Source organism: Pseudomonas sp. Marseille-Q5117 (assembly GCF_946901175.1).
In the GTDB taxonomy this organism is placed as follows: Bacteria; Pseudomonadota; Gammaproteobacteria; order Pseudomonadales; family Pseudomonadaceae; genus Aquipseudomonas; species Aquipseudomonas iranensis.
In genome coordinates this window covers 228,116-283,290 of the sequence record NZ_CAMPPP010000001.1, presented here as the reverse complement: position 1 = coordinate 283,290, position 55,175 = coordinate 228,116, and the positions used below count along the sequence as shown (strand labels likewise).

The 55,175-nt window shown below is 57.4% G+C and carries 62 protein-coding genes (1 of these 62 cut by a window edge); 44 read left to right on the top strand and 18 right to left on the bottom strand.

The window, feature by feature from the left end; translation table 11 throughout:
* Positions 1-11 precede the first annotated feature (11 nt).
* The gene (queF, locus tag OC605_RS01390; RefSeq protein ID WP_262136124.1) at positions 12-842 is read left to right on the top strand and encodes an NADPH-dependent 7-cyano-7-deazaguanine reductase QueF; all 831 of its coding nucleotides are present in this window, start codon (positions 12-14) and stop codon (positions 840-842) included.
* Positions 843-1,030: 188 nt separating this feature from the next.
* On the opposite strand, the gene OC605_RS01385 is transcribed toward queF, so the two are convergent.
* Positions 1,031-1,294 (bottom strand): DUF4404 family protein, encoded by a 264-nt coding sequence (locus OC605_RS01385; RefSeq protein ID WP_016775472.1) that lies wholly within the window; start codon positions 1,292-1,294, stop codon positions 1,031-1,033.
* A gap of 108 nt (positions 1,295-1,402) precedes the next feature.
* Positions 1,403-2,023, bottom strand: a complete 621-nt coding sequence (locus OC605_RS01380) for a phosphatase (protein WP_076563650.1) — start codon at positions 2,021-2,023, stop codon at positions 1,403-1,405.
* Positions 2,024-2,222: 199 nt separating this feature from the next.
* On the opposite strand from OC605_RS01380, the gene OC605_RS01375 reads away from it, so the two are divergent.
* The 3 genes from OC605_RS01375 to rssC all read left to right on the top strand — a co-directional run bounded on the left by OC605_RS01375 (position 2,223) and on the right by rssC (position 4,920).
* On the top strand, positions 2,223-2,912 hold the full coding sequence (locus OC605_RS01375; protein WP_016775470.1) for a VacJ family lipoprotein: 690 nt from the start codon (positions 2,223-2,225) through the stop codon (positions 2,910-2,912).
* Positions 2,913-3,256: 344 nt separating this feature from the next.
* On the top strand, positions 3,257-4,438 hold the full coding sequence (rssB, locus tag OC605_RS01370) for a two-component system response regulator RssB (RefSeq protein ID WP_041477317.1): 1,182 nt from the start codon (positions 3,257-3,259) through the stop codon (positions 4,436-4,438).
* On the top strand, positions 4,438-4,920 hold the full coding sequence (gene rssC, locus OC605_RS01365) for an anti-sigma factor antagonist RssC (protein ID WP_003226553.1): 483 nt from the start codon (positions 4,438-4,440) through the stop codon (positions 4,918-4,920). Before rssB ends, rssC begins: the two co-directional genes overlap by 1 nt.
* Before the next feature lie 129 nt (positions 4,921-5,049).
* On the opposite strand, the gene tal is transcribed toward rssC, so the two are convergent.
* Together tal and OC605_RS01355 are read right to left on the bottom strand one after the other, a co-directional pair.
* Positions 5,050-5,976, bottom strand: coding sequence for a transaldolase (tal, locus tag OC605_RS01360; protein WP_016775468.1), 927 nt, complete (start codon positions 5,974-5,976; stop codon positions 5,050-5,052).
* Between the two features lie 202 nt (positions 5,977-6,178).
* Positions 6,179-7,135: a glycosyl hydrolase family 5 gene (locus OC605_RS01355; RefSeq protein WP_262136123.1), complete on the bottom strand. Its 957-nt coding sequence runs from the start codon at positions 7,133-7,135 to the stop codon at positions 6,179-6,181.
* Positions 7,136-7,424: 289 nt separating this feature from the next.
* Between OC605_RS01355 and OC605_RS01350 the strand changes: the two genes are divergently transcribed.
* The 8 genes from OC605_RS01350 to OC605_RS01315 all read left to right on the top strand — a co-directional run bounded on the left by OC605_RS01350 (position 7,425) and on the right by OC605_RS01315 (position 17,000).
* Positions 7,425-7,865: a low molecular weight protein-tyrosine-phosphatase gene (locus OC605_RS01350; protein ID WP_016775466.1), complete on the top strand. Its 441-nt coding sequence runs from the start codon at positions 7,425-7,427 to the stop codon at positions 7,863-7,865.
* A gap of 39 nt (positions 7,866-7,904) precedes the next feature.
* A complete protein-coding gene (locus OC605_RS01345) occupies positions 7,905-10,127 on the top strand; it encodes a polysaccharide biosynthesis tyrosine autokinase (protein ID WP_262136122.1) in 2,223 nt (740 codons plus the stop codon).
* 40 nt (positions 10,128-10,167) lie between these two features.
* Positions 10,168-11,250 carry a glycosyltransferase gene (locus OC605_RS01340; RefSeq protein WP_262136120.1) on the top strand — a complete coding sequence of 361 codons (1,083 nt, stop codon included), beginning with the start codon at positions 10,168-10,170 and terminating at the stop codon, positions 11,248-11,250.
* 15 nt (positions 11,251-11,265) lie between these two features.
* Positions 11,266-12,378 (top strand): polysaccharide pyruvyl transferase family protein, encoded by a 1,113-nt coding sequence (locus OC605_RS01335; protein ID WP_186566124.1) that lies wholly within the window; start codon positions 11,266-11,268, stop codon positions 12,376-12,378.
* The gene (locus OC605_RS01330) at positions 12,375-13,607 is read left to right on the top strand and encodes an oligosaccharide flippase family protein (protein ID WP_316044621.1); all 1,233 of its coding nucleotides are present in this window, start codon (positions 12,375-12,377) and stop codon (positions 13,605-13,607) included. The genes OC605_RS01335 and OC605_RS01330 overlap by 4 nt, the downstream gene beginning before the upstream one ends.
* A complete protein-coding gene (locus OC605_RS01325; protein WP_262136118.1) occupies positions 13,598-14,701 on the top strand; it encodes a hypothetical protein in 1,104 nt (367 codons plus the stop codon). Before OC605_RS01330 ends, OC605_RS01325 begins: the two co-directional genes overlap by 10 nt.
* Before the next feature lie 12 nt (positions 14,702-14,713).
* Positions 14,714-15,760 (top strand): acyltransferase family protein, encoded by a 1,047-nt coding sequence (locus OC605_RS01320; RefSeq protein ID WP_262136117.1) that lies wholly within the window; start codon positions 14,714-14,716, stop codon positions 15,758-15,760.
* A gap of 109 nt (positions 15,761-15,869) precedes the next feature.
* The gene (locus OC605_RS01315; RefSeq protein WP_262136116.1) at positions 15,870-17,000 is read left to right on the top strand and encodes an SGNH/GDSL hydrolase family protein; all 1,131 of its coding nucleotides are present in this window, start codon (positions 15,870-15,872) and stop codon (positions 16,998-17,000) included.
* A 178-nt stretch (positions 17,001-17,178) separates the two neighbouring features.
* Here the strand turns inward: OC605_RS01315 and OC605_RS01310 are convergent, their stop codons facing one another.
* Positions 17,179-17,592, bottom strand: coding sequence for a mannose-1-phosphate guanylyltransferase (locus OC605_RS01310; RefSeq protein ID WP_262136115.1), 414 nt, complete (start codon positions 17,590-17,592; stop codon positions 17,179-17,181).
* Positions 17,593-17,623: 31 nt separating this feature from the next.
* Positions 17,624-18,457: a UTP--glucose-1-phosphate uridylyltransferase GalU gene (galU, locus tag OC605_RS01305; RefSeq protein ID WP_041477294.1), complete on the bottom strand. Its 834-nt coding sequence runs from the start codon at positions 18,455-18,457 to the stop codon at positions 17,624-17,626.
* A 387-nt stretch (positions 18,458-18,844) separates the two neighbouring features.
* Here galU and galE point away from each other — a divergent pair, with 387 nt between their 5' ends.
* From galE to OC605_RS01275, 6 genes are all read left to right on the top strand, one after another.
* Positions 18,845-19,861, top strand: a complete 1,017-nt coding sequence (gene galE, locus OC605_RS01300) for a UDP-glucose 4-epimerase GalE (RefSeq protein ID WP_016775458.1) — start codon at positions 18,845-18,847, stop codon at positions 19,859-19,861.
* Positions 19,862-20,091: 230 nt separating this feature from the next.
* The gene (locus OC605_RS01295) at positions 20,092-20,328 is read left to right on the top strand and encodes a hypothetical protein (protein WP_016775457.1); all 237 of its coding nucleotides are present in this window, start codon (positions 20,092-20,094) and stop codon (positions 20,326-20,328) included.
* A gap of 145 nt (positions 20,329-20,473) precedes the next feature.
* A complete protein-coding gene (locus OC605_RS01290; RefSeq protein WP_052269119.1) occupies positions 20,474-21,535 on the top strand; it encodes a polysaccharide biosynthesis/export family protein in 1,062 nt (353 codons plus the stop codon).
* A gap of 12 nt (positions 21,536-21,547) precedes the next feature.
* A complete protein-coding gene (locus OC605_RS01285) occupies positions 21,548-22,213 on the top strand; it encodes a YjbF family lipoprotein (protein WP_186566131.1) in 666 nt (221 codons plus the stop codon).
* Complete coding sequence (locus OC605_RS01280) at positions 22,210-22,971, top strand: capsule biosynthesis GfcC family protein (protein WP_262136114.1); 762 nt, start codon at positions 22,210-22,212, stop codon at positions 22,969-22,971. Before OC605_RS01285 ends, OC605_RS01280 begins: the two co-directional genes overlap by 4 nt.
* Entirely contained in the window at positions 22,968-25,046 is a 2,079-nt protein-coding gene (locus tag OC605_RS01275) for a YjbH domain-containing protein (protein ID WP_262136113.1), read from the top strand. Before OC605_RS01280 ends, OC605_RS01275 begins: the two co-directional genes overlap by 4 nt.
* 322 nt (positions 25,047-25,368) lie before the next feature.
* Here OC605_RS01275 and OC605_RS01270 read toward each other — a convergent pair whose 3' ends face one another.
* From OC605_RS01270 to OC605_RS01260, 3 genes are all read right to left on the bottom strand, one after another.
* Complete coding sequence (locus OC605_RS01270) at positions 25,369-26,763, bottom strand: undecaprenyl-phosphate glucose phosphotransferase (RefSeq protein ID WP_016775452.1); 1,395 nt, start codon at positions 26,761-26,763, stop codon at positions 25,369-25,371.
* 390 nt (positions 26,764-27,153) lie between these two features.
* Positions 27,154-27,813, bottom strand: coding sequence for a transcriptional regulator (locus tag OC605_RS01265; RefSeq protein WP_041477289.1), 660 nt, complete (start codon positions 27,811-27,813; stop codon positions 27,154-27,156).
* 277 nt (positions 27,814-28,090) lie between these two features.
* Positions 28,091-28,831, bottom strand: a complete 741-nt coding sequence (locus tag OC605_RS01260; protein WP_262136112.1) for a winged helix-turn-helix domain-containing protein — start codon at positions 28,829-28,831, stop codon at positions 28,091-28,093.
* A gap of 571 nt (positions 28,832-29,402) precedes the next feature.
* Here OC605_RS01260 and OC605_RS01255 point away from each other — a divergent pair.
* Positions 29,403-30,236 (top strand): undecaprenyl-diphosphate phosphatase, encoded by an 834-nt coding sequence (locus OC605_RS01255; RefSeq protein WP_056791442.1) that lies wholly within the window; start codon positions 29,403-29,405, stop codon positions 30,234-30,236.
* On the opposite strand, the gene OC605_RS01250 is transcribed toward OC605_RS01255, so the two are convergent.
* Together OC605_RS01250 and dusA are read right to left on the bottom strand one after the other, a co-directional pair.
* On the bottom strand, positions 30,237-30,656 hold the full coding sequence (locus OC605_RS01250; RefSeq protein WP_240783227.1) for a DUF2388 domain-containing protein: 420 nt from the start codon (positions 30,654-30,656) through the stop codon (positions 30,237-30,239). It lies immediately after the preceding gene.
* Positions 30,657-30,683: 27 nt separating this feature from the next.
* Positions 30,684-31,703, bottom strand: a complete 1,020-nt coding sequence (gene dusA, locus OC605_RS01245; RefSeq protein ID WP_262136111.1) for a tRNA dihydrouridine(20/20a) synthase DusA — start codon at positions 31,701-31,703, stop codon at positions 30,684-30,686.
* 102 nt (positions 31,704-31,805) lie between these two features.
* On the opposite strand from dusA, the gene OC605_RS01240 reads away from it, so the two are divergent.
* The 4 genes from OC605_RS01240 to OC605_RS01225 all read left to right on the top strand — a co-directional run bounded on the left by OC605_RS01240 (position 31,806) and on the right by OC605_RS01225 (position 37,065).
* Positions 31,806-32,894: a site-specific integrase gene (locus OC605_RS01240; RefSeq protein ID WP_262136110.1), complete on the top strand. Its 1,089-nt coding sequence runs from the start codon at positions 31,806-31,808 to the stop codon at positions 32,892-32,894.
* Between the two features lie 207 nt (positions 32,895-33,101).
* A complete protein-coding gene (locus tag OC605_RS01235) occupies positions 33,102-34,667 on the top strand; it encodes a DGQHR domain-containing protein (RefSeq protein WP_262136109.1) in 1,566 nt (521 codons plus the stop codon).
* Entirely contained in the window at positions 34,664-35,896 is a 1,233-nt protein-coding gene (locus tag OC605_RS01230) for a hypothetical protein (RefSeq protein WP_262136108.1), read from the top strand. The genes OC605_RS01235 and OC605_RS01230 overlap by 4 nt, the downstream gene beginning before the upstream one ends.
* A complete protein-coding gene (locus OC605_RS01225; protein ID WP_262136107.1) occupies positions 35,872-37,065 on the top strand; it encodes a DNA adenine methylase in 1,194 nt (397 codons plus the stop codon). Before OC605_RS01230 ends, OC605_RS01225 begins: the two co-directional genes overlap by 25 nt.
* Positions 37,066-37,102: 37 nt before the next feature.
* Here the strand turns inward: OC605_RS01225 and OC605_RS01220 are convergent, their stop codons facing one another.
* From OC605_RS01220 to OC605_RS01190, 7 genes are all read right to left on the bottom strand, one after another.
* Positions 37,103-37,366 carry a pyocin activator PrtN family protein gene (locus OC605_RS01220; protein ID WP_262136106.1) on the bottom strand — a complete coding sequence of 88 codons (264 nt, stop codon included), beginning with the start codon at positions 37,364-37,366 and terminating at the stop codon, positions 37,103-37,105.
* Positions 37,367-37,417: 51 nt separating this feature from the next.
* The gene (locus tag OC605_RS01215) at positions 37,418-37,660 is read right to left on the bottom strand and encodes a pyocin activator PrtN family protein (RefSeq protein WP_262136105.1); all 243 of its coding nucleotides are present in this window, start codon (positions 37,658-37,660) and stop codon (positions 37,418-37,420) included.
* Entirely contained in the window at positions 37,657-38,040 is a 384-nt protein-coding gene (locus OC605_RS01210) for a hypothetical protein (RefSeq protein WP_262136104.1), read from the bottom strand. The genes OC605_RS01215 and OC605_RS01210 overlap by 4 nt, the downstream gene beginning before the upstream one ends.
* Positions 38,037-38,312, bottom strand: coding sequence for a phage antirepressor KilAC domain-containing protein (locus OC605_RS01205; RefSeq protein ID WP_262136103.1), 276 nt, complete (start codon positions 38,310-38,312; stop codon positions 38,037-38,039). The genes OC605_RS01210 and OC605_RS01205 overlap by 4 nt, the downstream gene beginning before the upstream one ends.
* Positions 38,313-38,322: 10 nt before the next feature.
* Positions 38,323-38,694, bottom strand: coding sequence for a hypothetical protein (locus OC605_RS01200; protein WP_262136102.1), 372 nt, complete (start codon positions 38,692-38,694; stop codon positions 38,323-38,325).
* Positions 38,691-38,900, bottom strand: coding sequence for a hypothetical protein (locus OC605_RS01195; RefSeq protein WP_262136101.1), 210 nt, complete (start codon positions 38,898-38,900; stop codon positions 38,691-38,693). The genes OC605_RS01200 and OC605_RS01195 overlap by 4 nt, the downstream gene beginning before the upstream one ends.
* A 145-nt stretch (positions 38,901-39,045) precedes the next feature.
* Positions 39,046-39,843 (bottom strand): helix-turn-helix transcriptional regulator, encoded by a 798-nt coding sequence (locus OC605_RS01190; protein WP_262136100.1) that lies wholly within the window; start codon positions 39,841-39,843, stop codon positions 39,046-39,048.
* 88 nt (positions 39,844-39,931) lie between these two features.
* Between OC605_RS01190 and OC605_RS28075 the strand changes: the two genes are divergently transcribed.
* From OC605_RS28075 to OC605_RS01090, 21 genes are all read left to right on the top strand, one after another.
* Entirely contained in the window at positions 39,932-40,171 is a 240-nt protein-coding gene (locus tag OC605_RS28075) for a Cro/CI family transcriptional regulator (protein ID WP_410055970.1), read from the top strand.
* Positions 40,172-40,310: 139 nt separating this feature from the next.
* Complete coding sequence (locus OC605_RS01185) at positions 40,311-40,799, top strand: phage regulatory CII family protein (protein ID WP_034156300.1); 489 nt, start codon at positions 40,311-40,313, stop codon at positions 40,797-40,799.
* Positions 40,792-40,998, top strand: a complete 207-nt coding sequence (locus OC605_RS01180) for a TraR/DksA C4-type zinc finger protein (RefSeq protein ID WP_101158491.1) — start codon at positions 40,792-40,794, stop codon at positions 40,996-40,998. The genes OC605_RS01185 and OC605_RS01180 overlap by 8 nt, the downstream gene beginning before the upstream one ends.
* The gene (locus OC605_RS01175) at positions 40,995-43,694 is read left to right on the top strand and encodes a bifunctional DNA primase/polymerase (RefSeq protein WP_262136099.1); all 2,700 of its coding nucleotides are present in this window, start codon (positions 40,995-40,997) and stop codon (positions 43,692-43,694) included. Before OC605_RS01180 ends, OC605_RS01175 begins: the two co-directional genes overlap by 4 nt.
* Positions 43,691-44,029, top strand: a complete 339-nt coding sequence (locus OC605_RS01170; RefSeq protein WP_262136098.1) for a hypothetical protein — start codon at positions 43,691-43,693, stop codon at positions 44,027-44,029. Before OC605_RS01175 ends, OC605_RS01170 begins: the two co-directional genes overlap by 4 nt.
* The gene (locus tag OC605_RS01165) at positions 44,022-44,504 is read left to right on the top strand and encodes a hypothetical protein (protein ID WP_262136097.1); all 483 of its coding nucleotides are present in this window, start codon (positions 44,022-44,024) and stop codon (positions 44,502-44,504) included. The genes OC605_RS01170 and OC605_RS01165 overlap by 8 nt, the downstream gene beginning before the upstream one ends.
* Positions 44,505-44,695: 191 nt before the next feature.
* Positions 44,696-45,040 carry a phage holin family protein gene (locus OC605_RS01160; RefSeq protein ID WP_034156347.1) on the top strand — a complete coding sequence of 115 codons (345 nt, stop codon included), beginning with the start codon at positions 44,696-44,698 and terminating at the stop codon, positions 45,038-45,040.
* Between the two features lie 143 nt (positions 45,041-45,183).
* Complete coding sequence (locus OC605_RS01155) at positions 45,184-45,774, top strand: terminase small subunit (RefSeq protein WP_262136096.1); 591 nt, start codon at positions 45,184-45,186, stop codon at positions 45,772-45,774.
* 4 nt (positions 45,775-45,778) lie between these two features.
* Positions 45,779-47,803 (top strand): phage terminase large subunit family protein, encoded by a 2,025-nt coding sequence (locus OC605_RS01150; RefSeq protein ID WP_262136095.1) that lies wholly within the window; start codon positions 45,779-45,781, stop codon positions 47,801-47,803.
* Position 47,804: 1 nt separating this feature from the next.
* Positions 47,805-48,011, top strand: coding sequence for a phage head-tail joining protein (locus OC605_RS01145; RefSeq protein ID WP_008087653.1), 207 nt, complete (start codon positions 47,805-47,807; stop codon positions 48,009-48,011).
* Entirely contained in the window at positions 48,011-49,492 is a 1,482-nt protein-coding gene (locus OC605_RS01140) for a phage portal protein (protein WP_262136094.1), read from the top strand. The genes OC605_RS01145 and OC605_RS01140 overlap by 1 nt, the downstream gene beginning before the upstream one ends.
* Positions 49,489-50,643, top strand: coding sequence for a head maturation protease, ClpP-related (locus tag OC605_RS01135; RefSeq protein WP_262136093.1), 1,155 nt, complete (start codon positions 49,489-49,491; stop codon positions 50,641-50,643). The genes OC605_RS01140 and OC605_RS01135 overlap by 4 nt, the downstream gene beginning before the upstream one ends.
* On the top strand, positions 50,640-50,984 hold the full coding sequence (locus tag OC605_RS01130) for a head decoration protein (protein ID WP_262136092.1): 345 nt from the start codon (positions 50,640-50,642) through the stop codon (positions 50,982-50,984). Before OC605_RS01135 ends, OC605_RS01130 begins: the two co-directional genes overlap by 4 nt.
* Positions 50,985-51,048: 64 nt before the next feature.
* Positions 51,049-52,044 (top strand): major capsid protein, encoded by a 996-nt coding sequence (locus OC605_RS01125; RefSeq protein ID WP_262136091.1) that lies wholly within the window; start codon positions 51,049-51,051, stop codon positions 52,042-52,044.
* Between the two features lie 2 nt (positions 52,045-52,046).
* A complete protein-coding gene (locus tag OC605_RS01120) occupies positions 52,047-52,367 on the top strand; it encodes a hypothetical protein (RefSeq protein WP_130910911.1) in 321 nt (106 codons plus the stop codon).
* Positions 52,364-53,029 (top strand): hypothetical protein, encoded by a 666-nt coding sequence (locus OC605_RS01115; protein ID WP_262136090.1) that lies wholly within the window; start codon positions 52,364-52,366, stop codon positions 53,027-53,029. Before OC605_RS01120 ends, OC605_RS01115 begins: the two co-directional genes overlap by 4 nt.
* Complete coding sequence (locus OC605_RS01110) at positions 53,022-53,534, top strand: hypothetical protein (protein ID WP_262136089.1); 513 nt, start codon at positions 53,022-53,024, stop codon at positions 53,532-53,534. Before OC605_RS01115 ends, OC605_RS01110 begins: the two co-directional genes overlap by 8 nt.
* Positions 53,531-54,097, top strand: a complete 567-nt coding sequence (locus OC605_RS01105) for a phage baseplate assembly protein V (RefSeq protein ID WP_262136088.1) — start codon at positions 53,531-53,533, stop codon at positions 54,095-54,097. The genes OC605_RS01110 and OC605_RS01105 overlap by 4 nt, the downstream gene beginning before the upstream one ends.
* A gap of 52 nt (positions 54,098-54,149) precedes the next feature.
* Entirely contained in the window at positions 54,150-54,398 is a 249-nt protein-coding gene (locus tag OC605_RS01100; protein ID WP_262136087.1) for a hypothetical protein, read from the top strand.
* A 5-nt stretch (positions 54,399-54,403) separates the two neighbouring features.
* On the top strand, positions 54,404-54,730 hold the full coding sequence (locus OC605_RS01095) for a GPW/gp25 family protein (protein ID WP_122505839.1): 327 nt from the start codon (positions 54,404-54,406) through the stop codon (positions 54,728-54,730).
* Positions 54,727-55,175: the 5' portion of a baseplate J/gp47 family protein gene (locus OC605_RS01090; RefSeq protein WP_262136086.1), read on the top strand. 433 nt of this gene lie beyond the right edge of the window; only the first 449 of its 882 coding nucleotides appear in the window; the start codon lies at positions 54,727-54,729; its stop codon lies beyond the right edge, outside the window. Before OC605_RS01095 ends, OC605_RS01090 begins: the two co-directional genes overlap by 4 nt.

Below are 55,175 nucleotides of genomic sequence, written 5' to 3'. Positions count from 1 at the left end.
AGGTTTCCGCCATGCATCCCGCAGCCGAACATTCGCCGCTGGGCAAATCCAGCGAATACATCGCCACTTACACACCGTCCCTGCTGTTCCCGATTCCGCGCACCGCGAAATGGGCCGAGCTGGGCCTGACCGCCGAAACCCTGCCGTATAAAGGCGTGGATTTCTGGAACTGCTTCGAGCTGTCGTGGCTGCTGCCCTCGGGCAAACCGGTGGTGGCGATCGCTGAATTCAGCATCCCGGCGGACTCGCCGAACATCATCGAATCGAAGTCGTTCAAGCTCTACCTCAACTCGCTGAACCAGACGCCGTTCGCCGACGTCGCCACATTGCAAGCGACGCTGGTCAAGGATCTGTCCGCCGCTGCCGGCAAACCGGTGGGCGTGCGGGTGCGCAGTCTGAAAGACGTGGAAGCTGAAGGCGTGGTGGCGTTGCCGGGCGTGTGCATCGACGATCTGGATATCAGCGTGAGCAATTATGAACACCCGCGTCCGGAGCTGCTGCGTTGCGATGCTTCGCGGATCGTTGAAGAGAGCGTGCACAGCCATCTGCTCAAATCCAACTGCCCGGTGACCAGCCAGCCGGACTGGGGCAGCGTCGTGGTGGAATATCGCGGCGCGGCGCTGGATCACGCCAGCCTGCTGGAGTACATCGTCAGCTTCCGCCAGCACTCGGACTTCCACGAACAATGCGTGGAGCGAATCTTTCTTGATCTGCAGCGGTTGTTGAAGCCGGAGAAACTCACGGTGTTTGCGCGCTATGTGCGCCGGGGTGGGCTGGATATCAACCCGTATCGCAGCACTGAAGAGGTGCAGCTGCCGAATCACCGGCTCGTACGTCAATAAAGAAACGGAATGTGCGATATCCCTTGTGGGGGCGAGCCTGCTCGCGAATGCGGTGTTTCATTCAACGATGATGTCGACTGACACGACGCCTTCGCGAGCAGGCTCGCTCCCACAAGGGCTTGCATGCACATTTTGCAAATGAAAAAGCCCTGCCATCGCTGGCAGGGCTTTTTTTGTGCGGCGGGGCGTCAGATGCCCATGCTGCCCAGCGTATTCATGATATTGCGCAGGGTGCCGGCGATCGCCGGGTGTTCGACTTCGAAGCGCTCGACCGCCAGGTTCACGCCGTCGGCGATGCTCGCGTCCTGGGTGGCAGTTTCCAGCTGGATTTCCGATTCGATCTGCGCCATCAGCGCATGCAGATCCTCACGCTCGGCTTCCGACAGCGGTGGATTGTGTTCCAGCTGCTCGCGCAGGGTATCGAGCTGTTTTTGCAGTTCTTGGGCGGGCATGGTGGTTTCCTTTTATCAATAGGCACTGGCATTGACCGCAGCCACGCGCCAAAGGTCTATGGCTGACCTTTAGATTAATCCACTCTGGGTAAACCTGCATGACGCCGATCAGGGCTTTTCGCCTTTGGCGCGGCGCAGGCTGATGTCGGCGAGACAGGCGTCCAGCTCGCCGAGATGATCGATCACGGAATGCACGCCCAGGCCGAACAACTGCACGGTTGCCTTGCCGCGCAACTTTTCGCGTTCCTTTTGTGACAAAACCTGCCACTCGCTCGGGCTCAGGCCGCATAGCGAGCCACAGGACGCCAGGCCAATCGTCCATAACCCGGCATTCAGACCGGCCTGTAACAGGCGCGGCTCACCGCTGACCAGCACGCAACCGTCGAGGCGGTCGATGTTCAAACTCATCAACGCTTGCCAGCAGGCGTTAGGGGCGGGCCACGGATTCATTGTTGCTGAATGTTGCGTCGGTGTGATCCAGTCTGGCAGCGAGGCGGCCAGTGGCTGAGCGAGGGCAGCGGGCAATTCGTCGAGCCACGCGCAGGGAATTCCCTGGCGCTGCAAACTTTTCAGGCTATCGAGTGCGCCGGGTGTAGTTTTGGCATGTTCCGGCTGGGCGTTGAGCTCTTGCGCGGCGCGGGCACCGAAATCCACCAGGCAACCGCTCAGGCCGAACAGCACGGCAGTCAGGCCGGGCGCGGCGACGGGCAAGGTTTCGGCGTGAGTCATGGCAACGTCCCTGAAATAACGCTCAAGACTAGGGCGCTGGGGTGACAGTTGCATGACAGCCGAGTGAAAGCCTGTGTAGGAAACTTCCTGCATATCCTTGCAGCGGCGCACTGCCCAAATCGCCGTTTATGCTTATACTAGCGGCCTTAATGCTTGGACCGAGAGGTCCGCGCCAGTATCAAATCCAAGGAGTTTTTCTATGCGCTGGAGCCCTTCGCTCACTCAGCTAAGTGTATGTGCCAGCCTGTTGCTGGCGCCGTTCGCCACCCAGGCGGCCACCGAAGAAGACCCTTGGGAAAGCGTCAACCGGCCGATTTTCCAGTTCAACGACTTCGTTGACACCTACGCGCTGAAGCCATTGGCGCAGGGTTATGAGTTCATCACCCCGCAGTTCGTTGAAGACGGCATTCACAATATGTTCCGCAACGTCGGTGACGTGACCAACCTGGCGAACAACATCCTCCAGGCCAAACCGGCTGCAGCGGGGGTTGATACCGCCCGACTGATTTTCAACACCACCTTCGGTCTGCTCGGCTTCTTTGATGTCGGCACCAAGATGGGCTTGAACCGCAGCGACGAAGACTTCGGTCAGACCCTCGGTTACTGGGGCGTGGGCAGCGGCCCGTACGTGATGCTGCCGCTGATGGGCCCGAGCACCCTGCGTGACGCACCGTCGAAATACGTCGACAGCTTCACCGGCGCGTACCGCTACATCGACCACGTGCCGACGCGTAACTCGATCTTCGGCCTGAACATCGTCGACACCCGCGCCAGCCTGCTGTCGAGCGAGAAGCTGATTAGCGGCGACAAATACACCTTCATCCGCAACGCTTACCTGCAGAACCGCGAGTTCAAGGTGAAGGACGGTCAGGTCGAAGACGATTTCTGATTTCGACCGGCGACAGAAAGGCGACCCTCGGGTCGCCTTTTTTGTCCGCGCCAGAGCGTCACCGGCGACTGCCGCTACCTTCCATCGGGTTACCGTTGGAGCGGTTCTTATAACTCCCGGTGATTTGACAAACAAAGTCGTCAAGCGACAATCGGCGCATGCTTGAAACGCTCTGCGGATGGGAGTACCGTCTGCGCCTTAGAAGGGCACCTCTGTTTAAAACCGCGCGCCAGGCGAATGCTTGAAAGCGCTGCAACAGAGAGGCTAGAAAGCGAATCCAGTAGTCTGCGCAGGGCCGTTGCCCCGCTCACTACGCCAACCTAATTCTGGCGCCGTTTGCCCACATGCCAAAAACCAGTGCCACGCTGCTGATAATCGATGATGACGAGGTAGTGCGCGCGAGCCTCGCGGCCTATCTGGAAGACAGTGGTTTCAGCGTCCTGCAGGCCGGCAACGGTCAACAGGGTCTTCAGGTATTCGAGCAAGACGAGCCCGATCTGGTCATCTGCGATCTGCGCATGCCGCAGATGGGCGGTCTCGAACTGATCCGTCAGGTCACCGAGCGCTCACCGGAGACGCCGGTGATCGTGGTTTCGGGTGCCGGGGTGATGAACGACGCGGTCGAGGCCCTGCGCCTGGGCGCGGCGGATTACCTGATCAAGCCTCTCGAAGATCTGGCTGTGCTCGAGCACTCTGTGCGCCGGGCCCTGGATCGTGCGCGGCTGCTGCTGGAAAACCAGCGCTACAGCGAGAAGCTGGAAAAGGCCAACCGCGAGCTCGAAGCCAGCCTGAACCTGCTCCAGGAAGACCAGAACGCCGGTCGCCAGGTGCAGATGAACATGCTGCCGGAAAGCCCGTGGAGCATCGACGAATTCAATTTTGCCCACCAGATCATCCCGTCGTTGTACCTGTCGGGTGATTTTGTCGACTATTTCCGTGTCGACGAGCGCCGGGTCGCGTTTTATCTGGCGGATGTTTCCGGGCATGGTGCTTCATCGGCCTTCGTCACCGTGCTGTTGAAGTTCATGACCACGCGTTTGCTGTTCGAATCGAAACGCAGCGGTACCTTGCCGGAGTTCAAGCCTTCGGAAGTGCTCGGTCATATCAACCGGGGACTGATCAGTTGTAAGCTGGGTAAACACGTCACAATGGTCGGTGGAGTCATCGACGAGGAGACCGGTTTGTTGACCTATAGCATTGGCGGCCATCTGCCTTTGCCTGTGTTGTACACGCCTGACAGTGTTCGTTATCTCGAAGGCCGTGGTCTGCCGGTGGGGCTTTTCAATGAAGCCACTTACGAAGACCACGTGCTTGAGCTGCCGCCGACGTTCAGCCTGACGCTGATGTCTGATGGCATTCTGGACCTTTTGCCGGAAGCAACGCTCAAAGAAAAAGAGGCTGCTTTGCCCGAACGGGTGAAGTCAGCGGGCGGCAGCCTGGATGGTCTGCGGCAAGTGTTTGGTTTGGCCACGCTAGGGGAGATGCCGGATGATATCGCCCTGTTGGTGTTGAGCAGGAATCTTTAATGAGTACCGGTAGAATCCAGTTCGCCGAGCAGGACGGCACCTTCGTCCTGAAGTTCGTCGGTGAAGTTCGCCTGACCCTGTGTTCGGCGTTGGATGCGACTATTGAGAAAATCTTCACCGCGCTGAATTTCAACGCGATCGTGATCGATTTGACCGAAACCCGCAGCATCGACAGCACCACCTTGGGCCTGCTGGCCAAACTGTCGATCCTGTCGCGGCAGAAGGTCGGCCTGTTGCCGACGGTTGTCACCACCCACGAAGACATCACCCGTCTGCTGCAATCGATGGGCTTCGAGCAGGTGTTCAACATCGTCAACCACCCGGTGCCGTGCCCGGAGTGCCTGGACGACCTGCCGGATCAGGACCAGTCCGAAGAAGTGGTGCGAATCAAGGTGCTGGAAGCGCACAAGATTCTCATGGGCCTGAACGATTCCAATCGGGAAGCGTTTCATGATCTGGTGAATGCGCTGGAGCGGCATTGATCCAGTGAATTGAGGATGCATGGGCCGGCCTCTTCGCGAGCAGGCTCGCTCCCACATTTTGATCAGCAGTTACCATAAAAAAGGGCGAACCCTCACAGGTTCGCCCTTTTTGCATTCTACAAACTCAAATCACAGCTTGGCCTGCAGCAACGCTTCCAGCTTCTCCTGGTCGCGGGCGAACTGACGGATGCCTTCAGCCAGTTTCTCGGTGGCCATCGCGTCTTCGTTGGACAACCAGCGGAATTGCGCTTCGTTGAGGCTCAGGCGTGCTTCACCGGCATTGCCCGGTGCCAGTTTGCGTTCCAGCTTGCCGGTATCGGCGGCCAGCTTCTCCAGCAGTTCCGGGCTGATGGTCAGGCGATCACAGCCAGCCAGTTGTTCGATCTGGTTGATGTTACGGAAGCTGGCACCCATGACCACGGTCTTGTAGTCATTGGCCTTGTAGTAGTTGTAGATGCGCGTCACCGACTGCACGCCAGGATCATCGGCGCCGGTGTAGTCGTTGCCGTTGGCTTTCTTGTACCAGTCGTAGATACGGCCCACGAACGGCGAAATCAGGAACACCCCGGCGTCGGCGCAGGCGGCGGCCTGGGCGAAAGAGAACAGCAGGGTCAGGTTGGTCTGGATGCCTTCCTTTTCGAGGATCTCGGCGGCGCGGATGCCTTCCCAGGTCGAGGCGATCTTGATCAGCACGCGGTCGCGGCCGACGCCGGCCTTGTCGTACAGCTCGATCAGGCGATGCGCACGCTTGAGGATCGCATCCTGGTCGAAGGACAGACGCGCATCCACTTCGGTGGAGATGCGGCCCGGAACCACGTTGAGAATTTCCTTGCCCACTGCGACGCCGAAACGGTCGCTGGCCAGGCCGACATCGCCCTTGCAGTCGCGAACGCAATCGTTCAGCAGTTCGGCGTAACCGTGAATGGCCGAAGCCTTGAGCAGCAGGGAAGGGTTGGTGGTGGCATCGGTCGGTTTGACTCGGGCGATCGCTTCGAAGTCGCCGGTGTCGGCAACCACGGTGGTGAACTGTTTGAGTTGTTCCAGCTTGGAAGTCATGGGCGTGCTCTATCCTATGGGTCTGAAGACATTACCCGAGCGCTGACGGGCACTCAAGGGTGCATTCGTGGATCGATGGCCCCTGCGGCAACAACCTGAAAACGATTGTTTGAAAGGTGGGGCGCGGTGTCGCTGAATACGATGCCAAAACAGCCCACAGGTTCAAAGCAACCGACCTGTGAACAGACCGGTTGCCCAAGGCTTACTCAGCGTTCAACAGACCTTCTACCGACAAGCGCGCCGGTTTTGGCTGGCCGTCAGAGGTGAGAAAGCCGAAGTTCTTCTCGCGATCGTTGCTGCCGGAATCACTGTTCCGCCATTCATAGATAGACGTCAGGGGAATATTCAGGCGTTTAACGTCGGTAATAAACGCGTTGATCTTGGTCGCTTGCCCCTCGGGACCACCGTTGGAGGCGAGGGCCGAAACCCCCCATTCACTGATGACCCCCGGCAGATTGAAGTTCTGCTGGATGAAGGTCTGTGCGTTGCTGATCTGCGTGGCGGTCATGCCGTAAGGGTGATAGGACACGGCGTTCAAGCATTTGGGGTAATCGCTGACGATACTTTTCATCGCCACCGTCGACGCCGAGCCCGCGCTTGGCGGCCGGGCGAAGCCGAAACCGACCCGTGGCGTCGTCTGCGGCTGACCTTCGAAGGCCTTGCACATGCCGGCCATGAACGGCACGAAGGTGGTGTCGAAATTGCGCGTCGGCCAATAGGTTTCCAGGTCCGGTTCGTTCCATATTTCGATCGCCACCAATTGCGAACTCCAGGTTTTTTCCAGCCCGGTCACGGTGTTGGCGAACTTACCGCCGGCGGCGTTCAGCTCCTCCGGCGACGTGGCCGGCAGTGCCTTGATCGCGCGTACCGTCAGCAGCACCGGCAGGCCGGCGGAAGCGGCGGCGGCGAAGGCGTCGCTGACCTGTTTCTGATACGTCTTGGCGGTGAGGCTGTCGCTCCACACACCGAAGCGCACAAAGCTGAAGCCTGCCGCTTTGATCTGCGCGGCATCGGCGGCGGTGAAGCTCTGGATTTTCACCTGCACGCCAATGGTTTTCGCTGGAAGGTTGGGGAACAGCTCACTGGCGTGACCCTGGCTGGTGGCACCGAGCGCCATCAGGGCGAGGGCGGCGAGTTTATTGCGCTGTGCTGTTTTCATGTCTGCTCTCCTGAAGAGAATGACAACTACGAATATTTATCCCGTTACTCAATTTCCGATAACGGTGATGGCACTAAGTGCGCGAATGTTATTTTTTGTCAGGAAAACAGCAACTGAAAATCACAGTTATTTTTAGTCCGCTAATTGTGGTTGGGGCGGCTTAAAACGCTGTGGTACTTAATGTTCCTGTACTAACAGGGCGAAGCTATTTCTGAGTGCAGGAAAGTCGTGAGGGTTCATTAACTTTCACGGCATGTTGGCTGTTTGATATTACACAGGAAAGCAAGACTTGTTCAAAAAGATCCTCGTTGTCTGCGTGGGCAATATATGCCGAAGTCCGACGGCTGAACTGCTGCTGCGCAACGCGCTGGGCCCCTCCGCCATCACCGTGTCCTCAGCCGGCCTGTCCGCCCGCGTGGGCGAGGGCGTGGAAGCCTCGGCGCGGCAGGTTCTCGAAGAGCACGGGCATTGCGCCGAGGCCTTCAAGGCGCGGCAACTGACTTCGGACATCGTCAATGACTCGGACCTGATCCTGGTCATGGAAAAGGCCCACGTCAATCAAGTGCTGAAGATTGCCTCGCACGCCAGAGGCAAAGTGTTTCTGCTCGGCAAGTGGCAGAGCGAGCGCGAAATACATGATCCGTATCGTCAAGGCAAAGCCGCGTTTATTCATGCCCACGCATTGATTGAAGATGCTGTTAGTTCATGGGCAAAGCGTCTCGGGCATTGATGAATCTTCTTCAGAACAGTAAATGGTAAGAACAGACTTATGCAGTTACCGTCCGTAATCGGCACCCGCGACAATGATCAAGACAGTATTGATCTGCTCGGCATCTTCGGCAGCCTGATCGACCAGAAGTGGCTGATCGGCGCGCTGACCGGTGCCTTCATGGTCACCGGCGTCGCCTATGCGGTTCTGGCGACGCCGGTGTACCTGGCGAACGCGCTGGTGCAGGTCGAACCGAAAAAGAACGACATGCTCGGTTTCTCCGACCTCAACAGCATGCTCGGTGGGCAATCGCCGTCGGTGACCGAAATCGGCATCATCAAATCCCGCGCGGTGATCGGCAAAACCGTTGACGACCTGCGCCTGGATATCGACGTCACCCCCAACACGTTCCCGTTGATCGGCGGCTTTCTTTCGCGGCGTTATCGCGGAGACAGCGAGACCAGCGTCGCGCCGCCGCGTTTCGGTTTGAACAGTTATGCCTGGGGCGGCGAACGTCTGGAATTCACTCGGCTGCAATTGCCGAAAGATTTGCTCGGCAAGAAACTCACCCTGATCGCTGGCGAGCAGCAGCGCTTTGAGCTGTTCGATGAAAACGACAATCTGCTCGCCGAAGGCGTCGCCGGCGAAGCGTTTGCCAATGCCGGTGTAGAAGGGCAGATCGCGCACTTGTCGGCCAACCCCGGCACGCGTTTTCAGGTGGTGCGCAATCCACGCATCGTGACCATTCAGGGCTATCAGGACGCGCTGGATATCTCCGAACAGGGCAAAGAGTCGGGGATCATTCGTCTGGCGCTGGCCAGCTCCGACGCGGCCGAGGCGGTGAAGATCCTCAACAAGATCGCCTCGCTCTACGTCGAGCAAAACGTACGGCGCACTTCGGCGGAGGCCGCGCAGAGCCTCGCTTTTCTGCAAAGCCAGTTGCCCCAGGTCAAGCGTGATCTGGCCAAGGCCAGCGACGCCTTGAATGCCTACCAGACCCACGGCAAGACCGTGAACATTTCGCTGGAAACCCAGTCGGTGCTGGGCCAGTCGGTGGCGCTGGAAACGCGCATTTCCGAGCTGAAAATGCAGCAGGCCGAACTCGATCGCAAGTTCACCAAACAGCACCCGGCCTACCGCGCCTTGATGACGCAGATCGGCGAGCTGACCCAGCAGCAGAAATCCCTCGAAGGCAAGGTTCAGGATCTGCCGGCCACCCAGCAGGAATTGCTCAACCTGACCCGCGACGTCGAGGTGGCCTCGCAGATCTACACGCAGTTGCTGAACAAATCCCAGGAGCTCGACATCGTTCGCGCCGGGGCCGTTGGCAATGTGCGCCTGATCGACACTGCCGATGTCGACCTGACCAATCCGATCAAACCGAAGAAACCACTGATCGTGCTGATCGCGACATTGCTCGGCGCGTTTGTCGGCGTGGCGCTGGTGCTGCTGCGCAAATCCCTCAGCCGTGGCCTTGAAGGCCCGGAAGGCATCGAGCAGTTGGGCCTGCCGGTTTACGCGTCGATTCCCTACAGCGCCTTGCAGGAAGAAGAGGACAACAAAAAGGGCCGCGCCCGCGATGGCGTCGACAAGCCGGCGTACCTGCTGGCGCTGCGCAACCCGACCGATCTGTCGATCGAATCGATCCGCAGCCTGCGCACCTGCCTGCATTTTGCCGGGCTCGATTCGACCAACAACCGCATCATGATTTCCGGGCCGAGCCCGCAGGTCGGCAAGACCTTCGTTTCGTCCAACCTTGCGGCGGTCATGGCCCTGAGCGGCCAGCGCGTGGTGCTGATCGATGCCGACATGCGCAAAGGGCATCTGCACAAAACCCTCAACACCCCGATCAGCAACGGGCTGTCCGACCTGCTGGTCAAGCGCTGCACCCTTGAGCAGGCGATCAACAAAGTCGAAGTCGACAACCTGCACTTCATCAGCCGGGGACAGGTGCCGCCCAATCCTTCCGAGCTGCTGATGCACGCCAACTTCCGCGAACTGCTGGCAGAACTCAGCGAGCGCTACGACTTGGTGATCATCGACACGCCGCCACTGCTGGCGGTGACCGATGCTGCCATCGTCGGTCGCGAAGCCGGCATCAGCCTGATCGTCACCCGCTTCGGCGTGAACCCGGCCAAAGAGATCGAACTGACCATTCGCCGCTTCGCCCAAAACGGTATCGAGCTGAAAGGCGCGGTGTTCAACGGCGTCGAGAAGCGTGCGGCCAGCTATTACGGCGGCACTGGCTATTACAACTACGAATACGCGTCCGACAAATCCTGATGGTTGCCGATTGTTCTTTCCTGTTTGAAGTGGGTGAGTTGTGAAAAAAATACTGCACGTGGCAGAGACGATCAAAGGTGGCGTGGCGACGGTGATCCGCACGATCTCGGCATCCCCCGAAGATGACGCGGCGAATTATCAACTGATCTATCTGGTGCCCGAGGATCAGGCCAAGGAGCTGCACGGCATCGCCCCGCAACAAGTGCGCACATTCTCGCGTAGCGGTCGCAACGTGCCATCGCTGCTGCGTTTCGCCTGGCGCCTGAGCCAGGTGCTGCTCAAGGAAAAGCCGGACGTGGTGCATTTGCACAGCACCTTTTCCGGAGTGATCGGCCGTGTTGTGTGCGTGCTGTTGCGACCATGGCGCAAGCCGAAAATCGTCTACTGCCCGCACGCGTTTTCGTTCCTGATGGAAAGCTCGCCGACCAAGCAGAAGGTCTATGCGTGGATCGAGCGGGTGCTGCAGAAAGTCACCGACGTGATCATCTGCGTCAGCCAGTACGAGCTGGACAAAGCCGCGCGTTTCGGCATCGAGCGCAAGCGCATGAAGCTGATCTACAACGGCATTCATCACAAGGATGACGCGCCGAAAACCACTGGCGCCGAGCCGATTCATCTGCTGTTCGTCGGGCGCCTGGATTACCAGAAAGGCTTCGACGTGCTGCTCAAGGCCTACGCCAAGGTCAATCGCAACGACCTCAAACTGACGGTGGTTGGCAGTGCGGTCAACGAAGACTCTGTCGAGTGCCCGCCGATGGATTCGGTCGAGTACCTGCCGTGGGTGACCCCGAGTGAAGTGCAGGCGCTGTATCAGAAAGCCGATGCGCTGATCGTGCCGAGTCGCTGGGAAGGCTTTGCCATGGTGCCGCTGGAAGGCATGGCCATGGGGCTGCCGGTGATTGCCAGTAACTGCACCTCGCTGCCGGAACTGGTCACCAACGAAGTGTCCGGCTACGTCTTTCCGTCCGGCGATCACCAGGCGCTGGCCGACGTGTTGACGATCATCCAGAAGCCGCGCCTGCTCGACCTTGGCAATGAAGGCCGGAGCATTGTCCGCGAACGCTTCAGCGCCGCGTTGATGATCCGCCAGACCTACGACCTGTATCACGCTCCCACTTATTAAGTAGAACTCAAGCTTATGAACGTAACGATTTTGCATGGCTACAGTGCGTCCAACTCCGGTGACGGTCTGCTCGTCGATCTGGCCATTGCTCTGGTGCAGCGTAACTTCGGTGACGACACCGCGATCAGTGTCGTGGCGTCCGACCCTGAGTCGTTCAACTACCTGCCGCACCCGCGTTTCGATGCGCCGGTGATGGCGGCCAAAGGTCTGGGCCGGGTCAAGCAAGCGGTGTTTCTCAATCAGTCCTACGCCGGGCTCGCCGATCTGCTGAAGAAGACCGATCTGATCGTCGGTGTCGGCGGCGGCTACATGCGTTCGAAAAGCGCCTTCGAGCACATCAAGCTGAAGCTCGGCCACGCCAAGCAACTGGAAACCGCGATTCTCAGCAAAGTGCCGTCGGTGTACCTGCCGCAGAGCATCGGCCCGTTCCACGGCGAGAGCAGCAAGATCGTCGAACACTACGCCAGCGCCGATGCGGTGTTCGTGCGTGACAACCGTTCCTCGGCGATTTTCGATGCTTGCGAAAACGTCTATCGCGCGCCGGATCTGGCGGTGCAGTCGCTGGCGAGCAAGATTCTGCAGCAACCGAAATTCACCCGCTGCGCCGCGTCGCCGGCGACAGTCTGCGTGGTGCTGCGCAAGCCACCGGAGTGGAGCAAAGAGAAGAAGGTCGCCTACGTGGCGAATCTGAAACTGCTGCTGCAGCGTCTGAAGAACAAAAGCAAAGTGGTCTGTGCCGTGCAAAGCGCGGTGCGCGGCAACGATGACGGCGCGTTCTACCGCGAACTGGGCATCAACGAAGACCTGCTGTCGCTTAAGGCAACCATCGCCAAGTACCAACCGGACCTGGTGATCTCGGTGCGTCTGCACGGCGCCATCGAATCGCTGCTCTCCGGCGTGCCGGCGTATCACATCAGCTACGAGCGCAAAGGCTTTGGCGCCTATCAGGACATGGGCGTCGACGACTGGGTGATCAACGGCGGCGACATCGACGTCGACACCATCATCAACACCGTCTACGCGCCCAATGCCTTGGCGGATTTCGGCAAGCGCCTGACCGACACTTGCCGCGAGATCGAGGCGAAAACCGTGGCCATGGACGAAATCATCAAGGGTGTCGTTCGATGATATTTCGGCTGTTGCTTCGCGGCGGAGCCTTGGGCGCGAAATTCTTGCTGGTGTTGGCCATCACCCATTACCTCGGTTATGAGGCGCTGGGTTTTTATGGTGTGGTGGTCGCAGCGTCGTTGATCGCGTCGAAGTTCTACAGCGTCGGCTTCAGTTCCGAAATCAACCGGCTGATCAGCGTCGGCGGCAGTTCGCGGCGGGTGGTCGACAAGGTTCTGCTGCTGTATCTGGCGGTGGGGCTGTTGTTGTCGGTGCTGACGGTACTGATCTATTCGCTGTTCCAGTCGGTGGAAGCGACCGCCACGCTGATCCTGTGCGTGACTCTGGTGCTGCTCACCGAGCACCTGTCGTTCGAAATCAATTCCTTCGTGTTTTCCGCGCAGAAAGCCACCGCCGGAGCTCTGCTGTTCTTCATCAAGACCGGCCTCTGGGCGGTGTTGGCGGTGGGCGGCATGGTGCTCGGCTGGGTCGCGGGCATCGCCAGTGTGTTGTGGCTGTGGGTCGCCGCCAACGTGCTGGTAATCATCGCCGGTTATTTGATCGTGGTGAACGTGCACAAGGGGCACGAAGCCGCGCCGCTGGACACCGCGACGGTGTGGAAGGCCGGGTTACCGTTCTATCTCGGCACCGGTCTGATCGCCCTGAGTCAGTACGCCGAGCGCTTTCTGATCATCGACCTGGAGCCCTACGCCAGCCTCGGTAAATATGTGTATGCGTGGTCGGCGGCCAACACTTTGCAGGCGTTGTCGTATGCGGTCGTGGCAGTGGTCGGCATTCCGGTGCTGGCCAAGCGTTTCCAGGCCGATCAGCAGGCATTTACGGTCAGGCAACTGTTCGTCAACAAATGGGTGATGCGCTCGCTGGCGGTTTCCGCCGTTGTGGCCGTGGCGATCTATGTGTTTTTCAATGTGCTGCTCGATTACGTCGCCGCCAGCGTGCCGCGTCCGGATAACGCGCTCCTCGCGGTGCTGATCTTTTCGTTCGCCTTGCGGGCGATTGGCGACATTGTCTGGGGCGGTTTGATTGCCTCGAAAAACAGCCGGGTGTCGCTGGCCAGCGCGGCGCTCTGCCTGCTGATTTCGGTGCCGGTCAGCTATGTGCTGATCAAGCATTACTCGATCTATGGCGCGGCGTGGGGCAATGTTTTCGCCATCGTCGTGCAGCTCAGTGTGATTGCAGTCTTGACCCGTGTCAGCGGCGCGAAAAAGGCTGCGCTGTCATGGGCCTGAAATTGCCGCGCATCGAGTTTCGCGGACGCAAATTCGATTCGTCGATTTCCTTTCTGATCCTGTTCACCGGGCTGTTTCTGTCAGTGGCGATGCCGCTGTTGGTGCCGCGTGATCCGGGTCCGGATGCGATGACGTTGTGGTCGTCGTATGCGCGCGCCGACAACTGCAATTTTTGGAACCCGTTCTCGCCGGATCGCTCGTCCTACGAGTGTTCGGCATTCCTGCTGCGGCCCACCGGGATCAACCTGAGCAATGCCTGGGCCTACGGCATGTTCTGCAATTTCTTCCTCACTGCAATTCCGGTGGTGGTGTTTCGGCGCATGCCGCTGACCATTTTCGGCACCCTGTGCCTGTGGGGCATCGTGCGCTCGTTCTTCCTGGAGAACCTGACCAAGGAAATCATCGTGTCGGTGGCGGTGTTGAGCATTCTGCTCAGCGCATTGACGCGCAAATATCGCGGCGGTTTTTTCCTCTCGGCGGTGATTTACGGTGTGCTGATCCGGCCCTACTGGATTCTGTTTTCGCTGTCGTGGGTCGGCGTCTGCGTGATGAAAAAGTACGTCTCGCGTTTCACCTTCTTTCTGATGCTGTTCCTGTTTTATCTGGCGGTAGCCATGGCCATTCAGCTGGCGCTGGGCTTTCCGGTGTCGTCGATCCGGGCGAGCAACAACGAGCTGCGCACGGCGGGCGAGGAGGGCTCGAAGTCGCTGATCGTCTCGTGGCTCAGCGGCAGCGACTTCGTCTCCCAGGCGCTGGATTCGATGATCATTTTCTTCCGCCTGTCGTTCCCGGTTGAGCTGATTCTGCTGTCCGGGCCGGGGCAGGTGATCTTCGTTGCGCTGATGATCATGACCGCGCTGCTGCTGTTCAAAGTCATCACTTCGACCGACTACAAGGGCGCGCCGATCCAGACCAAACCCAAGGAACTGATCGCGATTCCGCTGGCGTTTCTGTTGGTGCAAGGCTTGTTCGAGCCGGACTTCGGCTCCTTCGCCCGCCACTTCTCGATGGTGGTGCCGGTGTTGTTCGTCGGCCTGGGCTTGATGCTGCGCGCGAACAAACCGGTGCAGGTCGAATCAAGAATTCTCACTTAAGGCAGGTGCTCTATGTCGAGCAAGAAAAAATCCCTGGAGATCGAAACCCTGCGCGGCCTGGCGTGCCTGCTGCTGGTGCTCTATCACGTCATCGGCCCGCTGGGCGGCGGTTTGAAGATCGACATCGGCTCGCCGTTCCGGGTCATCGCCGACTCGATGGTGTACGTGCGCATGCCGCTGTTCACGTTCATCTCCGGCTACATCTATTCGATCTACAAGATTCGCGGCAATGACTTTTCCGCGTTCTTTGCCGGCAAGGTGCGGCGGCTGATCGTGCCGCTGTTCTGCGTCGGCGTGCCGTTCTCGGTGCTGCAAGCGGTGGGGCCGGGGGTGAACAAGGACGTCGGCGTGATCGATGCGTTGTTGTCGTTCTGGGTGCCGATCAACCACTTCTGGTTCCTGCAGGCGGTGTTCAGCATTTTCATCTTCGTCGGCCTGCTGGAATGGCGCGGCCTGCTGCGTTCAGCGACGCGGCTGTATGGCTTGTTTGCGTTTGCGGCAGTGTTGTTCCTGCTACCGCCGTTGCCGCTGGATGCGTTCGGTATCAACGGTGCGATTTACCTGCTGCCGTTTTTTGTTGCAGGGATTATCGGTCAGGAAAATGTCGATGCTTTGAAGCAACGCTTCAAGGTGATCGGGCCGCTGTTGTTTGTGCTGATCTCGCTGACGCTGTTGTATGTCGCGGCGATTGATCGTGAGCTGATTGTCGATCGCCGCAGCCTGATTGGTTTGGCGGTGGGGTGCGTGTCTTGCATCGCATTGCTGTCGAGTGATATGCGCTCGAAAGCGCTGACCTGGCTCGGCGGATATTCCTATGCGATTTTCTTGTTTCATGTGCTGTTCGCAGCGACCTCGCGGTTTGTCCTCGGGCGCCTCGGCGTGAAGGATGAGAGCTTGCTGGTGCTCGGTGGTCTGAGTTGTGGATTGCTCGGGCCGGTGCTGTTGGCGATGGTGTTCAGCCGGTTCAATTTCACCTCGGTGCTGTTCCTTGGCGAGCGCGCGGCGAAGAAAAAAGCACCGGTGATTGTCGCTCCGGTGGTGCAGACGCAGAACAGCTGAAAGCTTCGCGAGCAGGCTCGCTCCCACAGAGGTTGTGTGAATTGCACAAGGTCTTTTGTGGGAGCGAGCCTGCTCGCGAAGGGGCCATCCCGGACAAAGGAAATATTCAATGATGCCAGTAGACGCCCCACAACCCGCCGCCACTTCGGCCATCACGATAGACGATGCCCGCCAGCGCTTTGCGCAGTGGCGCGAGGGCAAGGCGGGCAAGGTGCTGGCGGTTTCGGTGATCGGCGACAGCTACACCGCCGGGCAGGATTTCTACCTGAACAAACTGGTGCAGCGAGTGGCCGCCGAGGTGGGTTTCGCCGGCCCCGGTTACGTCGGTTTCAACCACGGCGCGGCGCTGGGCGGCACGCATTTCAAATACACCCGCAGCAGCGACAAATACTTCGGTGGCGGCTGGAAGGTTTCCGAGCTGGGCCAGGCCAGTCCGGACAGTCGCACGATCAGCGGCAAGCCGGGCGCCTGGTTGCAAGTCGATACCAGCCCTTCGCCGCGCATCGATACCACGGTCACTCAGGCGAAACTGTTGTATCTGGGCAATGGCGAGTCCGACGAGCTGCGCTATCGCTGGTCGCCCCTGCAAGACTGGCAACCGTTGAAACTCGCAGGCTCAGGCGTTCAGGAAGTCGCGCTAGCGGGCGTTCCATCAGCCGCAGACTGGTCATTCAGACTGGAAGTGGTGAAGGGCGCGCCCACGTTGTTCGGCCTTTGGATGACGAATGATGAGAAGGGCATTCGGGTGTCGAAACTGGCGGCCTCCGGCGCGGCATCGGCGGATTTCTACCACGCCGATCGACAGTGGCAGACGCAATGGAAAGCCGTGGTGTCGAAAATCCCGGCCGACGTTTACCTGATCATGCTCGGCGGCAACGATCAGGGCTTCGGCGTCAAACCTGCGCAGTACCTGCAAAACGTTCAGGGCCTGGTGAGCATGCTGCGCGAGATTCAGCCGGCGGCGAGCATCAACCTGATCATGCGTCAGGACACCACGCGCTCCAGCGCTTATCCGATGTCGGCCTATGCGCAGGTGCTCGAGCCGTGGGCGAGTGAACAGCAGCTCGGTTTTGCCAACCTGCAATGCGCATTCGGCCCCGACGTCAAACGCTACGCCAGCGCGATGATCGGCCCGGACAGGATTCATCCGTTGCCGGCCACGGGCGGGAAGGTGATTGCCGATTATTTTTATCGCTGGATAACGGGTACGAGTACCGGTTGCGACGACTCGCCACCATGATCGTTCCCACGCGCAGCAAAGGAATGCCGCCCGGGACGCTCCGCGTCCCTCCGCAGCGTGACGCAGAGCGTCACTGGATGCATTCCCACGCGGAGCGTGGGAACGATCAATGCTGACTGTGCCGCCGCTTTCGCGAGCAGGCTCGCTCCCACAATGGATTGGCGTGACGCCCGGGTGATCAGGCGTCGTGCTTGAAGGCATCGATGAGCCCCAGCAGTTCGTCAAGCTTGCGCGGCATCAACCGCGCATCACAACGGGTTTCCACGTTTATGATGATCGCCGGATCGTTGCAGCAGATGCGCACGCGAAAGCGCCAGTCGTTGAAGATCACTTTCAGACCATCGCGGTCGTCCATTTCCAGCGCCTGTTCGCCATACAACGCCTTCAGGTGCGCGAGCAGCGGATAAGGATCGCGCAGCGGCCGGCGAATATCGCCGGACGCAGGGAACACGCCGATTCGCTCCACCAGCAGAATCGTGCCCAGCCAGGTTTCGTTGGCGCTGGGCAGCGGTTGATGGCGCGACAACCAGCTCATCACCCCGAGGTTGCCCACCTCACGTTCAATCTCTGTCGAATGTTGTGCAATGTTCATGGTTGCCTGCCTCTGGTGATGGGGGGGCGTCTCAGCGGCCCTTGAGGTACACGTTGTCGTAGCAGAAGTTGGTCGCCTGCAAGTAGCCCTCGGCATCGCCGCAATCAAAGCGCAGCCCTTTGAATTTGTAGGCCAGCACGCAGCCGTTCTGCGCCTGTTTCATCAGTGCGTCGGTGATCTGGATTTCGCCGCCCTTGCCCGGTTCGGTGTCGGCGATCAGGTCGAAGATGTCCGGGGTGAGGATGTAGCGCCCGATGATCGCCAGGTTCGACGGCGCGTCCTGCGGCGCCGGTTTTTCCACCATGTTGTTGACCCGGTAGATACCCTCGGAAATCAGCTCACCGGCAATCACGCCGTACTTGTGGGTCTGGTCGGCCGGGACTTCCTGAATGGCGACGATCGAGCAGCGGAATTTCCTGTACAGCTGGATCATCTGCGACAGCACACCGTCGCCTTCCAGGTTCAGACACAGGTCGTCGGCCAGCACCACGGCAAACGGCTCGTCGCCGATCAGTGGGCGACCGCTGAGAATGGCATGGCCCAGGCCTTTCATTTCCACCTGACGGGTGTAGGAGAAGGTGCAGGTGTCGATCAGCTCGCGGGTGCCGGCGAGGAATTTCTCTTTCTCGGTGCCACGGATCTGGTGCTCGAGTTCGTAGCTGATGTCGAAGTGGTCTTCCAGCGCGCGCTTGCCCCGGCCGGTGACGATGGCCATGTGTTGCAGGCCGGCGTCCCGTGCTTCTTCAACGGCATATTCGATCAACGGCTTGTTGACGATCGGCAGCATCTCTTTCGGCATGGCTTTGGTCGCCGGCAAGAAACGCGTGCCGTAGCCGGCAGCGGGGAACAAACATTTACGAATCATAAAAGTATCCTGGACAGTCATGGAACACAGGCGACGGTTGCGCACCAAAAAGTGGCGGCAAGTTTCAATGATTATTGAAGGCTTACTTTAATACCCGAGTCAGGTTGTTGCTGGCAATTAGTTGCGCTGTTAAAAAGCGCTAATGTTATGAGATGTCGACTACTTGGTTATAAGTTATTTTTAGTCGGTATCTGTCGATAGTGATAAGTGTCCAGGGAGTGCTAATAAGTACCCGTCAAACAGTTTGACCGGCAAAAATAATTATTGCCAGTGGTTGAACTAAATTTGTTTGAGGTTGTTGTCGCCCTGTTTGTGTGAATTGCTCCGCATCTCCACCAGGCATGGCTTGACACGCTTCCGGGTATTTATTCAATGACGGACCGCGCTATGAAGATTCTGGTAACGGGTGGTGCCGGCTATATCGGCTCGCATACCACACTTGCATTGCTTGAGGCAGGTTATGAAGTTGTCGTTCTGGATAATCTTTGTAACAGCAGCGACGCAGCACTTCACGCCGTTGAAGCCATTTGCGGCAAAAGTGCATGGATGATTCGCGGCGATGTCTGCGATCGGCCGCTGCTCGACCGGATTTTCCGCGAGCATCAGATCGACGCCGTGCTGCATTTCGCCGGGCTCAAAGCCGTGGGCGAGAGTGTGCGCAAGCCGCTCGAATACTACGAAACCAACGTCGGCGGCAGCATCACCCTGTGTCAGGCGATGGCGGCGGCGGGGGTGTTCCGGCTGGTGTTCAGTTCCTCGGCGACGGTGTACGGCGAGCCTGAAGAGATGCCGATTCGCGAGGATTTTCCGACGGGCAATCCGACCAATCCCTACGGCCAGTCCAAGCTGATCGTCGAGAACGTGCTGCGCGACCTGAGCCTCGCCGAGCCGCGCTGGAGCATCGCGCTGCTGCGCTATTTCAACCCGATCGGTGCCCACGCCAGCGGGCACATGGGCGAAGACCCCAACGGCATCCCGAACAATCTGGTGCCGTATATCAGCCAGGTTGCGGTCGGCAGCCTGCGCGAGCTGTCGATCTTCGGTAACGATTACCCGACCGCCGATGGCACCGGCGTGCGCGATTACATCCATGTCGTTGATCTGGCGGATGGGCATTTGAAAGCGTTGCAGTCGATCAGCGAGCGCACCGGCATTCACACCTGGAACCTCGGCACCGGCGATGGCTACAGCGTGCTGCAAGTGCTGCATGCCTTCGAACAGGCCTGCGGGCGGCCGGTGCCGTACCGGATGATGCCGCGCCGCGCCGGTGATATCGCCGAGAGTTTTGCCGATGCTTCGAAAGCGGCGAAAGAACTCGGCTGGAAAGCCACGCGCAACTTGCAGGACATGGTCGCCGACACTTGGCGCTGGCAATCGAATCATCCCAATGGTTATTCGCGATGATGGCCATTTAGTCCGATGTTAGTTTCAGTCAGGTTGTTAGATAACGTCGGGAAATTACACTGGCAATGCCATTTGCAAATCCGTAGATATAAACCTGCCGTTCGACTTTAGCAGTTGCACAGGACTGTGAAAGAACAACGGATCTTGTTCGCGCTCTTTGCGGACTTGAAAGCTACCAGCTCTGACACAGATCTGTTTTTTAACAGTTCGAATGTTAGAAAGGAGTTGTTATGAAAAAAGTGATGGCAGTTGCCCTGTTGACGATGTTGAGCAACTGGGCTGCCGCCGCTGAAGCGCCGTTGACAGCGGTAACCAATGTAGGTGGCAGTGTGGCGGCTTCGCAAGCGCCCGCGGCCAGTACTGCAATGGTTGCCAGTGCTGTAGCGGCGTCCAACAGCGGTGGCAGTGCCAACGGCGGTACCACCGGTACGACGGGTACCACCGGTACAACCGGCACGCATAACTAACAGGAACATTTGTTAGTGCAGTACAGAGTCGCCCGACGCAAGTCGGGTGACTTTGTTTTTTGGATTCGCCCTTGAATAGCGTAGTGCCATTATGACTCGTAGTGTTTATCTTTTAATGTTGGCAAGTCTCGCTTTGCAAGGTTGCATGTTTTCCCCCGGCCAGTACCTGAGCACCAGCGATATCACCCGCCAGGGTGCCAGCGAAAGCAGTCGGGTCGAGCTGATTCCGATCACCCCGAAGCTGATCGCCATGAACCGCGCCACGCAGAAGCGTGAGTCGCTGCCGGCGGAACTGCTGGTGACGCCGGCGGAATATCGCATCGGCAACAACGACGTGCTGTACATCACCGTCTGGGATCACCCGGAGCTGACTGCCCCCTCCGGCGCGCAACAACAGATCGATGCCAACGGCCGTCTGGTGCGCTCCGATGGCACGCTGTATTACCCGTTCATCAAGGAAGTCCAGGCGGCCGGCCGGACTATCCAGCAACTGCGCGCGGACATCGAACAGCGCTTGTCGGCATTCATCGCCGAGCCGCAGGTCGACGTTGCAGTGTTGCGCTTCGCCAGTCAGAAAGTCGTGGTCACCGGCGCCGTCACGAAGGCCGGCCCGCAAGCGATTTCGACCAATCCGCTGAGCGTGGTCGAGGCCCTCGGTTCCGCCGGCATCGACACCAATAATGCCGACTTGTCGGGCCTGCTGCTGACGCGCAACGGGCGGGTGTATCCGCTCAATCTCGACACGCTCAATCAGCAGGATTCCGAACTGCAGAACGTCTACCTCAAGGGCGGCGATCAGCTGTATCTGCCGTACAACGACAACAAGCGCATCTACGTCATGGGCGAGGTCAACCAGCCGCGCGCGCTGAGCTTCAAGACCGCAACCATGAACCTGTCCGACGTGCTCGGTTCGGTCGGTGGCCTGAGTCAGACCAGTTCCAACGGCAACGCGGTGTACGTGATTCGCGGCGTGGAAAATCTCGACGTCGAGCCGGCGAAGATCTATCAGCTCGAAGCCGAATCGCCGACCGCCATGGCGCTGGCCTCGCACTTTCAGGTGCGGCCGCAGGATGTCGTCTACGTCGGCCCGGCCAACGTCACTCGCTGGAACCGTTTCATCAGCCAGTTGGTGCCGTCGGCGTCGATTGTCGGCACCGGAGCTTCGGCAGCGAAGAACTGGAGCGAATACAGCAACAACAGCAAATAAGGCCGCCCGACTGTGAACCTATTGAAAGTGGGCGTCTGCCTGATGGCGGCCTCGTTGCTGTGCGGCTGTAACCCGCTGATGAGCGCATCGCTGAACAACCTCAAGGCTGCCGTCGTCGGCCCCGACGAGGTTGATGTGACAGCGGCCGAAGTCGCCGGGGTCAACTACCCGCAACTGAAACTGACCACGCCATCCGGCTCAGGTGTACTGGCGCTGGTGCGCGAGCGCGAAGACCTGCAATTCTGGGTCGCCTCCGGCAAGCAGGTTTTGCTGCTGCGCGATGGCCTCGCCGTGCGCAGCATCGGCCTCGGCCTGCAAGGTGATCTGGATGGCACGCGGCTGGCTGATGACTCGCCGTTCAAGCAAGGCCTGCATCACGTCGCCGACGGTTTCACCACACGGCGCTGGATCGATCTGTACAAAGGCCAGGAAGTCGGCGTGATCGTCAACAGCCGCTTCTCGCGCCGCGCCACCGAAACCCTGGACATTCTCGACAAGCCTTACTCGGTGCTGCGCATCGATGAACAGATCGACGCCCCAGCCATCGGCCTCAGCGCAACCAACCGTTACTGGGTCGACCCGCGGGACGGTTTCATTCTGCAAAGCGAGCAACAACTGACCTCGCAATTGCGCGTCAAGCTGGTTCAGCTGACTCCTGATCGCAGGCATCTGCCGTGAAGCGCTTAAGCATTTTGGCTGCGGGTCTTTTGCTGATCGCTGGGGCGAGTCAGGCCGCTGTCACGGTGTCCGGCGACGTCGCCAATCCCGGGCCGATTGCATTGCCGCCGGGTGGACGCCTGTTCGATGTGATCAGCGAAGCCGTGCCCAATGCCGAAGGCTATTGGCTGGCGGGCGGCTTGTTGCGCCAGTCGCTGGTCGAGGAACAAACGCGGCTCAAGGTTGGTGTGCTGTTCGATCTCGAGGTGCTGCAGCGCATGGCGACGCTGTTTAATCGGCCAAGCCGCGCGGCACTGGCACAGCGGGTTGCTGAAGAAGTTCGACAGATGCCAGTGACCGGGCGGCAGATCGCTGACCTCGATCCGGTGGCGGTGGAAGTCGGCTTCGCGCGCAACATTCGTCTGGATGACGGCGATCGGCTGATCTATCCGAAACGGGTTGATGAAGTGCAGGTGTTGGGCGCGGTCACCGAGCCATGTCACTTGCCGTACCAGCCATTGCAGGAGGCCCGTGAATACCTGGAAGGCTGCTCGATTCTCGACGATGCCGAGGCCGATTATCTGTGGTTGATCCAGCCCAACGGCGTCTCGCGGCGCGTCGGCATCGCGCACTGGAATCGCGAGTCCGGGCAGTTTCCGGTGGCCGGCAGCAGGATTCTGGTACCGATAAAAAATGATGATCTTGATCCGCCTCTTCCTGAATTGAATCAGCAGTTGGCCGAATTCATTGCCACGCAGCTGGCCGAGGTGGTTCGTTGAAGTTACGTTTTGCAGCTGTGTTGTTATTGCCCTGCGGTCTGGCTCACGCCGAGCCGCGTATCACCCAGAATGACTTCGGTGGCGCCGGTCTTTTGCAGACGCCGACGGCGCGCATGGCCCCGGCCGGCGAGCTGAGCGTCAATGCCAACCGCACCGATCCCTACAGCCGCTACAGCGTGTCGTTGCAACCGCTGGACTGGCTCGAAGGTTCGTTTCGCTACACCGCGATCACCAACCGGCCGTACGGCTCGGAGGCCCTCAGCGGCAGTCAAAGCTACAAGGACAAGGCGGTCGACGCCAAAGTACGCCTGTGGCAGGAAAGCCACTGGGCGCCGGAAGTGGCGCTGGGCTTTCGAGATATCGGTGGTACCGGTTTGTTCTCCAGCGAATTCTTCGTTGCCAACAAGCGCTTCGACAATTTCGACTTCAGCGCCGGCATTGCCTGGGGCTACATCGGTAATCGCGGCGACTTCGACAACCCGCTGGGCTACGTCAGCAACCGCTTCGATACGCGCCCGGCGCTGGAAGGCACCGGCGACGTCAACTCCGGCTCGTACTTTCGTGGCAAGCCTTCGCTGTTTGGTGGCGTGAGCTACCAGACGCCGTGGGATCGGCTGAGTCTGAAGCTTGAATTCGAAGGCAACGACTACAAGAACGAGCCGAAGGACAACGAGATCAAACAGGACTCGCCGATCAACCTCGGCGCGGTGTTCAAGGTGACCGATTCGATCGACCTGAGCGCCGCGTGGGAGCGGGGCAATACGGCGATGTTCGGCGTGACCTTTCACACCAATTTCGTCAGCCGCAAGGCGCCGGCCAAGACCTACGATCCGACCCCCGAACCGCTGCCGGCGAAGGCGCCGACGACCTCGATGGCACAGGTCAACTGGGCCGATGTGTCGCGGCGTTTGCAGCAGAATGCCGGGTACAAGGTCGAGCGCATCAGCCAGCGCGATTCCGAATTGATCGTCTATGGCGAGCAGCAGCGTTATTTCCATTCGTCCAAAGCCGTTGGCCGCGCGAGCCGGATTCTCGACAACAGCGTCAACGACGACATCGACTGGTTCACCGTGGTCAACAAGCGCTACGACTTGCCGCTGGAAGAAACCAGCCTGCCGCGCCAGACCTTCCGCGAAGTGATCAACAACGAAGAGCCCTTGGAGGCGCTGCACCGCACCACCGAAATCAACCCGGCGATGCCGCACAACGAGAAGACCCTCTATACCGAAGCGCCGCAGCATTTCAGCTATGGCGTGGGTCTGGGCTTCAAGCAGAACGTCGGCGGCCCGGACGGTTTGCTCTATCAATTCAGTGCTGATGCGGACGCTGAATATCGCTTCAACCGCAACACCTGGTGGAGCGGTTTGCTCAGCGCCAACCTGGTCAACAACTTCGACAAATTCGTCTACGACGCGCCGAGCGGATTGCCCCGCGTGCGTACGGATCTGCGCCAGTACCTGACCACGTCAAACACGACCATGCCGTTGTTCCAGCTCAGCCATGCCGAGCAGTTGGACAAGGATCTGTACGGCATGGTGTACGGCGGTTATCTGGAATCGATGTTTGCCGGCGTCGGCGCGGAAGTGTTGTTCCGCCCGACCGGCGAGCGCTGGTCGCTGGGCGCGGACCTGAACTGGGTGCGCCAGCGTGATTTCGATCAGGGCTTTGCCTTGCGCGATTACTCGGTCGTGACCGGGCATATCACCGGCTATACCGATCTGCCGTTCGACACGCTGGCGGCGGTCAGTGTCGGTCGCTATCTGGCCGGAGACTGGGGCACCACCGTGGACATCTCGCGTGAGTTCTTCAACGGCGTGCGCGTCGGTGCCTGGGCAACCATCACCACGGCCAGCAGCGCGGAATATGGTGAAGGTAGTTTCGACAAAGGCCTGTACCTGTCGATCCCGTTCGACGAAATGATGAGCATGTCGACCATGCGCCGCGCCAACCTGGTCTGGGCGCCACTGACCCGAGATGGCGGCGCCAGACTGAGCCGCAGCTATCAACTGCACTCGATGACGGATAGCCGGGAAGGGGACATGTTCTATCGCAACTTCGAGAAGATTACCGAGTAAGCGCTGGTCTGTGGGAGCGAGCCTGCTCGCGAATGGTCCGGCACATCCAACATCTCCAGTGCCTGACACACCGCTTTCGCGAGCAGGCTCACTCCTACACTTGATCGGCGTCACGCCACATATCCTGGTCATCACCCGAATCCCTGTGGGAGCGAGCCTGCTCGCGAATGGTCCGGCACATCCAACATCTCCATCGCCTGACACACCGCTTTCGCGAGCAGGCTCGCTCCCACGGGGGCGCACCTGTAGTCGATACTGGTTACCCAAATCCCGCCCAAAAAAAAGGGGACTTTCGTCCCCTTGTGATCTGCAGCGCTGAGCCTCAGTAAATATCCTTCGACAACAACGTAAACGGCGTCTTCACCAGGATCTTCAGATCCAGCCACAACGACCAGCTGTTGATGTACTGCAGGTCGATCTCGACACGCTTTTGCATCTTGTCGATGGTGTCGGTCTCACCGCGGCAGCCGCTGATCTGTGCCAGGCCAGTGATGCCCGGTTTGATTCGGTGACGCGCCATGTAAGCGAGGATCTTGCCCGAGTAGTAATTGTTGTGCGCCACCGCATGCGGCCGTGGACCTACCAGCGCCATATGCCCCTGCAACACGTTGAACAGTTGCGGCAACTCATCCAGGGAAGTGCGGCGGATAAAGCGGCCTACTGCGGTAATGCGCGAGTCATTGCGGCTGGCCTGTTTCACTTCACGGTCATCGTGAACACGCATCGAGCGAAATTTCCAGACCTTGATCACCTTGCCGTTCCAGCCATGGCGGTCCTGCTTGAAAAACACCGGGCCGGGCGAGTTGATTTTCACCGCCAGAGCGATGATCAACAGCAGCGGACTGAGGGCGATGATTGCCAGGAATGCCACGGTTTTCTCAACCAGACTCTTGCTCAGGGCAGCGGTCGGGCGGCTGGTCAGCGGGCTTTCGTTCAGGTAAATCGCCGGCAGGCCGTCCACGACTTTCACGGAGTGGTTGAGCAGGGTCAGGCTGTTCAAGTCCGGCACCCACACCACATCGACGTTGGCGCCGAGCAAATCGACATACATCGCTTCGATTTTCGCGGCTTCGCACAGCGGCAGAGTAATGTAGAGGCGGCGAATGTCGTGGGCTTCGATCAGCTCAAGCAACTCGTCCTGAGCGCCAACGACACGCGGTGCATCCGAGGCGAGAACAGGTTTGTCACCGTTGCTGACCAGACCGATCAGCGGCAGGTTTTCCAGTTGGCTGAGCTTTTTCGCCAGGCCCAACGCCAGTTCGCCGGTGCCGACAATCAGCGTGCGGTGTTCGCTTTTACGCGAACGCTGGTAGTACTTGGAAAACGCATGCAGCGGCGCGTAGAGGAACGCCTGACCGAGGAAGCCATACACCGCCCAGCTGAGAATCACCTGACGGGAAAACAGCTCATCGGCCTGGCAGACAAACGCGATGCACGCCAGCGCGGCCATGGTCATCGACCAGCCCATGAACAAGCGGCCGAGGCCGGTCAGGTAGTTGTCGCGTTTGCGATAAACGCCGCTGAATGTGTAAGCCGGCACCGAGGCCAGGACGGCGAGGGTGGCGCACATTCGGTAGTAGAACGCGACGGTGCCGGTGTGCTGTTCAGCGAGGATGAACAGCAGCGTCACAACGAAAGCCTGTGCCAGCGCCCATTGGCCCCAAAAGGTCAGTCCCTTGAGGCCCGTGCTTCGATTAATACTGAGAGAAAGATCCATACGATATCCCCAAAAGACGTCCATTCAGGTTTCAACAGTTGAAAGCCGAGTTGTTATGCAGACTTATTGTTTTTGTTTTAGCGAGTGTCTTGAGGTAACAACATCGAGAGCCGAACTGTCGTCAGCCAATAGACTAAGTTATTGTCGGGAATGGTGTCTGACGAGTTCTAACAAGATGGCACAGTGCCAACTTTTTAATAATTCAATAGATGGCTGTTAGAAAAGGTCGTAGAGCGGGGGATGAAAAAGCGGGGACGTATTTGTTACTGTTGAAGGGTGGAGGCAGGGAAGCTTTTATCGAATCAGGGAGGGTAAACCAAACAGAGTGCTCTTCTTGTTGTTGTAGTCGCACTTTATATCTGTTTGTCTCGATTTGTGTGTCGCTTGTGATTAAGCAACGACTTCCTGGATCAGGCAATATCCGCGATTTCTTACGGCTCGGAACAATCGCTCGCCATTACTCGCACTCTTGAACTTGTCCTGCAATCGGCTCAGGCACATTTCCAGGCCACGGTATTGCTCGGGTTCCCGACCAATGCTGATGATCAGGTCATCACGACTGACCACGCGCTCTTCATGGCTCAGCATTTTCCTGACCAGAGCGGTTTCCAGGCCAGTCAGGCTGATCGCAACATTGTCCTTGAGCAACACGCCTTGTTCATCGTCGAGATGCCAGGTATCGCTGCAAGGCTCAGTGCTCTCGCTGACATTGGAGATATGAGCGCGTTCTGCACTGCGGGTCGGGAAGCTTTGAAACGGATTGTCTGTTTGCGCGGCTCGCCATTCATTTTCAAGAGTGGCCAGTATGCGTTGAGTATCATGTTCGATACTGCGCGCAACATTCTTTCGGCTGAGGCTTGGGTAACTGAACTCCATGACCATCGGGGCGGAAGAGGGCGAAGCAACACCTTCAACAAACATTTGTGCCTGCGACGTGCCAAACGAATTGAAACGCTCACTGGACAAGATGCTTTCCAGTTCACGTTGCGACGTTGTGCTGTGCGTCACAACAACAAAATATTTTCTGGGGAGGGTTGTACTCGTTTCCATGTCTCTCTCCTAAATACACACCAAAATTGGCTAAAAGATAAATCGGCAGGCGAGCAATGACTTCCTCGGAAGTAATCGTAGGCAGGGTTCTGGCCGAAAATGGCCATCGATAAATTCCACTCGATCTGCTGCTATGTTATGGAGTTTTATTGTTATGTGGCGTGATGCCGTGCTCATTCAAGTGCTTGAGTTTTAATAAGTATGAGGCGCAATTGGAACGATATGGCTGCATCAGACGATCCTTCGTACGTATGCAAAAGGGAAGACTGCCCGAGACTCAGGCAGTCGATATCAGGCCCCGCATCAGGCGATAGCCGTAGCCGCGGATGCTCTGAATCGCGTTTGTACCATACATGTCCTTGATTTTTCCACGCAAGCGACTGATTGATTTTTCCAGTGCCCGAGGGTCGTAGAAATTGGCGTTGAGGCCCATGATGCTGGCGATTTCATCATGACTCAGAATGTGATTGCCGGTGTGCGCAAAGGCCTCGAGGATCTTCATTTCGGCGAAAGAGATATCCAGTTTGCGCCGATTGTCCATCAGGCAGATCCGCGTCGGATCAAGCGTCAGATTGATATCTCGTTGCCAGTCTTCGCTGTTGAAGAACTCCGCCAGCAAGTCTTCGCTGTCATCGCTCAATGTATTGAGCTTGATACAGGCATCCGCCCCGGCGAGGAAATACTTGATCTTGTTGACGGCACCGCGGCCGGTGACAATTGCGCAAATAAGCGGCTTCAAGTTGTCATCGCGCAGGTTCTGCACCAGGGCCAGATTTTCTTCGATGGCTTGTGGACTATCGATGATGACGAAAATGGCGCGGTAGGAACCGATGTAACCGTGCTGCTTATATGAACTAGTGAAAGCACCTGTTTCCAAGGTCATATCGGGCTGCACGTGCTTTGCGATCAGCGATCTGAAATGATCAGCCACACCCAGTGTACGACCCAGAGCAAGAACACCGGATTCATCATTTGTCGGGCGCGGACTTCTCGTCGCCAAGTTCCCTGAGAGCATCATGCGTTGACTCGAATTAGGTGCTGACATCGGGATGTTAAAGCACCGGTTCTCATCTGTGACTGACAATTGGTAACATTTGCGCGGATTTTAGACGTGTCTCCCGAGTTTTCTAACAATAACTAAGCTTTTCAGGCTTTTAGTTGATTTTCTCGGGCTTGTGAACTAACGCGTAGGTGATGGCTATATGCGATGGTGCCACTATTTTGAGCTTGTGGCGATGGCTTTGTCTATGTCCTTTTGCCATTGATTGGCCATGTCAACAATGTGTGAGGTTGATCACACTTCATATCTGAACTGAAATATTTGTTGTAATAGATGTAAATTTTTTCCGTTTAGTTCGTCGGCCGACGATTACTAACATGACTTGAGTGTGGCAGTCCGTTAGACCTATTCTTCGAAATCAAAAGATCGCAGCCTTCGGCAGCTCCTACATGGAAATGCATTCCAAATGTAGGAGCTGCCGAAGGCTGCGATCTTTGGATCTTCATATGCGCCAATTGTGTAACTCAGATACTCAACCCCTGAGTGTTATTGACTGGTCGCTCACCCTGAGTGCTCTGACGGAGGATTAATGGATTTCTGGACCCTTTTCCAGGTGTTGATATTAGGCGCGGTAGAAGGCTTGACCGAGTTCTTGCCCATTTCAAGTACCGGCCACCAGATTATTGTCGCCGACCTGCTCGAGTTTGGCGGCGAACGCGCGATGGCGTTCAACATCATTATTCAACTGGGGGCCATTCTTGCTGTGGTATGGGAGTTTCGTCCGAAGATCTTCGAAATCGTCAAAGGCCTGCCCACCGAGCGCAACGCGCAACGTTTCACCCTTAATCTGCTGATCGCGTTTTTCCCGGCCGTTATCCTCGGCGTGTTATTCGCCGACGCGATTCATGAATACCTGTTCAACCCGATCACCGTTGCGGTGGCCCTGGTTGTTGGCGGCATCGTCATGTTGTGGGCCGAACAGCGCAGCCATGTAGTCAGCGTCGAACATGTCGACGACATGCGCTGGTCCCACGCGTTGAAGGTCGGTTTCGTACAATGCCTGGCGATGATTCCCGGCACCTCGCGCTCCGGCTCGACCATCATCGGCGGACTGCTCTTCGGCCTTTCGCGCAAAGCCGCCACCGAGTTCTCGTTCTTCCTCGCCATGCCGACCATGGTTGGTGCCGCCGTTTATTCCGGCTACAAATACCGCGACCTGTTCCAACCCAACGACCTGCCAGTCTTCGCCCTCGGCTTCGTCACCGCGTTCATCTTCGCCATGATCGCCGTGCGTGGCCTGCTGAAATTTATCGCCAACCACAGCTATGCCGCGTTCGCCTGGTATCGGATCGCGTTTGGTTTGTTGATTCTGGCGACGTGGCTGTTTGGATGGGTCAACTGGACCGCCGCAGCGGCTGCCTGATCACTGCGCGCTGATCAACGCGGCCACGGCGAGATCGTTTAACGTCGAATCCGACGACTCCTGACGAAAGCGCTGCAAGGCCGAGGTGAAATACGCGGCTTGCAGCATGCCGTCGCTGGCCAGATAGAGTCGCGCGTCTTCTTGCTCCTCGGCAGAGTAAACACGCTTGTGACTGTCGGTCGTTTCCTGGCTAGACGAAATAGGTGCGAGGATTAAAGACACCAAAGTGAAGCCGGAAAGCTGCGTCACCTCCCACGGCGTATCGGTACGGCCCATGCAAAAGCCATCGCAGTGCGCATAAACGTCGGAAGTGAAGCTGAACAAGGCGAGGAGGGTGAAACGCTTGAAACCTGAAAAAGTAAACGCGGGCATAAACAAAAGACATCCTGTCAGTACATCAAAATACCGGGCAACGCTCATGCGCCGCCCGCACACTCAAACCATCAATCAACGCCCTTCAAGCAACTCAGCCGCCTGATCCAGCAACGCCAGCGGATCCTTGGCCTTGTGAATATCCACCGACAACAACTGACGAAACTTGCGCGCCCCGGGGAACCCTGTGCCCAGGCCCAGCACATGCCGAGTGATGTGATGCATCGCACCACCGGCCAGCAAATGCTCGGCGATATAAGGCCGCAACTGCGCCAACGCCTCAGCCCGACTGATCACCGGAGCGGTACTGCCGAACAGTTGCTGATCGACCTCCGCTAGCAGATAAGGATTGTGATAAGCCTCACGCCCCAACATCACGCCATCGAACGTCTGCAGATGCTCATGGCAGGCCTCCATGGTCTTGATCCCGCCGTTCAGCACAATCTCCAGCTCCGGAAAATCCGCCTTCAACTGCGCCGCCACGTCATAGCGCAACGGCGGAATGTCGCGATTCTCCTTCGGCGACAACCCCTCGAGGATCGCAATCCGCGCATGCACGGTAAAACTCGTGCATCCGGCATCCCGAACAGTGCCGACGAAATCGCACAGCTCGGCATAACTGTCGCGCCCGTTAATGCCGATCCGGTGCTTCACCGTCACCGGAATCGACACCGCATCACGCATCGCCTTCACACAATCGGCCACCAACTGCGGATGCCCCATCAGGCACGCGCCGATCATGTTGTTTTGCACACGATCACTCGGGCAGCCGACGTTCAGGTTCACCTCGTCGTAGCCGTGGTCTTGGGCCATGCGGGCGCAGGCGGCCAGATCCAGCGGAACGCTACCGCCTAACTGCAACGCGAGCGGGTGCTCGGCTTCGTTGTGACGCAGGAAACGCTCGTGATCACCGTTGAGCAGTGCGCCGGTGGTGACCATTTCGGTGTAGAGCAGGGCGTTCTTCGACAGGAGGCGTAGGAAGAAACGGCAATGGTGGTCCGTCCAATCCATCATCGGCGCCACACTGAAGCGGCGAGACGGCTCGGAGCGGGTTTGGCTAGTGTTTACGGGTGCTTCAGGTTTTTCGAAATTCATTGATACTGATCTTTTATACAGCAGTTTTTACCCATTTTTGCTTGTTTTTCCAAGTCGGTTGCTACAATGTAGCAAGTGAATTCGGCAATGTAGCAACGGGAAATGGGCACGATCACATCACGTAAGCGCAAGGACAACTCGACGGCCTACACGGCGCAGATACGGATCAATCGGGATGGGCGCACAGTTTATCAGGAAAGCCAAACCTTCGACCGTAAGCAGGTCGCCCAGGCATGGATCAAGCGGCGTGAGACGGAGCTGGCCGAGCCTGGTGCAATCGAGCGAGCGAACCGCAAGGGTGTGACGATCAGAAAGATGATCGAGCAGTATTTGGACGAGTACGAAAAGATCCGGCCATTGGGTAAAACAAAGAACGCAACACTCAATGCGATCAAGGATACCTGGTTAGGTGATCTCGACGACTCGGCGCTGACCAGTCAGAAGCTGGTGGAGTTTGCGCAGTGGCGGATGAGCGACGAGGGCGGCGGTGTTCAAGCGCAGACGGTCGGTAATGATCTGTCTCACTTGGGAGCCGTCCTGTCCGTCGCACGGCCGGCGTGGGGTTATGAGGTGGATCCACTTGCTATGCCTGATGCGCGCAAGGTGCTGCGCAAGCTGGGGATGGTCAGCAAGAGCAAGGAACGTAATCGCCGGCCGACGCTGGAGGAGCTGAATAAGCTCATGGCGCATTTCTGTGATGTACTTAAGCGCCGTCCCGATTCCATCCACATGCCGAAGATGATCGCCTTTGCAATCTTCTCAACGCGCCGGCAGGAGGAGATCACGCGGATTCGTTGGGAGGATCTCGACGAGTCTCGTCAGGCTGTCCTTGTTCGCGACATGAAAAATCCCGGGCAGAAAATTGGGAATGACGTGTGGTGCCATCTGCCGGATGAAGCATGGGCGATTCTGCAGAGCATGCCCAAGGCTGAGAGGGAGATTTTTCCATTCAACGCCAAGTCGGTGTCGGCGGCGTTTACCCGTGCGTGTCCGCTACTGGGGATCGAGGATCTGCATTTTCATGATTTACGGCATGATGGTGTCAGTCGACTATTTGAAATGGATTGGGACATTCCGAGAGTCTCCAGTGTTTCGGGTCACAGGGATTGGAACTCTCTTCGCCGTTACACGCATCTCAGAGGGCGTGGAGATCCGTATGCAAAAGGCGATCTGTTGAAGTGGTGTCGGTAGGAAGCAGCAGCTCGTCGGACACTGGCTTTTGGCGCATCACTTCCGCTCTGGAAATAGGGGATTGGCTGCAAGGCATCTGGTATCCTCCTGATCGCACGCTGCCATCAGATGATGGTTTTTTTTTTTGACGGATTGATGAACCGACTAAACCCTGCTCCCATAAGCGGGAAATGTGAAGTTCGAAATAGACGGAAAAAGGGACTATGAATGTCTACAACTAGCCAAATACCACTTCTAAAAGTCAAACAGTGGTTGAAAACATGGGAGCTCAGCGATTGGGTTCAAGAAGATTTACCTGAGCCACCGCACGAATTTTATATCGCCTCGGTTTCATTAAAGACGCTCAGAAATTTATCAGGTGTCAGTCGCCGAAATATTGAAGATCGTAGGCAAGGTGAAAAAGGTGCTGGCTACCAACGCGCCCACCAATCAAGTCGATCTAAGAATATAGCAAGGTACATAAAATACGGATATCCGATTTCCAACGATCCAAGCTTGGATCCTGAAGAGCACAAAACATTAGTTCATCCAGGCTGGCTGCCTACTTCGATCCTAGTAAACATTATACAGCCGGGTGAAACGCGTCGGCGCGGCGGGAAAGAAGTTGCGCTAGACAAAGATCATCAGCTTAGCATAATCGAACAAGGCGGATTTAACTCTATCTCTATACCTGAATTTTTTAATTCTGGAGGTCGAGTTGGCGGTAAATCGATACTGGAACCAATTGAAATCATCGATGGTCAGCATAGGCTCTTCTCGATAGATGAGCTTGGAAATGACATCGAAGATGATGAGTATGAAGTTCCGGTAGTGTTTTTTAACGGATTGTCCGAGTCTTGGCAGGCGTATCTTTTTTGGGTTATTAACGTTGAGCCCAAAAAAATTAATACGAGTTTGGCTTTTGATCTTTATCCTGAACTTCGCAGTCAAAGTTGGCTAGAAAGAGGTGAAGGGATAAAGGTTTATCAGGAACACCGGGCTCAAGAATTAACTGAGGTCATGTGGCGCCATAATCTTAGCCCTTGGAAAGATCGTATTGAATTGCATGGTAATCGCATCGATGGTCACGTTTCGAATGCGGCTTTTATTCGATCGTTGACAGTGAGTTTTGTTCGTCGTTGGGGAAAAGAGAATAAAACCGGTGGCTTTTTTGGCTCTATAGACAGGGACGGAAAAGAAAGAGTTTTGCCATGGAAACGATCACAGCAGGGGGCATATCTGATCGCTTGCTGGACTCACATGCATGAAGCAGTTAAGAACTCAGCAGCCCCTTGGGTAAGAGCTCTGAAGGAAGAAAGTAGCGGAAGTCAACGCAGTCTAGATGAGAATGAATTTACGAAGAATATTGCTTTTTCGGGTAGCAATACGCTTATGGCAACTGATCAAGGTTGTCGAGTAATTTTCATCATTTTTAATGCGATGAGTCGCGTATCTTTTGAGCGACTAGGTCTTGAGGAGTGGGAGTCTGAAGAGGTATCGGATAAGCCTGAAGACGAAGATGTTACAGCTGCATTTATTGAGTTCGAGCGATTAAAAAAGGCCAATGCCTTTCTAAAGGCGATCGCAGATACTCTCGTTAACTCAGGATTAGACTGGCGCACTAGCAGTTCTAAAACATTGGGTGAAGATCAAAGTAAAACCCAAGCGGCATATCGCGGGAGTAGTGGTTACTCCTTGTTGATGAAAGAGTGTTTTAAGTATCTTGTAAACTCGAGTGATAAGGTTGTTGCAGATGCTGCATTGCATGCTAGTCGTTTGCAAGGAATTGCATGATGGCCCCAAAATATGCTGTCAAGGCGAGCAAGGCAAAACCAGATTACGCCGCTATATGTAACGCGGCTAGTGGTCTGACGGTGCAAAAAGGCTTCAACCAGTTAGGGCCAATAACTAAATTTGAGGACTTGCTTTGTCCAGCAGCCAGTCCAATCCCTGGTGCAGAGCTCGCTGCTGAGCAGGTTTTTCATATGATTGAGGGCTGGAGATATGCCTCGGCTGCCTCCAATGCTTACCTTAATCACTCAAAGCATACTGCACTGCATTTTGCATATTATGCTGAGTTGCGCGCAGCGCTTTCCCTTTTGAGTTGGAGCGGGATAAGAGTTCGCCAGAATGCGCACTATTATCTGGACGTCTTTGGCAATAAGAAAACGGTAATACATTCACCCACGCATTCGGCTGTGTGGGGTTTGTGGAAAAATTGGGTTAAGCGGCCTGACGCGACAAAATTATTTCGCGACCAGATTAAGCTCACCACAAGTGTTTCTTTATCCAACGTACTTACGTCGCTGCAATACGTTGATCCAAGTAAGACGCTGCAAAACTGGGGTATGGATCTCGCTAAAATACAGTCCGATCATACAGCGCGAAATACCTCCAGTTATGAAGCCTTTTGGATTAACTCACCCTTATCTAGGATGTCTCATGATGATCTCGATCTCATATTGATGCTCTGGAAGCTGCTTCTACCTCAAGATTCTGGATTGCTGTTTGATAGCACATTAATTTCGTATTTTGTCAGCAAGGCATTGCCGGCGATGACTCTGAGAATGGGGGGGACATCTGAGGATTGTCTGAAGCAAATCGTTGGTGCAATAGTAACTAATACAGGGGCGGATCCGGCTCTCATCTCACGGCGTTTAGACACAACCCAGTATAAAACCAAACCTTTTGATCTTGCTTCTTCGCAGGACTCTAAAACTGAAAATGTATTATGTCGAGCATTCTTTCTACTACGTTTGTCCATGCTCGCTACTAAGACTAGTTTGGCCGTCACACCTAATACAGCGACTGCTGATTGGTTGACGAATTGGTTTGAACATGCGGGGCTGTGGGATAAAAAATCCGGTGTCGATGCTTATGATACAAATGAGGATTATGAGCTTGCGCTAGATCATTTTAATGCTACCCCTGTCGTTTTGACTGATCTTTGGGCGCAGGACAATTTAAAGAATACAGTAAGGCTGACTCGGCCTGAAGCATGTATGGTTTGGAACGTCATTTAATGAAGTATATGGGGCATAAAGGTAAACTGTTGAGCTTTTTAGGGGATCTGTTAGTTGAGGAGGCAAGTGATGCTAATGCGATAGCTGATCCCTTCTGCGGCTCGGGTGCTGTTTCATGGTATTTAGCTCAAAATACTAAGAAGGCAATAATGTCCGGTGATCTACAAAAGTTTGCGGTTTGCCGAGCTGCTTCTGTGGTTGAACGCACGGAGCCAGTAAGTGCTGCGGCAATTTTCAGGCCGTGGATAAAGCGCGCAACTTCCTTGGTGAAGGTTGTTGTTGACAAGTTTCCGAATGCGGAAGCGTCTGTCGAACCAAATTCAAAGGCAACTGGAGATATCATTTCTTTAGTTATTCGTTCGAGAGTTTTTTGCGAAACTGTTCTTCCGAACTTGCTTGAGAGTCTAGCTAGTCAATTTCCGATGACCAAGGCTTATGGTGGGCATTATTTTTCACCCATGCAGGCTTTGATGTTAGACGCTTTAAGGGCGACGTTGCCAAGAGTTCCTGATAATCGCTCTGTGGCGTTGGCTGCTCTTATTGAAACCGCCAGTCGGTGCGCCGCGGCGCCTGGTCATACGGCCCAGCCTTTTCAACCCACTGCGACATCTGCTATTCATATTATGGAAGCATGGCAAAGGCCTGTCGAAAAATTACTTTTTGAGGCTATCGAGACTATCTCTTCGCGATGTGCGGGAAAGATCGGCGCAGCGAGGGTCATGGATTTTGGCGAAACTATCAACTCCCTAGAGGAGGGAGACTTAGTATTTGCTGATCCACCGTACTCAGATGTGCATTACAGCCGCTTTTATCACGTTCTAGAAACCCTTGCGCATGGTCGTGAAGTTGAGGTGAGTGGGAGGGGGCGTTACCCCGAGATCTCGAAGCGCCCCAGTTCGCGATTTAGTCTGCGCAGTCAATCTGAGCAAGCGGCACGAGATCTAATAATCGGGTGTCATTCGCGAAAGCTGAACTTGGTTCTGACATTTCCATCTGGAGAGGCCAGCAACGGATTGTCTGCCGAAAGCTTTATGTCTTTCGCTAAGGGGCTTTATTCTTCGATAGAAGAGCATAAAGTGGATTCGGATTTTAGTACGTTAGGTGGGAATGCAAAAAGTAGAGGGGCGCGTTTAAAGTGCCAAGAAAGTATTATTTGTTTTAGGGTATAGTAATGCTGCCTGTCTAGTGCTGCTAGACAGGCGCTAATTAATTTTTATTTAATTTTTCTATTTCGCATATCGCACGTTCTCTTTGTCGGTCTATGTATTCTGCTAGGTCTTTTAAATGTACCCCTAATGCTGCTTTTTGAGTGTTGGGGCCTAGCCGCACAATGGGTATTTTTATTTCGCCGCTGAGCTGTTTGGCTTTGAACTTCTCTACCGTTAATCCCATGTAGTCAGCACAGAGACGATTCAGCGGAATAACTGCTTGTCCGTCGTATTGAGCCATAAGTAAAAAAAGCGTGTTCATGCAGCCTCCTGTTTATCGTCTGATTGAGAGAAAATTGAATGACCATCGGCATCAAGCCGCATGCTTCGCCGCTTGGGCGTCAAGGAATTCGGCTAGGTCGTGCAGATACACCACTCGTTGTGCGCGAGCAGAGCCGTGCAGACGCTTCACGACCAGCGCGATACGACCTGCCTTGATCTCGGCCAGTAGGTAGCGGTCGGTGCGAATGTGTGCGAAGTACTGTTCCCGAACTGCTGCCAAGGTCGGACATGGAGTAGCGAACTGACGTCGCAATTGCTCTAGTGTGTTGCTCACTCTGCGTTCTCCCCGTACCCCTCCGATGGGCGCAGCAACTTGAGGCGAATCAGCTCGGCGAGGCCCTCTTTACTTTTGCCCATGGCAGCCGCGCAGATGTTGCCCTTGGCGTCAGCCACCACCGCGCCGAATGGGAACTCGGGCGAGTTGGTCGGCGTAACGTAGGCGACTTGCCCGTCAAGGATCACGTTGTTGACGCAGCGAAATACCTCGGCCAACTCGGTGCTCAGTACTGGCATGCTTTCCATTAATTGGATGGCTTCCGTCGAGGCGCCAACGAGGGTTGCGCGGCTGACTACCCCCGGGCAGTTCAAGTAGATCGGGATCAGCTTCAGGGCGCCGAGGGCTTGCGTGTAGGCATTGAGGTAGTTGGTTGTCATGCCGCGGCGTCCTTTTTGGTATTGATGATTCCTAGCTTCTTGGCCAGCCATTCGATCCCTTCTTCCTTCACCATCACCACGGAGTAATGACGGCACTTGTTTAGAGACGGAATCAGGGTGCTGCGCGGATCCGAATATAGATAGCCGCGATCACGGTGCTGGCTGGCTAGATCGCCACTGCTGTTGAGAATGCCCAGCTCGCGCAACCTGGTGCGGAAGGCGCGGGGCTTGAATCCGAGCAATGCGGCTGTTTCGTCCAGGGTGCGATTCATGGCGCAGTCCTCAAGCAGCGATCAGTTTGCGAACGCGGGCAAGCAATGCTTCCGAGTCCGCAAGTGCTCGATCAATTTGCGCCAGTCGGCCGGACTGCTCGGGTGGCGCGGGTTGAGCTGCTTCAATTCGGCCGTTCGCAATGTCCTGGATGAAATCCCGCAGGTGCAGGTGATTGGCTCGGTCCGACCGCTTGAGGGTCAGTTCGCCGGTGTGGCCGCCCAGGTCAACATTGATGACTGCGGTGTTGTCGGTGAGCTCTACATCAAAGCTTGCATAGATGACTTGCTCTGGTCGTTGAAGAGGGCACACGGCAGCTCCACCAACCTGGAGCATGTGATGCAACAGGTCTTGTTTAGTGAGGGGGATGAGATAGTTACTCATGCCGCATCGTCTCCGAGCGGCCCGGCATTGGCTTCGGATACGTTAGCGAGAATGACTGGTTTGATAGCGGCGGTACGGCCCTTGGGGTTGCTGATGACGATAAGCCCCGTGCGAAGCTGTAGGTCTTCAACTGCGGCGCGACTGCTGCATGCGGAGGGGTGCAGGTAAACAGGGCAGCGGGTGTCGCTTTGCTGTGTGATTTGCATGGGCTGATCTCTTTGGTGAGAGGTGGATTCCGATGCAAAATTAGTGTTACTGATTTAGTTTGTCAACAGTATCACTTATAAAATTTAGGAAATAAAACTAATAATCGAAAAAAAAGGCCCTTGCGGGCCTTTGGGGAGAGATCTCTTAAAGCATTACCGAGTACCAGAAAACCTTACCGATGATGCGAATGTGCTGTTGGACGTAGTCGCCATCGTAGCGTTCGTCCGGGTGTTCCTCGGTGTTGTAGCTCCGTAGGCGCAAACCTGAGCCTGGCAATCGATAGAGAAGCTTCACGCGCAACTGTCCGTCATGATCAATGGCGTACATTTTACCGTCCTGCACGACTGTATTCGCGGTGTCTACACCCACGGTGCTGCCATCCGGAAGGACTGGCTCCATGCTGTTTCCAGTCACTGGAGCGCAACCCGCAGAAGCAGGATCGATGCTTTTTCTCTTGAGAGTTCGTTTCCCGAAGCGAAGCTTACGTCCGTTTGTTTCAAGCCTAACCTGAGATCCATTACCCGCAGACAATTCCACTTCCTTAAAGAATGGCAGCTCTACTTCATCGGGCCCAAGCGGGGTCTCGTCATCCCACACTTCAATCTGATGCATCTCCCAGTCGGGGGTTCTTGAGCGTTCATTGCCGCCCTGTGAATGCCGCAGGCGGGGCATTTCGGCGAGAGCAGCGAGACGTGGACTTACCTCTTCAAGCGAAAAGCCCAAGACATTCGAAAATTTGATCAGCGCTCCTATGTTGAGAGGGATTCGGCCATTTAGGTATTGGCTAACAACGCTTTGCCCAGCCCATTCGCACAGATCGGCGATTTTGTCCTGGGTCAGGGAGGGATCATGCCTTTTGCGGTCCTGATAAATAGCCTTCAAGCGCATGGCTTCGGCTTTTCGGGTCTCGTCGTCGGCAGAGAAGGGTATCGAAGTGGTCATGCATCCCAATTTATAAGGAAGACTTATTTTATCAAAACAGTAATACGTCTATTTTTCTTGCTGTTTAAAAGAAGTGTTACTAATATGCATGCCGCAACGCCCATTCGAGGAAACGTGGATGGCAAACGAAATAGGAATTCCCTTGGGAGATTTCGCAGAGGGTAAGACTCAACCCGAGCTAGCTTTACTGATCGGGGTATCGCAAAGCGCTGTCTCTCAAATGCTCAATTCAGCTCGAGATATTCGAGTTCGGGTTGATGAGAAAGGGACCTGTACAGCGGTAGAGATTCGTCCTATCGGATCGCGCCGCAAGGCCAGGGCCGCTTAAAGGGTGTCGAGCTGGGGCCTCTCACCAAAGAATCCCCCAGCCCGACTACGACGACACACAGCACATGCACATCGGTCGTGGTCATAGGATAGGGTTTGCCCTGGGCTATGGCTACACCGTAAACAGGGGATTTACGGTTATGAGTCGCACAGATCTTTTGCCGGACGCTGGTCCGGTCCTGCCACTACGCCAAGCGATTTATCGCGCTGGTCGTGACTACAAGGGCGGAATTACCGCCCTTGCCTTTGAAATGGTGTTGGACAACGACACCCTCCAGAAGAAACTCAAGCTCGATGAAGAACGCCGATGGCTGAATCCAGATGAGCTTGAGGAAGTGATCAGGCTGACCGCGGATCCACGCTTGCTGGATGCATTGATGCGTCCAGCAGGTGCGGTTTGGTACCGGCCCGTGGCCGTTCCGGCAACCCGTGATGCCTTGAAAGCGGTTGGTAAGCTACTCGGGGAAACCGGTGAATTCGTGGCCAAGATGCACGACGGCGCGGCGGATAACGTCTGGGAGCTTCATGAAGTCGTGGATCTAGAAAAGCACGGAATGGATGTGATCCGCGAAGTCCTTGGAATCATGGCGGGCGCTCGTCAGGCGATGGAGGATCGCATCAATGGCTGATGATATCGACCGCGCAAACGAGCAGGCGCAATACCTGCTTGATGTTGCTATTCATCGCAGTCGCCGCGTGCCATCGAGCCGCGTTAGCGCGCAGTTCTGTGACGACTGCGACGAACCAATCCCGTTGCTTCGACAGCAGAAGGTTGAAGGTTGCGAGACCTGCGTCTCTTGTCAGGAGTTGCGGGAGGCCCGGCGATGAGTGAATCGGGCAAAGGAACAGCCATCGCTACATGGGCAAAGCGTTACATCAGTACTTTCGACTTGGCACTCGTATCGATTGATCCAGGTGAAAAGGCTCCGAAAGGCCTGGGGTGGAATAAGCCCGGGGGCTATATCACCGACGCCGACACGGCCGAGGCGTTTTGGCAACGAAACCCAAATCACAACCTTGGTGTCGTGCTGGGGCCGAGCCGCGTTTGTTCATTGGATGTTGATGACGCTCAATGGACGCGACATGTGCTGTATGAACTGTTGGGCCTCGACCTTGATGCGATGGCAGTAGTGTTCCCGACTATCGTCGGGAATCCGCTGCGATTCCGGGTAGTGTTCAAGGTGCCGGAAGGTATCGAACTCACGCGTCATTCACTTTCATGGCCGAATGAAAAAGACCCGGACGGTTCGATTTTCAAAGGATTTATGGACAAGGCCAAGGCTGCGAAAGAGCAGGGTGATTTTGCCGCAGAAGCTGCTGCACGAACCGAAGCCGAGCCGTTCAAACGCTTCACGGTCTTTGAACTACGTGCGGGATTGGTGCAAGACGTATTTCCACCCTCGATTCATCCCGGTACCGGCAAACCTTACATCTGGAAAACCGCTCCAAGTGCTACTGACGGGCTGCCGACGCTGACCAACGAGTTGCTTACCATTTGGCAGAATTGGGAGTTTTTTAAGCGAGATGCTGAAGCTGCGTGTCCATGGGCGGTTGCGCCACCGGAGGCACCGGTCAAAGCCAAAAAGCGTCCTGTACTCGGTGGCGGCAAACGGCCCTCAGTAATTGATGAATTCAACCGTTGTCACGATGTTGCGGAGCTTCTTCGTGCCCATGGATACATCAAGCGAGGCAATAAGTGGCTTTACCCTCAAAGCAGCACCGGTCTGCCAGGGGTGACGATCACTGAGGACAAGGTTTATTCGCACCACGGTGCTGACCCTCTCGCGAACGGGCATCAGAACGACGCCTTTGAAGTGTTCTGCTTACTCGAGCACGGTGGCGACCAGTCGAAGGCTGTGAAGGATGCTGCGCGAATGTTGGGCATGCAACACGCCGCCCGTCCAGATCCGAATGATCTTCCCCCCACCCCATCCGGTGAATTGAGCGGGCCGATCTCCGACGAAACATGCCCGTCCCGCGAGGCCGCTCCTGCTCCTGACGGGGGAGCGGGGGAGGTCATAACGTTGGACCACATTCTGCGTCGTTTCGCGTTGGTCGAGGGCACCACGCACGTCTGGGATTGCGACCAATCGAAGGTAATGAAGAAGTCCGCCTTCGAAGCTCGTGTGGGCAAGCCACTGGCCAAAGCCTGGTTGGACGACACCGCAAAGAGGCTGATTTCTGACGATCATGTTCGCGAGATCGAGCAGGCGCGCCGCATGGCTGGGAAGAAAGGCGGTGCATTCGGGATGTCTCCAACCGATCGCTACGTTTACATCGATGGCACCAAAGACGTTTGGGATCGCGAAAAGAAGCGGCGCATAGCCGAGGGCGCGGTGAAGATGGCGCTGGGTGACACTTACCCGCTGTGGCTGAACAGCAGCGAGCGCCGCACCGTCGATGTTGAACACATCGTGTTTGATCCGACCATGACGAAGGATCCTGCGGTGTACATCAACACCTTTGACGGGTTGCCGCTTGAGCCAGTCAGGGATGATGCAGCGTGTGCCAACCTGCGTTGGCTGATCTCATTTCTTTGTAACCATGATGAAGCGGCAACCGATTGGCTAACTCGCTGGCTGGCGTATCCGCTGCAGCACTTGGGCGCCAAGATGGACACCGCTGTGTTGATGCATTCGATTATGGAGGGTTCGGGCAAGAGCCTGTTGTTCGCTGACGCGCTCGGCATGCTTTATGGCCAATACGCGGCGACTGTTGGTCAGACGCAGTTGGAAAGCAGTTTCAACGCGTGGCAAAGCCGCAAATTGTGGTCGGTCTTTGAAGAGGTCGTCAGTCGCGATCAACGTTATAACCAGGTGGGCAAGATCAAGCACTTGATCACTGGTAAAACGGTGCGGATGGAGTCGAAATTCATTAATGGCTGGGAAGAAGCCAACCATATGAATGCGGTGTTTCTCAGCAACGAGATTCTTCCCTGGCCAATCAGCGACAGTGATCGACGAATGCTAGTCATGTGGCCTATGGAGACTCTGCCAGTCGCACGGCAAAAGGCGATTGGTCGTGAACTGGAGCAGGGTGGGGTCGCGGCACTCTACGGTTGGTTACTGTCGGTCGATCTAGGGGACTTCAACCAGCGCACGCGGCCGCCATCGACCGAGGCGCGTGAGCGTTTGGTGGCCTTGAGTCGGGCCGGCTGGCAAACCTTCTTGCATCTGTGGAAGTACAGCGAGCTGGGTCATGGGCTTTGGGGACCGTGTCTATCGACCGACCTCTATTCGTTGTTTCTCGAATGGTGCCAGCGCAACAAAGAGCACGTGATGAGTCAGACCAAGTTCTCTCTATTTATCAGTTCCGAGGTGGATAAAACGCGGGCGATACCCTGGACCGACGGCAATAACCGTCGCTTCGGCGCGTTTTTCTTTCCTGTGGATCTAGATGCTTCCCCGCCCCCATCACTCAAGGCGGCAGAGCTGGGCAAGCAGGTAGAGAACTGGCGGGCGAAGGCCAAGCTGGCGGGCTGGCACGTGGACAGCTGGGATCACATCAAGGCGCTTGCGGCATGACTATTTTCAAAAGTGTGTTGGGTGTGTTGAGTGTGTGTCGGGTTGATTTTGAATACCCCACACAAGTTGAGTGCCCGAATTACATGCCTTCGCGGGTGTTGTGTGGGGTGTGTTGGGTTTTGTGTCGCGCACGCGCGTGCACGACGTTCTATGCAACGAATTCAACGGAACGAATTTTTTCTTATGCGAAGACTGATAAACCCAACAAACCCAACACACTCAACTCAAGTTTGATTGAAGCATTGAATTTAAAGGGATTTATCTGTGTTGGGTTTGTGTCGGGTTGCGGTTTTTCTGTGTTGGATTGGGTTTTACGGGGGCAGGGCAATGATTGAGGCGATGGAGTTGTTGCTGAAACATTGGGGCGAGCAATGCCGACACGCCGGTGAAGCGGGAGGCATGGGTAGCCCGATGGCGACGATCATGGAGTGGGGCGGTTGTGCGCCGCGGGGCACACCCGGATCTCGGATCCTTCTCGGCGGTGGTGCGGGTCCAGATGCAATTGCGCAGGAAATTGGTGCCGCCCTTTCCGAGATTGCCCGGCAAGATGGTCGGGGTGAAAGGCTGCAACAGTTGGCAGTTATGCGTTACGGCTTTGACCCTGCACCGACATGGGCAGCGCAGATGCACGAGCTGGGCTACGTCTCAAAGGCGAAGCAAACCTACTACGATCTTGTGCACCGTCTTCATGTCCGACTGTTTGAGGTGCTGGCCGAGCGCAAGGACGCACGTAAGTGGCTTACCGTTGGTCGGGGCGCTTTACCTCAAAGTCTCCTCAAAGTTGCGTCAAAGTCGCGTCAAGTTGGATAACCGAAAATGCCCCCTTTTCGGTTCCGTACTCAGGGGGTAAAAAGTCCCCACGATATGGATTCTGCGCCTTGGCGCTTCCCCGAGCACGTGCTGTGCACTTCGTCCTGGCGTATGCCGCGACATTGAAAACCCTGCCCTCCGGCGGGGTTTTCTTTTTTGTGTTCGGCATGCTCCTTCACTTGAGGCACAACATGACAAATGAGCAGCAAGCGCTGGCAGAAATGCCGATCTGGTTGGTGATCGTCCTGGCTCTGGTCGGCGGCGTATCCGGTGAGATGTGGCGAGCAGACAAGGATGGTGCCCGTGGCTGGGCGCTGATGCGTCGGCTTGCGCTTCGATCCGGTGCCTGCATTGTCTGCGGAGTCTCGGCAATGATGCTGATGATCGCGGCGGGCATGTCGCTCTGGACGGCGGGCGCCTTGGGTTGTCTCACGGCAATGGCCGGTGCAGATGTTGCCATCGGCTTGTACGAACGCTGGGCTGCCAAGCGGCTTGGCGTGTGCGATGTCCCGCCGAATGGCGGCGGACCAGCCTGAAACCGCCGGGGACCCTGGGGTTATTCGGAGGGTACGGGGTCGGAAACCCGCGGGACTGTGTTAGCGGACGGTTCACCAGCTTAGTGAACTGAGGTGAACAGGTGAACTGGCGGTGAACTCGCGGGTGAACTGGAGAATTAACCATGACGATCATCAGTAAAACGGAGTTTGCGGCCCGGCGCGGCTGGGCCAAATCCTATGTTTCGAAATTGGCGAGTCAGGATCGGCTGGTACTTACCGAAAATGGCAAGATCGACTTGGAAGCCACTGAGGCGCTACTCGATAAAACCAGCGACCCCAGCAAGGCCGCGGTCGCCGACCGTCACCAGCAAGACCGGATTCAACGTGACGTTTACAGCCAACTATCACCCCTCACGGCGCCGACTTCCACGGCTGCGCCGCCGCAGCTGATGCCTAGCGACGGCAAACACCCCGACTACCAGAAATCCCGTGCACTGCGCGAACACAACATGGCCAAGTTGGCCGAGATCGAGCTGGGCAAGGCGCAAGGCTCTTTGGTATCGAGAGAGGCAGTCGAGACTGGCGCCTATGACGCCGGCCGGTTGTTGCGTGACCAGTTGTTCGGACCGCTACCTCAGCTGTCCTACGACCTCGCGGCAATGACGGATCCTTGGCAAATCGAAAAACATCTCACCGCGACAATCCGTCGAACGCTGGAGGAAGCCGAGCGCCTCTCTTCAGCGGACCTTGATCATGCCTTAACAGTGAACTGAACCTATGCACACGGAATTTTCTGACGGTGCACAGGTGTACCGTGAGAACTACTTCCGTGGGCTGCGTCCCGACCCCGATCTATGGATTGATGAATGGGCCGACGAGTACATGCGAATCCCGCGTGACACCGGTGCCCCTGAGCCCGGCCAGTACCGCACGTCGCGGACACCCTATGCTCGCGAGCCGATGCGTTGCCTGTCGCCGGCCCATCCCTGCAGACGCGTGGTCACCATGGTGGCTTCGCAGTTGATGAAAACCCAGATCGCGCTCAATTGGATGGGCGGCCTGATTCACATGGCGCCGTCGAACATCCTGGCGCTGTTGCCTAGCCTCGGCCTGTCCAAGCGGGTGTCGGGGCGGATCAGCAAGACCATCAAAGCCACTCCCGTGCTGCGCGAGCGGGTCGCGGCCACCCGTTCGCGGGACGCACGCAACACCATGGACACCAAGGAGTTCGAGGGTGGCTCGCTGTACGTCACCACCGCCGGTTCTGCAGCCAACCTATCGGAGCTGTCGGCACGCTATATCTACGGCGACGAAGTCGATCGCTGGGAGAACGACGTCGGCCAGGAGGGTGATCCCATCAGGCTGGCGGAGACGCGTGCAACCAACTTCGGCCGCAATGCGAAGATTTACTTTTCCAGCTCGCCGACTATCAAGGGCGCCTCGCGAATCGCCGATCTGTTCGAGTCCAGCGATCAGCGTCACTACTACGTGCCATGTCCGCATTGTGGGCACATGCAGGTGCTTGAGTGGGAAAACCTACTGTATTCGGCCGATTTCAGCGTCGTGCATTACAAGTGCGCGGCGTCCGGCCTGGACTGTGATGTGCTGATCGAAGAGCACCACAAAAGCGACATGCTCGCCCGAGGAGAGTGGCGTGCGCATGGCACCGGCGACGGCAAGACGGTTGGCTTTCATCTCAGCGCCCTGTATTCGCCGACCGGTTGGATGGACTGGACATCGCTCGCCATCGAGTTTGAAGACGCGAAAAAAGCTCAGGCGCAGGGCGATACCAGCCTTATGCAGGTGTTCTACAACACCCGTCTGGCCAAAGTATGGGACAGCTCGCTCGAACAGACCAAGGCTGAAGTGTTAATCGCTCGGGCTCGTCAGGAAACCTACACCCTCGGCGCTATGCCGCTGGGCGTGCTGATGCTGACCGGCGCTGTCGACGTTCAGGCCAACCGTCTGGAGTTGATGGTGATGGGCTTCGGTGTCGGCATGGAGCGCTGGGTGGTTGATCACCAAATCATCTGGGGCGACCCGGCAGACGAACGCACCTGGGCGGTGCTGGACGAGAAACTCAAGGCTCGTTACCGACATCCCTGCGGTGTGGGTCTGGCGATTCTCGCCGTGGGTGTCGACTCCGGCGGTCATCACACCGATGAGGTCTACCAGTTCTGCCGCGTCCGTCGCTGGCGCAACATCTTCGCCATCAAGGGCGCGAGCAAGCCGGGCCGACCGGTGATTGCACAGCGCCCGTCCATGGTTGACGTGACGTGGAAGGGCCAGACCGAACGCAACGGCGCCGAGCTGTGGTTCGTCGGCACCGACACCGCCAAAGACTGGATCTACAACCGCTATCCATTCCCGGACGGTCCTGGATCGCTGCACTTTGCCAACGACCTGCCGGACGAATTCTTCGCCCAGTGCGTCGCCGAGCGCAAAGTCGTGCGATACGTGCGCGGACACAAGCGCATCGAGTGGGTGAAGGGCAAGGCTGAGCGCAACGAAGCGCTCGACCTGATGGTGTACTGCCTGGCGATGGCGCATTACCTCGGCATCAATCGCTACCAAGAACACGATTGGGACAGGGTGCGACAAGCACTGGCCCAGTCCGGCTTGTTCGATGACGTCATCAAGCCAGTTCAGGGCGAGCGACCTGATGCTGAGCAAACACCGGCGCCCGCTGCTGTGCGCCAAGCCCAACCCGCACCACCACCCGCTGCACCGGTTTCACAAACGCGACCGGCAGCCCCCCCTCACCGCCGCAGCTCTGCCAGCGGCTATCTGAAGAGACGCTGATATGTCCTTTACAAAAAAGCACCTCGACGCGGTTGAGGCGGCCATTGCGCGCGGTGAGAAAACTGTGCGCTACACCGACCGTACCGTGGAGTACCGCACGGTCGATGAGTTGCTCAAGGCTCGCGAGGAAATACGCTCGTCACTTGCCAGCGCCGCCGGGCCACGCTCACGTGTGGTCCGGCTGTACCACGCAGGGAAGGGGGTCTGATGGCCCGACACTTCCCAACGTTGACCCGCAACGGGTTTGTCCTGCCTTCCAACATCAAGGCGAGCTACGAAGGCGCTGGAGAAGGGCGCCGCTCCGCTGGCTGGGACGCTCCCGACAACGGGATCAACAGCATCAACACGCCGGCACTGCGCAACCTGCGGTCGCGCTCCCGGGCGGCGGTTCGCAATGATCCTTACGCCTTCAACGTCATCGACAAGCGCGTCAGCAACCTGATCGGCACGGGCATCACCCCTCGACCTACAACCGACGATGATGCTTTGCGCAAGCTGCTGCAGGAGCTGTGGGTGGATTGGGTTGATGAGTCGGACGCGGATGATCGCACCGACTTCTACGGCCAGCAGGCGCTGGTGGCGCGCACGGTGGAAACCTCGGGCGAATGCTTCGTACGGCTGCGTCCACGCGGTCTGGATGAAGGTTTAGCAGTTCCGCTGCAGCTGCAGATCCTCGCACCGGAATTTGTGCCGCACGACAAATTCGAGACCACCAAAAACGGCAACGTCATCCGCGCCGGCATCGAGTTCACTCCCGGCGGCAAGCGAGTGGCGTACTGGATGTACCTGTCGCACCCACGCGACGCAGCCTCGCTGAACGCCGGCTACAACCAATTGGTCCGCGTGCCCGCCGCCCAGGTGCTGCACATCTTCGAACCGGTCGAGCCGGGCCAGTTGCGCGGTGTGCCGCGATTATCGCCGGTGCTCAAGCGCCTGCGCAGTCTCGACAACTACGACGACGCAGTGTTGTTCCGCCAAGAGGTGGCCAATCTGTTCGCCGGTTTCATCAAGCGGCCAGCGCCGGACTCGGGACCACTTCCCAGAGATCCGGTGACCGGTCAGCCGCTTGATCTGGACCGCGATGGCTTCACGCCGATGGTTGCGCTCGAACCCGGCACCATGCAGGAACTGGGCGCGGGTGAGGAGGTGGAGTTCTCCAAACCGCCAGACGCTGGCAACAACTACCCGGACTTCATGCGGCAACAACTGATGGCTGCTGCAGCGGGGTCGGGCACGCCTTACGAGATCCTCACCGGAGACATGCGCGGTATCAACGACCGGGCGCTTCGGGTGGTGCTCAACGAATTTCGGCGCCGTCTGGAGCAACTGCAATTCAGCGTGTACGTGCACCAACTTTGCCGTCCTGTACGGGCTGCGTGGATGGACATGGCGGTGCTGTCTGGCGTTCTGGCGCTCGACGATTACGCACAGAAACGCCGCAAGTACCTGCGTACTCGCTGGGTTCCACAAGGCTGGGCCTATATCCAGCCAGTACAGGACGTGCAGGCACGCCGGATGGAAGTACAGGCCGGGTTTTCTTCCCGCAGCGAGATGGTCCTGCGCACCGGCTACGACGCCGAAACGGTCGATCTGGAAAACGCCGCCGATCTGGCACGGGCCTCAAAACTGGGCCTCAACTACAACACCCTTGATGCCGTCGAAGACAACGACGACAAGGAGCAACCATGAGCAAACAAGCGCGACCGCGCATTTACAACCGCGCGGGCAAACGCGTCGAGGTTCAGGACAAGACCTGGTACGCCCTGCAGGCCAGCGGAGAGGCCATCGAGCGAGTGATCGAGGTTTTCGTCTATGGCGAGATCGGCGCGTGGGGCATCACAGCCAATCAGTTCGTGCAGGATCTGCGCGCCATGGATGATGGTGTGTCCCCGGTGATCGCCGCGTTCAACAGTATCGGCGGTGACCTGTTTGACGGTCTGGCCATGCATAACGCGCTGTCGCGTCTGGGCGAGCGCTGCACCGGACGAATCGATGCGCTCGCTGCCAGTGCTGCCAGCGTCGCCGTGTGCGGTGCACACCGCGTAGTCATCGCGGCGAACGCCATGTTGATGATTCACAACCCATACACCTATGCAGGCGGTGGCGCTGAGGACTTCCGTCGGGTCGCTGATGTATTGGATCAAACCTTGGAGGCGATCATTGCGGCCTATAAGGCCAAGGCGCCCGACATCGAAGACGCCGAGCTGCGGCGGATGGTTGATGCCGAAACCTGGCTGACTGCTAACGAAGCGGTGGCTCTTGGTCTTGCAGACGAAGTCGGAGACGGCATCAAAGTCAACGCATGCCTCGGTCAAGGCGCGGTGTTGCAACGGTTCCAGCACGCTCCGGTTGAGTTGGTGGCCCAGCTCGACGAGCCGCCTGAACCGGATCCCGAACTTGAACCTGTCGATCCGCCGCTGGTGCCGCCTGTAGTGGACTCGGCCAAATTGGCATTGATGATTAGTCAGCGTTGCACGGCGGCGGGCATCAGCAATCTGATCGAGCCGCTGCTCAATTCTACCCAGCTCGAAAGCGAGGAAATCGTTCTCGCCGGTCTGGCTCGCGCCAAGGCGGTGAACGACCTCTGCGTCGCCGCGCGGCTGCCGGAATTCAGCGCCGAGTATGTCGCGGCCGGTCTGGATGCGGCGGCGGTGCGGGCGCGTCTGTTCGACAAGATTGTCACCAGCGGTAAGGGCTTTGAAATTGACAACAGTCTGCCGCTGGCGGACGACCCGGCACCCAAGGTGCTGGCCAAACAACCTGACCCCAACTCGATTTGGGCTGCTCGCCAAGCGGCTCAAACTGGAACCGCGCACGGCGCGAAAGGAGCACGAGCATGACCATCAAACAGGAACCGATGCACGCAGGTGAATTCCTGCTGTCCGAGGGCGCCGGCACGATCTCGCGCGAAGCGATCAATGTAGCGGCGGGTCCAGCATTGTGGCCTGGACAAATTCTCGGGCTTGTAACCGCAACCGGCGAATTCGCACCGTACAACCCAACGGCAGAGGACGGCACTGAAAACGCTGTCGCCATTCTCTACGGCCCGCTGGGCGAATCCGACGTGGTGCGTCGCGGTCGCGCCATGGTGCGGTTGGCCGAGGTCAGCGAAGCGCACTTGACCGGCCTCGATCTGGCTGCCGAGAAAGCCTTGGCCGCACATTCGCTGATCGTCCGCTAAAGCGTTTCCCTCTTTATTTTTGCATCCCGCCGCGTGCGGGATTTTTCGTTTCTGGAGAGTACCCATGGCCGATATCGCCATTTTTGACGACGAAGCGTTTACCGTTACCTCGCTGACCGCTGCACTCAATGATCAACCCTACCTGCCGGGCCGCATCAGCGCCTTGGGGCTGTTCCGCGAGGAAGGCATTACCACCCTGACCGTGCAGATTGAAAAGGACGGTGACACCTTGGCACTGGTGCCGGCCGGTGAGCGCGGTGGTTCTGGCTTGGTGGTTGCTGCGAGCAAGCGCAACCTGATCCCGTTCAACACCGTGCACCTGCCGGAGCGCTTCACCATCAAGGCGGATGAGATCCAAGGCATCCGTGCCTTCGGCACTCGCACTGAACTGCAGGCGGTACAGGACGTGGTGAATGCGCGCCTGGCTAAGGCGCGGCGCCAGTTGGACGCCACGCACGAGTTCCAGCGTATGGGCGCACTGAATGGCCAGATCCTCGACGCCGATGGCAAGACCGTACTGCTCGACCTCTACGACCGCTTCGGTGTGGACCGTCAGAGACTCTCCATGGGACTCACGGATGCGGGCACGGAGCTGCGGGTCAAATGCGGTGAAGCGCTGGACATGCAGGAAGACGCGCTCGGCAGTGTGACCAGCACCGGTTCTCGCGCCTTCTGCGGCAAGAATTTCTGGAACAAGCTGATCGTTCACAAGTCGGTCAAAGAGACCTACCTCAACAGCCAGCAGGCAGCAGCCCTGCGTGGTGATGCCCGTGAGAGCTTCGAGTTCGGCGGCATCATCTGGGAGCGCTACCGTGGCAAGGTGGCCGGTGTGTCCTTTGTCCACGACGACAAAGCCTTACTAGTTCCTGAGGGTGTGCCTGATCTATATATCTCGGTGTTCGCTCCGGCGGACTACATGGAAACGGTCAACACTCAGGGAATCCCTTACTACAGCATGATTGAGCCGCTGCCCTTCAACAAAGGCATGGCCGGTGAAGCTCAATCCAACCCGCTGCACCTGTGCACCCGGCCGCGAGCCCAGATCACGCTGGAACTCTGACCATGGGCTTTCGCGATCTGATCGCCGAGGTCGACGCGGTGGTGTTCGAAACGCTGGGCGATACGGCGCGAATCGAGGGTCGCGAAGAGCCAGTGTTCGGCATGTTCGCCGCGCCCTGGCTGCAACCCAAGTTCGGCAAGCTCAACACCGGGTTACGCGAGCCGCGCTTCGAGATCCGTGTCAGCGATTCGCAAGGTCTGCAGCAGGGCATGCTGGTCAGCGTTGACCTGCCTGCCCTGGATGGCGGCGGCGACTACGACCTGATCCAGCTCGAGCCAAGCGGCGATGGCCTGGTCGCTCTGATTCTGAGGTTGCGCCCATGAGTGTCGGCAGCTATTTCAAACCCTCGGCCGGGGGCGGGATGATCTCTATCCAGTCTTCGGCCACAGACTTTCAGGCGTTCCAGGACTTTGCCAAGGTGGTACCGAAAGCGGCTGCTGCGGCGCATCGGCGCGCGATCAACAAGACGTTGGGCTGGTTGCGCACGCACATCGCCCGAGCGGTCAGCCGGTCGGAGCGCATTGCTGTTGCGGCGGTGCGTCAGCGGTTGCGCAGCTATCCAGTTTCCGGCGGGGCTGCGAGCGGCAAACTATGGTTCGGTTTGAACGCCATCGAGTCCAGCCGGATCGGCCGGGCGCGACAAAGCGGCAGCGGCGTGTCAGTAGCGGGGCGGCGTTACCAAGGGGCTTTCCTCAAGAAGGTCTACGGCAACAAGCCCGACATCTGGATCCGCACAGCCAGCAAGCATTTCAACGCGGACGACTACCCCGACAGCACGGTGTCACCTGGTCGCGGGCCGAGTTCGGGTTGGGTCGCCGAAAACGGCAGTCGTTTCCCGCTGGCCAAGGCTAAGGTATCGCTGGAGCAAGCCCGGCCGCACTTCGACAGCTGGGTCAAAAGGGCGGATGAGCGTCTGCTGGAGATCCTCAAACAGGAACTCAACTTTGAGCTGCAGAAATACCTCAAGAGGATCGGTAATGTCTGACAAACCCTTCAGCTTGGACCAGCTTTATCGGGCGGTAGAACAGCATTTGCGTACCCACTTGCCTGGCGTGCAGGCCGTCACAGCCTGGCCAGACATTAAGGATCGCGTGTTGCTGCCAGCGGTGTTCTTGGAGGTGGCCGAGATCGAGCCGGGTACCGATATCGGTACCGGCGAAACCTCGCTCATCTTCAAGTTCGAGGCCCGCATCATCGTCGACCCAATCAAGCCGCACCATCATCAACAGGCCGTGCAATTAGCGACTCAGCTGGCGGTGCTGCTGCGTGGGCAAACATGGGGGCTAGCAGTTGAGCCTGCCGAGTTTGTGCAATCGCTGCAGGACTGGACCCAGCCGCACCTGGATGGATACACCGTTTGGCTGGTGGAGTGGACTCAGCAGGTTTATCTCGGCGTTGAGGAATGGCCATGGTCGGACGAACCGCCGGGAACGTTGGTGTTTGATGTTGAGCCTGGTGACGGGCCATTCAGGCCTGAGGATCTACCGTGAGTTACGCAAGCGCCCAGCATGACCGCATGATCGCGGGGGCGGTAAAGGCTTGCTACGTGGTCGCGGTGGATCTGTCCGCTTCGCCGCCGGTATGTCGCGTGTCGGACGGCAGTGAATGGGTCAGCGCTTGGGTGCGGTGGCACAGCATCGCGGCGGGCAAGGCCAGGCACTGGCGGGCGCCGTCTTTGGGCGAGCAGGGCAGTTTGATCAGTCCCAGCGGTGACGTGTCGCAAGGCACCTTTGTCCCGGGCCTGTATGGCAATGCCGGACCGCCTCCAGATAATCGCGACCACGTCGAGGTCTGGCGTTTTGATGACGGCGGCTCGCTGATCTACGACTGGCAGGCCAAGAGCTACAGCATCACCCTGCCGAGCGGTACGGTCACCATCAAAGTGGCCAGCACCGAAGCGGTCGTAACCGATGCGGCCGTGAGCGTGACTACCGGCAACATCAATCTGAAAGCGGCGGTGATGATCGACGGTGCGCTACACGTTACTAAGGGCATCACCAGCGCCGGCGCGATCATTGACGCCACCGGCAACAGTAATCACCACACGCATTAATTCATTCACGACAGCCCGCCCAGTGCGGGCTTTTTCATGCCTGGAGAAACAGATGGCCAAGATCGATACGACCGTCACCGAGGTGCAAGCGTCCTCGGAACTGGCAATTGCATCCTCACCGTTCTCATCGCCCGAACTCTTGAAATACCGCGACAAGCTCTACACGTCGCGACTGTTGATCGTCCCCGGCACTGACCGTTCCTATCCGGTCGACAAGGCAACGGTCGTGGTGCCGGCCTCCGACATCGAAGCGGTCAAGTTCCTGAAAGCCAGCGAAGAATACGAGCCGATCAAGGAGTGACATCGATGATCGGAATGGATCGCCACACCGGCCTACCCATATCCGGCATCGAGCACTTGCGCCAATCCATTGCCGACATCTTGAGCACGCCGCTGGGCAGTCGCCGGCACCGTATGGAGTACGGCAGCAAGCTACGGCGGTTTGTCGATTTGCCCATCAACGAAGGCTGGAAAAGTGCCGTACAGGCTGAGGTTGCCCGCGCGCTTGGGCGCTGGGAGCCGCGTTTGAAGTTGGATCAGGTGCGCGTCATTTCCGTCATTGGCGGGCAAATCAATTTGCAGATCGTCGGGAAGTACCTAGGCGACAGCGTCACGTTGGAGGTGGCCGCATGAGTACCGTAGATCTGTCTTCGCTGCCGGCCCCGACCGTGCTGGAGCCTCTGGACTTCGAAGAGGTTTATCAGGACGGGCTGAGCGTGTTTCGCGGGTACATGGGCGGCAACTGGACGGCCGCGCTGGAAAGCGACCCAGTGGTCAAAGTGCTTGAGGTCGGGGCTTACAACAAGGTCGGCAACCGCGCCCGAGTCAATGATGCCGGCAAGGCGCTTTTACTGGCGCATGCCATACGCGGCGATCTCGATCACTTGGGCGCAAACGTCAATCTGAAGCGCCTGGTCATTCAGGCCGAGGATCTGCTGGCAGTGCCACCGGTGCCCAAGGTCATGGAAGACGATGATCCGTTTCGCGAACGCATCCAGCTGGCCTATGAGGGCTTGACCACGGCCGGCCCGCGTAACAGCTACATCCTGCATGCGCGTAACGCCTCTGGGCTAGTGGC

Coding starts and splice junctions, on each gene's coding strand:
- OC605_RS01185 (WP_034156300.1), top strand. CDS start 40,311: ATGAGTCGCACAGATCTTTTGCCGGACGCTGGTCCGGTCCTGCCACTA.
- OC605_RS28075 (WP_410055970.1), top strand. CDS start 39,932: ATGCCGCAACGCCCATTCGAGGAAACGTGGATGGCAAACGAAATAGGA.
- OC605_RS01315 (WP_262136116.1), top strand. CDS start 15,870: ATGATGCCAGTAGACGCCCCACAACCCGCCGCCACTTCGGCCATCACG.
- OC605_RS01160 (WP_034156347.1), top strand. CDS start 44,696: ATGACAAATGAGCAGCAAGCGCTGGCAGAAATGCCGATCTGGTTGGTG.
- OC605_RS01120 (WP_130910911.1), top strand. CDS start 52,047: ATGGGCTTTCGCGATCTGATCGCCGAGGTCGACGCGGTGGTGTTCGAA.
- OC605_RS01240 (WP_262136110.1), top strand. CDS start 31,806: ATGGGCACGATCACATCACGTAAGCGCAAGGACAACTCGACGGCCTAC.
- rssC (WP_003226553.1), top strand. CDS start 4,438: ATGAGTACCGGTAGAATCCAGTTCGCCGAGCAGGACGGCACCTTCGTC.
- OC605_RS01270 (WP_016775452.1), bottom strand. CDS start 26,763: ATGGATCTTTCTCTCAGTATTAATCGAAGCACGGGCCTCAAGGGACTG.
- OC605_RS01165 (WP_262136097.1), top strand. CDS start 44,022: ATGATTGAGGCGATGGAGTTGTTGCTGAAACATTGGGGCGAGCAATGC.
- OC605_RS01190 (WP_262136100.1), bottom strand. CDS start 39,843: ATGACCACTTCGATACCCTTCTCTGCCGACGACGAGACCCGAAAAGCC.
- OC605_RS01260 (WP_262136112.1), bottom strand. CDS start 28,831: ATGATGCTCTCAGGGAACTTGGCGACGAGAAGTCCGCGCCCGACAAAT.
- OC605_RS01200 (WP_262136102.1), bottom strand. CDS start 38,694: ATGAGTAACTATCTCATCCCCCTCACTAAACAAGACCTGTTGCATCAC.
- OC605_RS01145 (WP_008087653.1), top strand. CDS start 47,805: ATGTCCTTTACAAAAAAGCACCTCGACGCGGTTGAGGCGGCCATTGCG.
- OC605_RS01255 (WP_056791442.1), top strand. CDS start 29,403: ATGGATTTCTGGACCCTTTTCCAGGTGTTGATATTAGGCGCGGTAGAA.
- OC605_RS01175 (WP_262136099.1), top strand. CDS start 40,995: ATGAGTGAATCGGGCAAAGGAACAGCCATCGCTACATGGGCAAAGCGT.
- dusA (WP_262136111.1), bottom strand. CDS start 31,703: ATGAATTTCGAAAAACCTGAAGCACCCGTAAACACTAGCCAAACCCGC.
- OC605_RS01095 (WP_122505839.1), top strand. CDS start 54,404: ATGATCGGAATGGATCGCCACACCGGCCTACCCATATCCGGCATCGAG.
- OC605_RS01230 (WP_262136108.1), top strand. CDS start 34,664: ATGATGGCCCCAAAATATGCTGTCAAGGCGAGCAAGGCAAAACCAGAT.
- OC605_RS01250 (WP_240783227.1), bottom strand. CDS start 30,656: ATGAGCGTTGCCCGGTATTTTGATGTACTGACAGGATGTCTTTTGTTT.
- OC605_RS01110 (WP_262136089.1), top strand. CDS start 53,022: ATGTCTGACAAACCCTTCAGCTTGGACCAGCTTTATCGGGCGGTAGAA.
- OC605_RS01210 (WP_262136104.1), bottom strand. CDS start 38,040: ATGACAACCAACTACCTCAATGCCTACACGCAAGCCCTCGGCGCCCTG.
- OC605_RS01295 (WP_016775457.1), top strand. CDS start 20,092: ATGAAAAAAGTGATGGCAGTTGCCCTGTTGACGATGTTGAGCAACTGG.
- OC605_RS01100 (WP_262136087.1), top strand. CDS start 54,150: ATGGCCAAGATCGATACGACCGTCACCGAGGTGCAAGCGTCCTCGGAA.
- OC605_RS01290 (WP_052269119.1), top strand. CDS start 20,474: ATGTTTTCCCCCGGCCAGTACCTGAGCACCAGCGATATCACCCGCCAG.
- OC605_RS01115 (WP_262136090.1), top strand. CDS start 52,364: ATGAGTGTCGGCAGCTATTTCAAACCCTCGGCCGGGGGCGGGATGATC.
- OC605_RS01220 (WP_262136106.1), bottom strand. CDS start 37,366: ATGAACACGCTTTTTTTACTTATGGCTCAATACGACGGACAAGCAGTT.
- OC605_RS01140 (WP_262136094.1), top strand. CDS start 48,011: ATGGCCCGACACTTCCCAACGTTGACCCGCAACGGGTTTGTCCTGCCT.
- OC605_RS01345 (WP_262136122.1), top strand. CDS start 7,905: ATGCAGTTACCGTCCGTAATCGGCACCCGCGACAATGATCAAGACAGT.
- OC605_RS01170 (WP_262136098.1), top strand. CDS start 43,691: ATGACTATTTTCAAAAGTGTGTTGGGTGTGTTGAGTGTGTGTCGGGTT.
- OC605_RS01205 (WP_262136103.1), bottom strand. CDS start 38,312: ATGAATCGCACCCTGGACGAAACAGCCGCATTGCTCGGATTCAAGCCC.
- OC605_RS01325 (WP_262136118.1), top strand. CDS start 13,598: ATGGGCCTGAAATTGCCGCGCATCGAGTTTCGCGGACGCAAATTCGAT.
- OC605_RS01195 (WP_262136101.1), bottom strand. CDS start 38,900: ATGCAAATCACACAGCAAAGCGACACCCGCTGCCCTGTTTACCTGCAC.
- galU (WP_041477294.1), bottom strand. CDS start 18,457: ATGATTCGTAAATGTTTGTTCCCCGCTGCCGGCTACGGCACGCGTTTC.
- OC605_RS01355 (WP_262136123.1), bottom strand. CDS start 7,135: ATGAAAACAGCACAGCGCAATAAACTCGCCGCCCTCGCCCTGATGGCG.
- OC605_RS01375 (WP_016775470.1), top strand. CDS start 2,223: ATGCGCTGGAGCCCTTCGCTCACTCAGCTAAGTGTATGTGCCAGCCTG.
- OC605_RS01335 (WP_186566124.1), top strand. CDS start 11,266: ATGAACGTAACGATTTTGCATGGCTACAGTGCGTCCAACTCCGGTGAC.
- OC605_RS01265 (WP_041477289.1), bottom strand. CDS start 27,813: ATGGAAACGAGTACAACCCTCCCCAGAAAATATTTTGTTGTTGTGACG.
- OC605_RS01310 (WP_262136115.1), bottom strand. CDS start 17,592: ATGAACATTGCACAACATTCGACAGAGATTGAACGTGAGGTGGGCAAC.
- OC605_RS01135 (WP_262136093.1), top strand. CDS start 49,489: ATGAGCAAACAAGCGCGACCGCGCATTTACAACCGCGCGGGCAAACGC.
- tal (WP_016775468.1), bottom strand. CDS start 5,976: ATGACTTCCAAGCTGGAACAACTCAAACAGTTCACCACCGTGGTTGCC.
- OC605_RS01380 (WP_076563650.1), bottom strand. CDS start 2,023: ATGACTCACGCCGAAACCTTGCCCGTCGCCGCGCCCGGCCTGACTGCC.
- queF (WP_262136124.1), top strand. CDS start 12: ATGCATCCCGCAGCCGAACATTCGCCGCTGGGCAAATCCAGCGAATAC.
- OC605_RS01150 (WP_262136095.1), top strand. CDS start 45,779: ATGCACACGGAATTTTCTGACGGTGCACAGGTGTACCGTGAGAACTAC.
- OC605_RS01125 (WP_262136091.1), top strand. CDS start 51,049: ATGGCCGATATCGCCATTTTTGACGACGAAGCGTTTACCGTTACCTCG.
- OC605_RS01155 (WP_262136096.1), top strand. CDS start 45,184: ATGACGATCATCAGTAAAACGGAGTTTGCGGCCCGGCGCGGCTGGGCC.
- rssB (WP_041477317.1), top strand. CDS start 3,257: ATGCCAAAAACCAGTGCCACGCTGCTGATAATCGATGATGACGAGGTA.
- OC605_RS01320 (WP_262136117.1), top strand. CDS start 14,714: ATGTCGAGCAAGAAAAAATCCCTGGAGATCGAAACCCTGCGCGGCCTG.
- OC605_RS01180 (WP_101158491.1), top strand. CDS start 40,792: ATGGCTGATGATATCGACCGCGCAAACGAGCAGGCGCAATACCTGCTT.
- OC605_RS01225 (WP_262136107.1), top strand. CDS start 35,872: ATGTATGGTTTGGAACGTCATTTAATGAAGTATATGGGGCATAAAGGT.
- galE (WP_016775458.1), top strand. CDS start 18,845: ATGAAGATTCTGGTAACGGGTGGTGCCGGCTATATCGGCTCGCATACC.
- OC605_RS01130 (WP_262136092.1), top strand. CDS start 50,640: ATGACCATCAAACAGGAACCGATGCACGCAGGTGAATTCCTGCTGTCC.
- OC605_RS01235 (WP_262136109.1), top strand. CDS start 33,102: ATGTCTACAACTAGCCAAATACCACTTCTAAAAGTCAAACAGTGGTTG.
- OC605_RS01330 (WP_316044621.1), top strand. CDS start 12,375: ATGATATTTCGGCTGTTGCTTCGCGGCGGAGCCTTGGGCGCGAAATTC.
- OC605_RS01385 (WP_016775472.1), bottom strand. CDS start 1,294: ATGCCCGCCCAAGAACTGCAAAAACAGCTCGATACCCTGCGCGAGCAG.